This window comes from Jiangella rhizosphaerae (assembly GCF_003579925.1).
Taxonomy (GTDB): Bacteria; Actinomycetota; Actinomycetes; order Jiangellales; family Jiangellaceae; genus Jiangella; species Jiangella rhizosphaerae.
In genome coordinates, this window is record NZ_QUAL01000184.1 from 1 (window position 1) to 57,671 (window position 57,671).

The window sequence follows — 57,671 nt, forward strand, 5'->3', positions numbered from 1 at the left end:
GGGGTCCCCGCCGGCGCCGGCCCGCCCGACCGCCCGCCGGGCACGACGGCGCGCCCGGCAGACGGCGGGCTGGTTGTTCGCCGCGCCCGCCATCGTGGCGTACGCGAGCTTCGTCCTGTGGCCGATGGGCCTGACCGTCCAGTACTCGCTGTACCAGTGGAACGGCATCGGCGCGTCGACGTGGGTCGGCTTCGACAACTACCGACGGGTCTTCACCGACCCCGAGCTGTTCGACACCATCCTCCACGCGTTCGAGCTCATCTTGTACTTCTGCGTGGTCCCCGTGGCGCTGGGACTGGCGATCGCCAACACCATCCGGCGCATCGCCACGACGCGGCTCGCCCTCGTCGCCCGGACGGTCATCTTCATTCCCCAGGTCATCCCGCTCGTCGCGGCCGGGATCACCTGGAGCTGGCTGCTCGCCTCCGACGGCCTGGTCAACCAGGTCCTGTCCGCCGTCGGGCTCGGGGGCGTCACCCGGGCCTGGCTGGGCGACTTCGGCACCGCGCTGCCCGCCGTCGGGGTCATCGGGGCCTGGGTGCTGCTGGGCCTGTGCACGCTGCTGCTCCTCGCCGGCATGAGCAAGATCGACCCGGCGCTGTACGAGGCGGCGCGGATCGACGGTGCCGGGCCGCTGCGGGAGTTCTTCTCGATCACCGTGCCGAGCCTGCGTCAGGAGATCGGCGTCTGCGTCACCGTGACCGTCATCGCGGCGCTGGCCAGCTTCGACATCATCTACATCTCGACCCAGGGCGGTCCTGGCAACTCGACGATGGTTCCCGGCCTGGAGATCTACCGGCAGGCGTTCTTCAACCGCGAGGTCGGAATCGCCTCCGCGCTCGCCGTCGTGCTGATGGTCCTCGTGCTGGCCTGCGTGCTTCCCATCCAGCGACTCACCCGGGAGGCCTCGTGATCGTCGGACGCCGCGAGGCCTGGACCGGCCGGCTGTTCCTCGTCGCTCTGATGGCGGTGACCATCATCCCGTTCGTCAGCCTGTTCGTCACCGCGCTGCACCCGTCGGGGAGCTATCCCCTCGGCCTGCAATGGCCCGACGACCCGCAATGGGGCAACTTCGCCGAGGCCTTCCGAGTCTCGAACATGAGCGCGCTGCTGGAGTCCAGCGCGCTGATCGTGGCCGGGGTCGTGCCCGTCGCGCTGCTGCTGGGCACGATGGCGGGATTCGCCATCGGCCATCTGCGGATCGCCGGCCGCCGGGCGTTGTTCCTGCTGTTCGTGTTCGGCCTGACGCTCCCGTACGAGGGCATCGTCACCCCGCTCTACTACCAGATGCGCGACCTCGGGCTGCTGAACACCCGCTGGGCGATCGTCCTGCCGCTCATCGGGCTGTTCATGCCGTTCGCCGTCTTCTGGATGCGCGCCCACTTCATCAACGTGCCCGACGAGATCTCCGAGGCCGCGGAGATGGACGGCGCGAACGTGTGGCAGCAGTTCTGGCGGATCCACGTGCCGCTGGCCATGCCCGCCATCTCGTCGCTGGCCATCCTCATGTTCCTGTGGACCTGGAACCAGTTCCTGCTCGCCATCGTCCTCGTCGACGATCCCACGCGTCGGACGATGGCCGGGGCGCTGGGCGCCTTCCAGGGCCAGTGGGGCACGAACATCCCGCTGCTCTGCGCGGGATCGCTGCTCATCCTGGCGCCCACCCTCCTCGTGTTCCTGGTCTTCCAACGCCGATTCGTCGCCGCCCTCCTCCAGGGCTCAGTGAAGGGGTGAACGGATGAACCGACCGTCGTGGAGCCCGCGATGACCGCGCGCCCGGCCTTCGGAGGCATCGAGGCCGGTGGGACGAAATGGGTCTGCGGGCTCACCGACGAGCGGGGTGACCTCGTCGCGACCGACGTCATCCCGACGACGACGCCCGACGAGACCCTCGGTCGTGCCGTGCGGTTCTTCGCGGGCCACGAGACGATCCGCGCCATCGGCGTCGGCAGCTTCGGGCCGCTCGACCTCGACCCGGCCTCGCCCACCCACGGCTCCATCACGACCACACCCAAGCCCGACTGGAGCGACACCGACCTGCTGTCTCCCCTCCGTCAGGCCGTGGGCGTCCCGATCGCACTCGACACCGACGTCAACGCCGCCGCGCTCGGCGAATGGCGACACGTCGCCGGCGCGGGACTGCACAGCCTGTGCTACATCACCGTGGGGACCGGCATCGGCGCCGGCGCGGTGGTCGGCGGACGGCTCCTGCACGGCAGCGGTCACCTCGAGTTCGGCCACCTGCGCATCCCGCACGACACCGCCCGCGACCCGTTCCCCGGCAGCTGTCCCCACCACGGCGACTGCCTCGAGGGGCTCGCCTCCGGCGAGGCGCTGCGGCACCGATGGGGCCGCCCGGCCGAGGACCTCGACGATCCCGCCGTCTGGCACCTGGAGGCCGAGTACCTGGCACACGCCATCGCCAACGCCGCCTACGCCCTCGCACCGCAGCGTGTCATCGTCGGTGGCGGCGTCGCCCAGCACCCGGCCCTCCTCCCCCGGCTGCGCGAGCGCCTCGCCAGGGACGCGCTGCGGCAGCAGGCCGTGGTCACGTGGTGAGCGGTCGCCGGCCGGCACGGTGGACCGCACAGCACGTCGGCCGCATCGTCCACGCCCCCGGCGCCACCGCTCCGGTCATCGTGGCGCCGCTCCCCCGGGTGCTGCCCGGCCACGACGTCTGGGACATGTGGCCGGTCCAGGAGGACGACGGCTCGACCGCGGTAGTCGACGGCGCCGAGCTCTGGATGGCGCTCGCCGCACCCGCCGGCGGCCACCCCGAGGGGCGGCACGACCGGGCCCGCCTGCGCCTGCTGACCCGCCTGGACGGGCGATGGACCGATCGGGGCGACGTCTTCGCGCCGGGTGCGTCCTTGGGCAGCCGGGAGTGGTCCGGCTCGGCGGTCCGCCGCGCCGACGGCTCGGTCTCGACGTTCTACACCGCCGCCGGGCTGCGGGGCACTGAGCCGCCGACCTTCCACCAGCGGGTGGCCGAGGCGCGCGCCGAGCTGGTCAGCGACGCCGACGGCATCCGCCTGACCGGGGACACCGAGCACCGCGAGGTCCTGCGCGCGGACGGCCCGCACTACCTGCCGGCGGACGAGGTGGACGGAGGGCCGGGCCGGATCCGCGCGTTCCGTGATCCGTACCGGTTCCGCGACCCCGCCGACGGCCGCGAGTACCTGCTCGTCGCCGCGTCGGTGCCCTGGCGCGACCGGTTCATGGGCGCGATCGCGCTCGCCGCCGCCACCGCCGACGGCTGGGAGCTGGGCCCTCCTCTCCTGGTCGCCGACGGCGTCAACCACGAGATCGAACGGCCACACATCGTCGTCCACCGATCGCGCTACTACCTGTTCGTCTGCACCACCCGGCAGGCGTTCCACCCCGCCGGCGGCGCGCCCACCGGTCTGTACGGATTCGTCGCACCCGCGATCGACGGCCCGTACGAACCCCTCAACGGCTCCGGGCTGGTCCTCCGGAACCCGCCCGAGCAGCCATACCAGGCCTACGCCTGGCTCGTCCTCCCCACCCTCGACGTCCACAGCTTCGTCGACTACCTCGGCCCCGGCGGCGAGGATCCGCGGCACGCCTCCGCGGAGGAGGCGCGTGCCCGGTTCGGCGGGACCTTCGCTCCCGTGCTCGACCTCGCCATCGACGGGACCAGCACCGTGGTCCGAGCACCCAGCGAGCGGGAGCAGGTGGAGAGTCTGAGGTGACGGCCCACCTCGGCGGCGTCATCGGAACCTCATGGCGCCACGGCACCGCCACGGTCATCTTCTTCTGAACCACGTGACTCCCGGCGATCCTCGCCGGGCGTGGTCGTCAGGATGTCGGCATCGTCGTCACGATGTCGGCGGCCGCTGCCTTGGCACGCCGAAGTGCTCCACAAACCGGGCCTATCCGGCACGGATGGTCACTCTCGGCGAGCCAAGCTCATGCACGCCGCCGATCGGGACATCCGCGGTGGCTCGTCAGTGCTGTCTCGGGTCAGGTCGTCACGGTGACGTCGCCGACGAGCCGAGCGGCCGTGACGGCGTGGCCGCGGCGTGCGTCGTCACCACCATGGCGCCGACGTCGGTATCGAAGGCGGCGGGCTGACACTCGCCGCCGTCTCTCGGCCCCGCGACGGCCGCTCTCGTTCGCCGGCCCACTGGACTGGACGACCGTGACGACGGCTCTGGCCGAGCAGGAGCCGCTACGCTACGGGCGCGACCTCCGGAAGCGGCCCGCACCTGACCGTCAGTGCGACTCGCGGGGCACGGCCGCGCCCCGGGAGCCGACCAGGAAGTCGAAGTCGGCGCCGCGGTCGGCCTGCAGCACGTGCTGGGTGTACAGCCAGCCGTATCCGGTGCCCTCGGCCGGCTCGGGCGGCTTCCACGCCTCGCCGCGCCGCCGCAGCTCGTCGTCGTCGACGTTCAGGGTGAGCGTGCGGGCGGGGACGTCGAGGGTGACGGTGTCGCCGGTGCGCACCAACGCCAGCGGCCCTCCGACCGCCGACTCCGGCGCGACGTGCAGGACGACGGTGCCGTAGCCGGTGCCGCTCATGCGGCCGTCGCAGATGCGGACCATGTCGGTGACGCCGGCGCGCAGCAGCTTCGTCGGGATGGGCACGTTGGCCACCTCGGGCATGCCCGGGTAGCCGCGCGGCCCGGCGCCGCGGATGACGATGACGTCGTCGGCGGCGACGTCGAGGCCGGGGTCGTCGCAGACCTCGTGGTAGGCCTCGGGCGTGTCGAAGACGACGGCGCGGCCGGTGTGCCGCAGCAGCGCCGGCGACGCCGCGGACTGCTTGACGACGGCGCCGCCCGGCGCCAGGTTGCCACGCAGCACCGCCGTGCCGGAGCCGGCCGGCTGCAGCGGCTCGGAGAGCGGGCGGATCACCTCGCGGTTCCAGCACTGCGCCGACGCCACGTTCGCCCCCATGGAGCGCCCGGTGACGGTGAGCGCGTCGCCGTCGAGCAGCCCGGCCTCGGCCAGCTCGCGCAGGACCACCGGCAGGCCGCCGGCGTAGCAGAAGTCCTCCATGAGGAACCGGCCCGACGGCATGAGGTCCACCACCGTGGGCACCGGCCGGGCCAGCTCGTCGAAGTCGTCCAGCGACAGCTCGACCCCCAGCCGTCCGGCGATCGCCAGCAGGTGGATGATCGCGTTCGTCGACCCGCCGATGGCCGCGTTGGCCCGGATCGCGTTCTCGAACGCGGCGCGGGTCATGATCGCGCTCGGGCGCAGGTCCTCCTCCACCATCGCCACGATGCGCCGGCCGGCCTCCTGCGCCACCTCGAACCGGCGCATGTCCACGGCCGGCCACGTCGCCGAGCCCGGCAGCTGCATGCCCAGCGCCTCGGCCATGCAGGCCATGGTGGACGCGGTGCCCATCGTCATGCAGTGGCCGTTGGACCGGGCCATGCAGCCCTCGGCCTCGAAGACCTCCTCCTGGGTCATCCGGCCGGCCTTGAGGTCCTCCTCGAACTTCCACACATGCGTGCCCGAGCCGACGTCCTGGCCGCGGAACTTGCCGTTGAGCATGGGCCCGCCGGTGACCATGACGGCCGGCAGGTCGACGCTGGCCGCACCCATGAGCAGGCCCGGCGTGGTCTTGTCGCAGCCGGACAGCAGCACCACGCCGTCCAGCGGGTTCGCCCGGATCAGCTCCTCGGCCTGCATGGCCAGCAGGTTGCGGTAGAACATCGCGGTCGGCCGGATCAGCGTCTCGCCGGTGGCCATGACGGGGAACTCCAGCGGGAAGCCGCCGGCCTGCCAGACCCCGCGCTTCACGGCCTCGGCGACGCGGTTCAGGTGCGCGTTGCACGGCGCCAGCTCCGACCAGGTCGACGCGATGCCGATGACCGGCCGCCCGTCGAACATCTCGGCGCCGAACCCCTGGTTGCGCATCCAGGACCGGTAGATCATGCCCGACCGGCCGGCGGCGCCGAACCACGCGCGGCTGCGGCGGATGCCGTCGCCGGCCATCAGCGCGTCACCTCCGGTCCCTCGCACGCGTCGCGGAGGACGTCGGCGAGCGTGCCGCGCACACGGCACTGGTCGAGGGCGAAGGAGTCCGCGAGCCGTTCCGCCTCGTCGGGGGTGACGCCCTGGAACGCCTTCGCGAAGTCGCCGACCATCGCCTCGGCGAGCATCACGTGCCGCACGTGCCCGTGGATCCACCGCCGCGCGCCCCACGGATAGGGCTGGAAGTCGGGGAACTCGCGGTGGAACAGCTCCTCGATGGGCTGCAGGATGTGCCGGATCTCGGCATCGGTCGACCCCCACGAGTCGACGCCGAGGCGCGCCTTCTTCTCGACGACCGGCGCCACCCGCCGGGCGTACGGCGAGCCGGGATCGACGGTCACCAGGCCCTGCAGGCCGATGTCCTTGTACGTCCAGAGCGCCCAGCTCGCGTCGTACCGGCGATAGATCTCCAGCTGGTCCTGGAGCAGCCGGAGGCGCTGCTCGTCCCGGGCGGGGTCGCCGGTGTACACGGGGCCGAACTCGCCGACCCAGATGGGCGTGCCGGTCTGGCGCATGTACTCGGTACGGGCGAGGAAGGTCTTCTCCACGCCGTCGCGGTCGACGTACTCGCCCCTGCTCACCCCGGGGTAGGGACCGCCGTCGACGAAGCCGGGCAGGGCGTAGTCGTGGGCGGTGTAGACGCAGTTCGGCAGCGGGTCGCCCAGCTGGTCGAACTGGGTCGAGTAGCGGTTGCCGTCGAGAAAGAGGATGTGGTCGGGGTCGACGGCGCGGATCGCCGCCTCGAGGCGCCGGTAGAACGGCCCGATGGTCGTGCCCTCGGCGTCGCCGGGCTCGTTGATCGGGTTGTAGCCGGCCACCCACGCGTTGCCCCGATAGTGCTCGGCCAGCCGCTCCCACAGGTGCACGACGCGGTCCTGGAACTGCCGCTGGCTCCAGAAGTGGGCCCACTGGGTGGGGTTGTCGCTGTGCCAGTGCTGGTTCTGGGCGCCGGGGACGGCGTGCAGGTCGAGGATCGTGTAGATGCCGTGCCGCGCGCAGGAGTCGACGACGCGGTCGAGCAGTGCGAAGCCCTCCGGCTTGAGCTCGAACGGCGCCGCGTCGTCCTCGAAGTGGCGGTAGTTGAACGGGATGCGCACCGAGTTGAGCCCGAGACCGGCCAGCAGCGCGGCGTCGTCGTCGGTGAAGAAGACGGAGAGGAACCGGTCGAAGAACCGCTGGTAGCCCTCGTCGCCGAGGACGCGTCGCAGCGCCTTGCGCTGCTGCGACTCCGTCCCGGGGTAGCCGGTGATGAAGTTCTCCATGTTCATCCAGCCGCCGAGGCCGACTCCGCGCAACACCACGGGCTGGTCGCCTGCGACGATCCGGCTCCCGTCGATCCTGAGCATGGGGACTCCGTTCATCCGAGGGTCAGGGCGGTCCACGAGACGGGCGGCAGCGACACGGTCACCGTACCGTCGCTCAGAGCGGCCGTCGGGTTCGCCACCGGGCGCACGCGGTCCTGCTGCTCCAGCGTGTTGGCGGCGTGCGGGTCCTTGTCGCTCAGCGTCCACGCGGCGCGGACAGCGACCTCGCCGAGCATCCGGACGTCGATCTCGATCTCCGCCTCCGTCTCCTCGTCGCGGTTCACGAGGAACACCGCGGTCGCACCGCTGCCGGCGTCGTGCGTCGCGACCGCGTCGACGACCGTGACCTCGCCGTGCCGAGCCGAGGTGTAGGTGGGGCTGTCCAGCTTGACCTCCAGTGCCTCGCCGCGCGCCAGGCGCGAGGTGAGCGCGAACGGATGGAACGTGGTCTGCCGCCAGGCCGGTCCCCCCGGCTCGGTCATGATGGGCGCGATGACGTTCACCAGCTGCGCCAGGCTGGCCGACGTCACCCGGTCGGCGTGCCTGATCAGCGAGATGAGCAGGTTGCCGAAGACCACCGCGTCCATCACCGAGTAGGTGTTCTCCAGCAGCCGGGGCGCGATCGGCCAGTCGTCGATGCGCGTGTGCCGCTCGCCGCGGTAGCGCGACTGGTACCAGACGTTCCACTCGTCGAAGGAGATGTACATGGTCTTCGTACTGCGCCGCTCGGCCTTGACGTGGTCGGCGGTCGCAGCGACGGACTCGATGAAGCGGTCCATGTTCGCCGCCGAGGCGAGGAAGCTGGCGTAGTCGCCGTCCTTCGGCTCGTAGTAGGCGTGGCACGAGATGTAGTCGACGTCGTCGTAGGTCGCTTCGAGCACCGTCCGCTCCCAGCTGCCGAACGTCGCCATCTGCGCGCTGGAACTGCCGCACACGACCAGCTCGAGGCCGGGATCGACCTGCCGCATGGCCCGGGCGGTCTTGCCGGCGAGGCTCGCGTACTCCTCGGCCGTGCCGTGGCCGAGCTGCCACGGGCCGTCCATCTCGTTGCCCAGGCACCACATCCGGATGTCGTGCGGCTCCGGCGTGCCGTTGGCGATGCGCAGGTCGGACAGGCGGGTGCCCGACGGGACGTTGGCGTACTCGAGGACGTCCAACGCCTCGTGGACGCCGCGCGTGCCGAGGTTCACGGCGTACATGAGCTCGCTGCCCACCTTGCGCAGCCAGGCGGCGAACTCGTCCAGCCCGATCTCGTTCGTCTCGATGGAGTGCCAGGCCAGATCCAGTCGGCGCGGCCGCTGCTCGCGCGGCCCGATCCCGTCCTCCCAGCGGTAGCCGGACACGAAGTTGCCGCCGGGATAGCGGATGGCGGTGACGCCGAGCTCCCGGACCAGCGCGATGACGTCCTCGCGGTAGCCGTTCTCGTCGGCGGTCGGATGGCCGGGCTCGTAGATGCCGTCGTACACACCGCGCCCGAGGTGCTCGACGAACGAGCCGAAGAGGCGGCGGTTGACGGTGCCGACGGTGAAATAGGGGTCGATGGTCAGATGAGCGCGGGTCATGATCCTCTTATCGGTCGACGGACGGGCAACGACGTGCGCCGGCCTACTTCAAGCTGCCGATCGCCAGGCCTCCGCGCCAGTGACGCTGCAGCGTGAGGAAGGCGATGATCAGCGGGATGACCGAGACGAGGGATCCCATGATGATGATGCTCCACAGCGACGTGCCGCCAGAGTTGTTGGCCGAGGCGATGCCCTGCCACTGCCCGATGCCGACCGTCACGGGATACAGGTCGTTGTCCGACAGCATCGCCAGTGGCAGGAAGTAGTTGTTCCAGGTGGCCACGACCGAGAGCAGCAGGACCGTCACCATCGCCGGTCGCATCATCGGGAGCGCGACCTGGAGGAACGAGCGCAGCTCGCCCGCGCCGTCGACGCGAGCGGCGTCGAGCAGCTCGTCGGGAACGGCGTCGCGCACGTAGACGTGCATCAGGTACACCCCGAACGGGTTGAGCAGCGACGGCAGGATCACCGCCCAGATCGTGTTCGTCAGGCCCAGCCGGGAGAACATGATGAACGTCGGGATGACCAGCGCGGTGGCCGGGACCATCACCGCGCCCAGCAGGACGGCGAAGCTGAACCGCCGGCCGGCGAAGCGGTACTTGGCGAAGCCGTAGCCGGCCAGGACCGCCAGCGCCGTGGCGCCGACACCACCCACGACGGCGTAGAGCGTGGAGTTGAGCAGCCAGCGCGTGTAGATGCCGCCGCTGTAGGTGAACAGCTCCTGGAGATTGCCGATGAAGTCGACGTCCTCGGCGAACCAGAGCGCGTTGCCGCCGCCGAACAGCCCCGCGGCGTCCTTCGAGCTGTTGACGACGACCCACCAGAAGGGGATGAGGAAGTAGACGAGCAGGAAGCCGAGGAGGATCTGCAGCGGCAGGTGGCGCTGCGGCCGCCGGCGTCGCGAGGCGGCGTCGATGGTCACGGTCATGAGAGGAAGCTCCCCCGCTTGCGGGTCGCGAACAGGAAGATGTAGACGCAGACGAAGACGACGGCGCCGAGCGCGAACGAGATGGCCGATCCGTAGTTGAAGTTCGCCAGGCCGAAGGCCTGCTGGTAGGCGTACATGTTGGGCGTGAAGTCCGGCCCGATCGCGCCGGCGGCGAGGTCGCGCAGGATCTTCGGCTCGTTGAAGAACTGCAGCGTCCCGATCAGAGCGAACACCAGGATGAGCAGCAGCGCCGGGGTGATCAGCGGGATCTTGATCCGCAGCGTGATCTGCCAGTTGCCGGCGCCGTCGATGCGCGCGGCCTCGTAAAGCGTCGGGTCGATGCCTTGCAGCGCGGCGTACAGGATGATCATGTAGTAGCCGGCCCACTGCCAGGTGACGATGTTGAGCAGGCCGTAGAAGATCAGGTCCCGGCTGAGGAAGTCCGGCGCGGTGGCGCCGAACAGACCGAAGACGTCACCCAGCGGGCCGAAGTTCTTGCTGTACAGGAACCCCCACATCAGCGCGCCGATGACCGCGGGGATCGCGTAGGGCAGGAAGATCATCAGCCGCGAGAACCGCGCGAACCGCGACGTGACGATGTCGAGGATGAGCGCCATCGCCAGCGAGATCAGCATCTGCACCGGGATGAGGACGAGCGAGAACCGGATGACGAACCACGCGCCGTCGAGGAAGCTCGGGTCGGTGAACGCCTTCGTGTAGTTCTCCAGGAGGACGAAGCTGGTCCCGCCGATCATCGCCTTCCGGAACAGGCTGAGGTAGAGCGCGTAGACCAGCGGCGCGACGAGGAAGGCGAGGAAGACCAGCCCGAACGGCCCGATGAAGAGCCAGCCGATGAGCTGCTCGCGCAGCGGTGTCTTGCCCGCCTTGCGTCTGCTCTTCTTCTCGGTGCGCGGTGGCGCGGTCTCGGTGATCTGCAGGGTCATTCTCGTGCTCCGGAGTCGGTGGACGGACAGGGACGGAGGGTGGGGCCGGCGCGGGGGGCGAGCCGGCCCCACCCGGTCGGGTCACTCGACCGTGAAGCCCTGTTCCTCGGCGTAGCCGACGACGTCCTCCTGCAGCCGGTCCGCCGCCTCGGAGCCCGTGATCGAGCCCTCGTTGAGCGCTCCGAGCTGCTCGGTCATCGCGTCGTAGTAGTACTGCTGCAGCGGGCTGTAGGTGAAGCCCTCATAGGCGTTCGCCGCCGGGATGTAGACCTCCTTGTTCGCCTGCTGGCCGCCGAAGAACTCCACCTGGAGGTCGGCGAAGGCGGGGTCCTCGAGCGCGTTGAGGTTCAGCGGGAAGATGACCTGGTTGGTCCAGCCGTCGGTGAGCGACGCCTCGTCGGCGTAGAGGCCGAAGGCCGCCTGCGCCGCCAGCTCCGGGTCCGACGCCTGGCTGGTCACCGAGAACGCGGACCCGCCCCAGTTCACCTGCACCGGGTTGGCGGGGTCCCACTGCGGCAGCGGCGCGACCGCGAACTGGCCGGCGTCCGTGCCCTCGCCGACGCCGGCGCCGGTGAGGTAGCCCGGCGCCCAGGCCGCGGAGATGTACGTGGCGTAGTCGCCGTTGATCACTCCGGAGATGTACTCGGGGGTGAACTGGTCCTGGGTGCCGACCAGGCCCTTCTCGACCAGGCCGCCCCAGTAGTCCAGCACCTCCTTGGACGCCTCGTCGTTCAGCGCGATCCCGATGTTCTCCGGGTTGTCGGTGTCGTAGGTGAACGGGTCGGCGCCGTTCTGGATCTGCAGCGCCATCATCACCGCCGGCACGTTGGCGCCGAGGTCGCCGAAGAGCGGGCCGCCGGCGTCGCGCACCGTCTGCGCCGCCTGCTCGTACTCCGCCCAGGTGGTGGGCGGCGTGATGCCGTACTGCTCGAAGATGTCCTTGCGGTAGATCATTCCCATCGGGCCGCCGTCGACGGGCACGCCGTAGACCGCGTCGCCGACCGAGACGTCCTGCCAGGCGCCCTCGCTGTAGTTCTCGCGGACCTCCTCGAAGCCGTAGTCGCTGATGTCGACCAGCGCGTCCTGCACCTGGAAGGTCGGGATCCGGTCGGCCTCGATCATGATGACGTCCGGCGCGCCGGTGCCGGCGGCGATGGCGGTCTGGAACTTCTCGTACTCGTCGCCGCCCTCGCCGACGTTGGTCCAGCACACCTGGACCTCGTCGTTCAGCTCGTTGAAGTTGTCGACGACGAGCTCCATGTTCGGGTACCAGGCCCACAGTGTCACGGCGGGCAGGTCCGGCTTGGGAATGGTGTTCGTGCAGTTGGCGGCGTCGGACCCGCCGCCACCGCTGCTGTCACTGCTGCTGTTGGTGCCGTCGTCGTCGGACGAGCAGGCGGCCAGTGAGCCGGCGAGGACGAGCGTCGCCACCGCGGAGAGGAAGTGCTTGCGCTTCATTGCGTGAGTTCCCTTCGGGATGCTGAGGTCGGCCGCGAAGAGCATTTATAACGTTGTATATTTAGCGATAAAGCTGACTATGGCAACGGGCTTCACCCCTGTCAAGACCGATGCGGCCGGCACTGTCCTGCCCCGTCGGAGCGCAGGTCGGCCCATACAATGCAGAGGGGGCGCGGCCGCGCCGCCGGACCGAGGAGGCACCTACGTGATCCCGACGATGCACGACGTCGCGCGGGCGGCCGGGGTCTCCATCAAGACCGTTTCGAACGTGATCAACGACTTCCCGCATGTCCGGCCGTCGACCCGCATGCGGGTGCTCTCCGCCATCGAGGAGCTCGGCTACCGGCCGAACCTGTCGGCGCGCGGCCTGCGGTCGGGCCGCACCGGTGTCATCGGGCTGGCCGTGCCCGAGCTGCGGCAGAACTACTTCGCCGAGCTCGCCGACTCCGTCATCCGCGCCGCCGAGAAGCACGACCTCGGCGTCCTGGTGGAACAGACCAGCGGCGACCGCGACCGCGAGATCGCCGTCGTCACCGGCGCCGGCCGCCTGCGCCTCACCGACGGACTGCTGTTCAGCCCGGAGCGACTCGGCCAGGCCGACCGCCACCTCATCCGGCCCACGTTCCCCTTCGTGCTGCTCGGCGAGCGGATCTTCGGCGGCCCCACCGACCACGTCACGATGCACAACGTGAGCTCCGCGAAGGCAGCCGTCGACCACCTGCTGCAGATCGGCCGCCGGCGCATCGCGCTCATCGGCGCCCATCCTGACCAGCGCGAGGACGTGCGTCCGGCGGACCTGCGCGTGCGTGGCTACAAGGCCGCCCTCGAAGCGGCCGGTATCCCCCTCGATCCGCAGCTCATCCGCGCGGTGGCGCCGTGGCACCGCGAGAACGGCGCCGAGGCGATGCGCGAGCTCATCGCCTCGGGCATCCCGTTCGACGGCCTCTTCGCGCTCAACGACACCCTGGCGCTGGGTGCGTTGCGCGCGCTGGGCGAGGCGGGCTGGCAGGTCCCCGGCGACGTCGCCGTCATCGGGTTCGACGACATCGACGAGGCGCGCTTCTCCGTCCCGTCGCTGTCGAGCGTCGACCCCGGACGCGACGAGATCGCCGAGACGGCCGTCGAGCTCCTCGTCGAGCGCATCAACGAGAAGGACGGCGATCCGCTGCCGCCGCTGCTGGTCAAGTCCGAGTTCCGGATCGTCGCCCGCGAGTCCACGGGGTTCGGCCGGCCGGGCTGACCACGGGCCGCGCCGTCGGCGCCGGCTGCGGAGGCTCAGCGCCGACGGCGACCGGCGGCGTGGCCGGCCGGGATCGCCGGCCGGCCACGCGCACCTGTGGGGCATGCGCACCACGCGACCTCGTCAGCCCTGCCTGAACAGCAGCGGCGCGAAGTCGATCAGGTTCTTCTGCCAGGCGTCCCACCCGTGCGGCCCCGGCGTCGGCCCGTCGAAGACGTAGTCGATGCCGAGCTGGTCCATGGTCGCGAGCGAGCTCATGAACCCGGGGTAGACGAAGTCCGTCGGGTCTCCGACGTACACCTTGAGCAGCGTGGTGCCGTCGTTGATCGCCTGGGCGTCGACCCCCGTCGCGCTGCCGAAGCCGGCCGAGAACGTCCCGATGTAGGCGAACTCCCCGGGGTGCGTCTTGAGCACGGTGAAGGTCTGCCCGCCGCCCATCGAGAGTCCGGCGAGGGCGCGGCGCGCCGGGTCGTCGGACACGTTGTACCGCTCGAGCGACACGGGGACGATGTTCTCGAGCAGCTCGCGGGTGAAGTTCGACGAGTTGCCGTTGCCCATCACCACCACCATCGGCTCGAGGTTCCCGTCGAGGAAGTGGTTGTCGAGGATCTGCTTGGCCCGCCCCATCTCGATCCAGTCCGTGTAGTTCTGGCCGCCGCCGTGCTGGAGGTAGAAGACGGGGTAGGGCTCGGCGCGATCGGGGTCGTAGCCCGGCGGGGTCCAGACGTACGCCGTCCGCTCCGCCCCCGCGACAGTGCTGTGGTACGTCATGGTCTCGACGGTGCCGCCCTGACCCTCGGGGACGTCGGCGAGCAGCCGCGCCTCCTCGCCGGGGATGAAGAACGTGCTCCAGGTCGGCTCCGAGGTCACGCGGGTGGGGTTGGAGGTGTCCTTCGTCGAGACGCGGTCGACGATGAGCCGGTAGTGGTGGAACCCGGGCTTCAGCGGGCCGATGGTGGCGCGCCACCGGTCGCCGACGCGGGACATCTCGACGCGGATCCAGCTGCCGCCGGGCGCCCAGTTGCCCCACACGGTGACGTGCTGCGCATCCTTGAACTCGGTGGTCGTCTCGAACGTGACGAACCGGTCGTCCGTGATCCACGGCGTCGGCGTGGTGCCGGCCGGCGGCTGGGTGAACTCGCTCTCCAGCGGCAGGTGGCCGGGGCTCGGGCCGTCGTCGGGCGCGTCGCGGAACAGGCGCGGCACGAAGTCGATCAGGTTCTCCTGCCACGCGTTCCAGTTGTGGCCGCGGTCGGGGTTGACGCCGTCGAACTGGTACTCGATGCCGGCCGCGTCGAGCTGCTGCATGAGGCGGTAGGTGCGGTTGTACGCGCCGTCGGTGATGTTGCCGGTGTACAGACGCAGCAGTTCGGTTCCCTCGTTGATCTTCTCGGCATCGACGCGGGGCAGGTCGCGGGAGCCGGCGAACGAGCCGACGTACGCGAACTCGCCCGGGCGCTCGAACAGGGTGCTCAACGCCTGGAACCCGCCCATCGAGAGCCCGGCCAGCGCCTGCTCCGAGGGACTGTGCGAGATGTTGTAGTCGTGGCGGGCTTCGCGCACGATGTTGCGCAGCAGCTCCTTCTGGAAGTCCGGCACGTTGCCGTCGCCCATCACGACGACCATCGGCTCCATCTCGCCCCGGAGCGTGAGGTTGTCGAAGATCTGCTTGGCGCGCCCCACCTCGACCCAGTCGCGGTAGCCCTGCCCGCCCCCGTGCTGCAGGTACAGCACCGGGTACGGCTCCTTGCGGCCGGCGTCGTAGCCCGGCGGCGTCCACACCAGCGCGGACCGCTCGCCGCGCGTGACCGTGCTGCGGTAGGTCATCGTCTCGATGGCGCCGCCCTGCCCCTCGGGCACGTCGGCCAGCAGGCCGGCGGAGTCACCCGGAACGAAGAAGGTGCTCCACTCGGGCTCCGACGCGACGCTGGTGGGGTTCGTCGGGTCCTTCACGACCTTCGTGTCGTCGGCGGTGAACTGGTAGTAGTACAGGCCGGGCTCGAGCGGCCCCATCACCGACGTCCAGTTGCTGCCGCGTCGCGTGAGGCCCCACTGGGCCCAGTTGGCCGACGGGCCGAAGTTGCCCTCGGCGACGATCTGGCTGAAGTCGCCGAACGTGCTCTGTGCCTCCTCGGCGGAGATCGTGAACGTGACGAAGCCGTTCTCGTCCACGCTGACCCACGGCGTTTCCGCCGTCACCGCGGGTGGTGCCGCCACGAGGGCGGCCACGGCCATCGCGGCACCGAGGAGCAGGGCGGCCAAGCGCCGCCCGATCCCGAACCGGCGCGTTCGTCTCTGGCGAGATGCCATCACCATTGATCCTCTCTGTCCTGAGTCCGCCATCGCCCGCGCAGCGCGGGAGACGACGGATGCGACCACCGAGAGAGAGCCGATCACCCTCGGCTGTGCGGGCGGGCTGCTGCGACGCGCGGGGCCCCTCGATGCTCGATTTACAACGTCGGCAAAACTCGCCCGCCGCCCATGCTGGCGGCGCCGTCGGCGGGGTGTCAATACTTCCGGCCGGCCCGTTTATAACGTTGTGATCGGTTGCATCATGTGCAACGCCATTGTCCGGAATGCGCAACGCCGCTTGACAGTGCGGTGATGACCCCTGACGATCCGCAGGGTTCAACAGGGACGCCGAGTCCGAGTCTGGGCACGCCACACCGTCGCGTGCCCGTTTGCCCCACCCAGCGATGCTTGGCACGGTGACGTGCTCCACGAAATGGACATATCGGGCGGGATGGGTCACTCTCAGCGAGCCAAGGGGACGCCACCCGTACTGGCGTCGTGGCCCTACGTGGTCGTGACGATCGCCACGAACGCGGCCCCGAGGGAGTCGGCCACCGTCGACGGCTCGCCGAGGTAGCCGTTCACCATCGCCCCGTCGCGCAGGATCATCAGCTGCCGCGCGACGGATTCGACGTCATCGACCTCGGCCTCCGCGGCGATGTCGGCGAATCGATCGAGCATCCATCGGCGGTGCGCGCCGACGGCCACGCGGACCGGGTCGTCGGGCTCGGGGAACTCCGCCGCTGCGTTGATGAACGCACAGCCCCGGAATCCCGGACGGCAGCTCGCGGACCCGATGCCGGCGGCCAGCGCGCGCAGCGAGCCGGCGGGGTCGCCCGGGCGACGCGCACCCTCCATCCACGCCCGCTCCGCGGCCGCCTGCTCCTCGAGGTACGCGACCACGAGCTCGCCCTTGGTGCGGAAGTGGCGGTAGAACGTGACCTTCGTGATGCCGACCTGCTCGATGATGCGGTCGGCGCTCGTGGCGCGGATGCCGTGGGCGTAGAACAGCTCGCTCGCGGCGGCCAGGATGCGCCCTCTCGTGGTGGACCCCGACGGGGTGCGCACCGCCGGTGCATCGGTGTCGGCGTGCATGCCTGCTCCCCTCCCGGTCCGGCCGGCTCGGTTGCACGAATTCTGCGGTCAGTCTAGAGTCGACTCATGTAGACGTACTAGTAACTCTACATGGCGAGAACCTAGGAGAACGTGATGTCCGCACCCCTGTACACCGCCGTCGCGACCTCGACGGGCGACGGCCGCGCCGGAGGTCGCGCCGTGACCGACGACGGCCTGCTCGACGTGATGCTCGCCGTGCCGAAGTCCATGGGCGGCCCCGGAGACGCGACCAACCCGGAGCAGCTGTTCGCGGCCGGCTGGTCGTCGTGCTTTCACTCGGCCCTGAAGCTGGTGGCTTCGCAACGCAAGGTCGCGCTGGTCGACTCCGCCGTCGTCGCCGAGGTCTCGATCGTCCCGACGTCGACCGGCGGCTTCGCACTGAGCGCCGCGCTGCATGTGCACCTCGGCGGAGGGATCGCCCCTGAGACGGCCGAGACCCTCGCCGCCGCGGCACACGAGGTGTGCCCCTACTCGGTCGCCACCCGCGGCAACGTGCCGGTGACCGTCACCACCACCGTGGCCTGACCATCCCACTCCCCCCGACAGAGAGGCATCATGACCACCACCCTCCACCCGGCGCTCGCGGCGCCGTTCGGCGCGACGCTGCGCCGCCTGTACCTCGTCCGCTTCGCGTTCGCCCTCGTCTGGGCGGCGCTTCTGCTCCTGACCTCGCCCGGCGAGGGGCCGCTCCTGACCGTCCTGCTGGTCGTCTACCCGCTCGCCGACGCGGCCGCCGTCCTGTGGCAGCTGCGATCCGATCGCCGCACGCCGGGTTCGCGGGCGGCGGAGCGGATCAACGTGGTGGTCAGCGTCGCCGTCGCCGTCGCGCTCGGCTGGGCGTCCACGGTGTCCGTCGCCGCCGCCCTCGGCGTCTGGGGCCTGTGGGCCGCGGCCTCCGGCCTCGCGCAGCTCGTCACCGCCGTGCGGCGCCGCAGCTCCGGCGGCCAGGTGCCGCAGATCCTGAGCGGTGCCCTCTCGATCGTGGCCGGGGTCGCCTTCCTGGCCCAGTCGTTCCAGGACGCCACCAGCATCGCGGGTGCGGGCGGCTACGCCGTCCTGGGCGGCCTCTTCTTCCTGGTCTCCGCCATCCGCCTGACGGTGCTGCTGCGGCGGGCGTCGTGACGGGCGCCGAGGCACGTCGTCCCGACTACGACCTGATCGTCCTGGGCGCCGGCCCGGCCGGAGAGAACGTCGCCGACTACGCGACCCAGCACGGAGTGCGTGCGGCGATCGTCGAATCCGAGCTCGTCGGAGGCGAGTGCTCGTACTGGGCGTGCATGCCGTCCAAGGCGCTCCTCCGCAGCGGACACGCGATCCGGGCGGCTCGACGCCTCGCCGGCGCCCGCGAGGCGGTCGGCGGTGCCGTCGACGCCGCCGCGGTCCTGGCCCGGCGGACGTCGTTCACCTCCGACTGGAAGGACGACGGCCAGGTCGCCTGGCTCGACTCCGCGGGCATCGACCTGATCCGCGGCCGCGGCCGCATCGCCGGCACCGGCCTGGTCCGCGTCGACGACCGGGTCTACTCCGCGCGGGCGGTCGCCCTCGCGACCGGCTCCGTTCCGATCCTGCCCGACATCCCCGGCCTCGCCGCCGCCGCGCCGTGGGGCACCCGCGAGGCGACCGCGGCCGACCACGTCCCCGCTCGGCTGGTCGTCATCGGCGGCGGAGTCGCCGGCGTCGAGCTCGCCTTCGCGTTCGCGTCCCTCGGCTCGCGAGTCACCCTCCTGGCTCGCACCGGGCTGCTCGACCGCGAGGAGCCCTTCGTCGGCGACCACCTCGCGGCGGCACTGGCCGAGGAGGGGGTCGACGTGCGGCTCGGCGTCACGCCCGCACGCGTCGACCGCGACACCGACGGGCTCGTCACGGTCGTCCTCGACGACGGCACGCGGCTCGTCGCCGAGGAACTCCTGTCCGCGACCGGGGGCCGCCCGAACACCGACGACCTCGGCCTCGAGTCCGTCGGGCTCGACCCGGGCGCGGGGCTGACGGTGGACGAGACGATGCTCGTCGACGGCACCGACTGGCTCTACGCCGTGGGCGACGTCAACGGCCGTGCGCTGCTCACCCACCAGGGCAAGTACCAGGCGCGCGCGGCGGGCGAGGCGATCGCCGCACGACTGCAGGGCCGGCCGGTCGCCGACGAGCTCTGGGGCCGGCACGCGGCCTCGGCGGACCAGCTGGCCGTGCCCCGCGTGGTGTTCTCCGACCCCGAGGTCGCCAGCGTCGGGCTCTCCGAGGCCCGTGCGCGCGAGCGAGGACTCCACGTCCGGGCCGTGGAGTACGACCTCGGCCAGGTCGCGGGGGCCGCCCTCCACGCCGACGACTACGCCGGCCGCGCCAAGCTCGTCGTCGACGAGGACCGCGGCGTGATCGTCGGTGCGACCTTCGTCGGCCAGGACGTCGCCGAGCTCCTGCACGCGGCGACCATCGCGATCGTCGGCGAGGTCACGATCGAGCGGCTCTGGCACGCCGTCCCCGCCTACCCCACCATCAGCGAGATCTGGCTGCGGCTCCTCGAGACCTACGGCCGGCCGCCCGGGCGTCGGCCGCTCGACGCCTGACAGGACGATCGCCGACAACCTCATGCCGCTCATGGCGCCCAGCCAACCGGTCAGCCGTCGACGAAGGTGAGACTGGTCGCGTCGTAGCGGCCGCCGGCGACCCGCTCGGGCGGGGCGGCGGCCTCGATGGCGGCGACGTCCTCGGCGGACAACTCGATGGCCAGGGCCGACAGGTTCTCCTCCAGGTACCGCTGCCGCCGGGTGCCCGGGATCGGCACCACGTCGCCGCCGCGATGCTGGAGCCATGCCAGGGCGAGCTGGCCGGCGGTGACGCCCTTCGCCGCGGCCAGCTCCTCGAGCGTGGCGACGATCGCCAGGTTCCGCTCGAGGTTGCCGTCGGCGAACCGCGGCTGGCCGCGCCGCACGTCGGTGTCCGCCAGGCCGTCGACCGTCGTGTACCGGCCGGTGAGGAAGCCGCGCCCGAGCGGAGCGAACGCGACGATGCCGATGCCGAGCTCGCGGCACACCGGGACGATCTCCGCCTCCATGTCGCGGGTCCAGAGCGACCACTCGCTCTGCAGGGCGGCGATCGGGTGCACCGCATGCGCGCGCCGGATGGTCTGCGCCCCGGCCTCGGACAGCCCCAGGTGCCGGACCTTCCCGGCCCGCACCAGCTCGGCCATCGCGCCGACGGTCTCCTCGATCGGCACCCGCGGATCGACCCGGTGCTGGTAGTAGAGGTCGATGTGGTCGACCCCGAGCCGGCGCAGCGACGCGTCGCACGCCTGCCGCACGTAGGCGGCGTCACCACGGATGACGGTGGGCTCGCCCAGCCGGTTGGCGAAGCCGAACTTCGTCGCCAGCACCACCTCGTCGCGGCGCCCGGCGACGGCCCGGCCGATCAGCTCCTCGTTGTGCCCGGCGCCGTAGAAGTCGGCCGTGTCCAGCAGGGTCACGCCGAGGTCGAGCGCGCGGTGCAGGGTCGCGGTCGACTGTGCGTCGTCGGTGGCCCCGTAGCCGTGGCTCATGCCCATGCACCCAAGGCCCTGCGCCGAGACGGCCAGCGCGCCGAGGCGCCGGGTGGGGATGTCGGTCATCTCGCTGCCTCCTGATCCGGTTGCGTCCGTCCACGACGCTACGGATTCGAGCGCGCTCGAAGACAATCGGAGGTGCGCGGCGAGAGTACCCAGGACCGTCCAGGAGAACGGCGCCGTGGGCGCATCCTCTGCGGCGGATGCGCCCACGGCGAGTCTCGTGGTCAGCTCACGCTGAAATCGGTGAAGCTGAACTGCCCGGTGACGCCGGCCGCATGCGAGGTGGCGACGAGCCCGCCGTCCTGTGTGGCGGCGATGCCGGCCAGGGCCACGGTGGGCCCGACCTTCGTCCACGTCGTGCCGTCGATCGAGTAGTAGCCGCTGACGTCGTTCCCCGACCGGACCAGCCGCACCCAGGCAGGCGCACGGACACCGCCGACGCTGCTGACGGAGTCCAGATACCCGTTGCCATTGGCGTCCCACTGGAAGGAGACGCCGTTGCCGGGGGTGACGACCATGACCGCGTAGCCGGCCGACGCACCGGCAGCCGTGACGTCGTTGCGAATGACCACACCGGCCTTGGCCCAGGCATTGGTGTCGTCCAGGTGAGTCACTCGCGCCGTCACCGTCGAGTCCTGGCCGACGGCGTCGTCGTCGTAGATCGCGCCGTACTCGTCGAACGATCCGGCGCCGTCCTGCCACATGTCGGTGCCGGACGTGAGGATCGCGTAGCCCGATCCGGCCTCGGCGAACCTGCTCGCCACGGAGCCGTAGCCGTTCAACGAGGTCAACGGGTTGAGGGCGGTGAGCGTCAGAGACCGGTCCTCGGCGTACTCCATGCCGTCGTAGCGCACCGTCAGCGCGGCCTCGATCGTCGCCCGGCTCACGGGCTCCGAGAACGAGGCCGGCGCCGTCACCGTCCAGGACGCGGAGGCCGTCGCTCCCGGTGCCAGCACGGGAGACACCGGTTTGCCGGCCCGGACGGCGCTCCATCCTTCGGGAACGTCGATCGCGGCCCGCAGGCCCGACAGCCGATCACCGGTCAGGTTCTCGATGGAGGCGGTGACGACGGTGGAACCTCCGGCGTCCAGAGTCGCCGGGTCTGCCGTGAGGGACACCTCGAGCGGTCCACTGCGTCGCACCAGATCGGTCGAGGCGGCCACGTCACCGCTCGCAGTGACGACGAACAGGCGATACGTGCCCGGCCTCCGTGGCACGGCGATGCTCGTCGCGTCTCCCGTCGCCGTGGTCATCGTGTCGCCGGCGGCGAAACGGGTCGTGCCCTCGGGCGCGAGCCAGATGGTCGCCGACTCGTCGCCCGTGCCTCGGATCGGGATCGAGGCCACAGACGGGTCGACCTCCACGCTGGACGGAAGTACGTGGTCGGGCGACAGGGTCGCGCCCGGTCCCAGGAGGTCGCGATAGGCGGGCTCGAGGCCGGAATTCACCGTGACCGCGTAGCCCTCCAGCGGCCAGACTCCGTCCGGGAACACCATGATGGGCTCGATGAGGCTGTCCGGCGGGTCGTTCGCGTACTTGTTCCACACGGTCGCCCACGTGTTGGTGACCGTCAGATGGTGCTTGGAGCCCCAGTCCTCGGAGTTGATCGTGTAGGTCACGCCTTCAGAGATGTCGAGTACGTTGCTGTCGAACGTGATGTAGGCCGACGCCTCATCGGCATGCAATCCGTAGGTGTGTCCGGCCCGCACACCGTCGATGTAGTTGTGCGAGATGACGGTGTCCGGCTGAGCGCCGAGTGTATAGACGGGACCGGTGTCGTTCCGGTCGTTCACGGTGTCGATGAACGTGTTGTATCGGATGCTGTTGTTCCTGGCGACCGTGGTGGGGTTGCCCGGTTCGATCGAGCCGGGAGACCCGTTGAAGTTCCACCAGCCCCAGCCCATCGAGATTCCGGCCCAGGACGTCTTCTCGATCACGTTGTGCTCGAACGCCAGCGTGTCGACGAAGTAGGCGGCGACCGCGGCGGAACCGAGGAACAGCTGCGCGCTCTCGTACACGTAGTTGTTCGTGATCTGAATGTTCGTCGGAGCGCCCTCGACGTCCGCCGGGAACTTCTCCTTGTTGTCCGCCGTCGCATCGCCGATGTACACGTGCTGCGGGTGGCCGATGTTGATCGCCGTGCCGCCGACGTCCCTCGTCACGTTGCCGGTGAGTTGTGAGTCGACGACGTCGTTGATCAGCGAAATGCCGTCGGCTCCGGTGTGCTCGACCCGGTTACGCTCGAAAGAGATGTTCGCCGCACTGGTCACCTCGATGGCAGCGGGCTGCAGGTCGACGTTCCGGTAATGGTAGACGTGGAAGTTGCCGTGCACGTAGGCGGAGTTGATGATGTTGCCCTGCTGCGCCTGCTTGAACGAGGCCCCGTCCACGTCGGCGAGGTTCCAGTCGGTGTGCCGCACGGTTATACCCTCGAAGCTGAGGTCGTGGACGCGTTCCGTCCTCGACGTGCCGGCAATGCGCAGAGCCGTCTGAACGCCGTTCGGCGCGAAAACGGACGCGGCAGCCATGTCCTCGGACGCGGCTTTGTAATAGTAGACGGTCTTGGCGGTGCGGTCGTAGTAGAATTCGCCGGGCTCATCGAGAAACTCATAGGCGTTCATGAGCTTGTGATTCCCGCGGATCTGGAAGTTGCCGTTGAAGGCACCCGCAGCGATCGCGGCGCCAGGTTGCTGCAGCAACAGCACGCGGCTCGCACCGTCCTCGCTGGTGGTGACATCGCGCACGCCGACGATCGCCGTGGTCCAGGTGGTGGCCGTCTGGATCTCGATGTCCTCGACGTTGTCGTCGATCTCCGGCACGTCGGCCAGCGCATACATCGCGCCGTCGCACTCAGTGCCCGATTCCCACGCCCAAGGTGCCTGCCCCGCGGTCACCGTGTACTCGCCGTAGCATCCCTGCGACCGCACGTCCTGGTATGCCATGACCGCACGCCGGTCGTCGACGTAAAGGGCGCGGAGCTTGTCCGCCCGATCCAGCGGAGCCGACCAGATGCTTCCGTCGTGCTGTGTCCAGCCGGTGATCTCGGTGCCCGTCTCGAGCACCGGCGTCTCGTTCTCGAATGCCGAGTAGATCACCCGGTGGCCGTCCGTGCCCGAGTCTTCGGGACCGAACTCGACCGTGCTCTCGATCGGGTACGAGCCGCCGCGAAGGTAGACGTGGATGTCACCGGACATGTTCGAGTTGATCTCGCGCACCGCGTCACGCGCGCGCTCGAGCGTCCGAAATGGAGCCTCGAGCGTGCCCGCATTCGCGTCATCACCGTCGGGGGCGACATAGAACGCGTTCTCGGCCGCTGCCGACGTCTGCGCCGAACCACCGACGAGCGCGGTCACGACGACGAGCGCCGTCGCCACCAACGCGGTGCAGGTGCCGAACCCTCGCCGAACCCGCGCCCTTGCTGTTCCGGTCATGGCTTGCACTTCCCTTCCAAGCTCGTGACGGCCGCAGCCGTCTCATTCCCTGAGCGATTTCTCCGCACTTCGATGCGACGCTCCTCGAGTGGCGTTGATCGCAGCGGCTGCCCGGCCGCACGGTGACACGCGAAGATCACCGCCCGACCGGCATGACGTCGGCTCGAGCCGTCAACCCGGTGTCAACGGTGTCGTCGGCTGGACCGCCCCATTGCGCGGCGTGGCGGCGAACAACCGCCGGCCGGCGGCTTCGGGCCGCACGTGAGGTCCGTTGGGTGTGGACATGCGCCGGCCGTCGACGTTCGACGCGATCGCGTCCTCGTCGACCTGAATCCCGAGCCCGGGGCTGTCGCCGAGCACGAAGGAACCGTCCTCGATGCGCATGTCGAGGGACACCCCCCGCGGCGGCTCGAGGTCTTGCAGCTCACTCACGATGTGATTCGGTACGCAGGTCGCGGCGTGCAGCAGTCCGATCGGCAGGTTCCCGATCGGACTGACGGGGAGATCGTGCGCGTGCGCCAGGACCGCGACTCTGAGGAAGTGGCTGATCCCCCACACCGCGCTCGTCTGCACGATGTCGATGGCGCCCTTGGAGAGCAGCGGCCGGAACTGCTCCAGGCCGGTGAGGTTCTCGCCGGCGGCGACCGAGGCGCGGATCCCGCGACCGACCACGGCCAGGCCTTCGGCGTCCCAACGACGGACCGGTTCTTCGACCCAGGTGAGGTCGAAGGCCTGTTCCAGTTCACCGATGTGACGAACGGCCTGCTTGCGTGTCCAGGACTCGTTCGCGTCGATCATCAGCCCCGGCCGCACTCCACGTGCGGATTCGGCGAGAACGTCATGGACCAGACCGAGCCGGTGTCGATCACGCTCGATGTCGAGCCCGCCCTTGAGCTTCGCCGCTCGCAGTCCACGAGCGGCGTAATCGCGGTAGACCGACACCAGTTCGTCGTCGGTGAGCCCGATGTCCAGGCCGGAGGCGTAGGCCGGGATCGTCCGGTCGCGTCCGCCCAGCAACCGCCACAGTGGTTCACCGGCGGCCTTGGCCTTGATGTCCCACAACGCGGTGTCGAAAGCACCGATGGTGCCGAAGAGCGCCCCCGCGTGACCGGCCTTGAAGGTCTGCCGCAGCATCCGGTCATACAGAGCCGTCGTGCTCCGCGGATCTTCACCCTCGATGGCGGCGAAGATCGTATCGGCCTCGACGTGCGAGCCCGGGCCGATACCGGTGATCCCCTCGTCGGTCTCCACCATGATCAACGGCAGGGTGGTGATGCCGTCGGCGAACACCCCGTTGGCATCGCCGACGGGCCGGCCCCAGTCCTGGGACGTCGTGAAGGTGCGAAACCCGGTAATGCGCATATCAGCCCTTCGTGGAACCGGCCGTGACGCCGTCGGCGATCTGCCGCTGGAAGAAGAGATAGATCAACAGCACGGGCAGGGCGGCGATGAGCACGCCGGCTGCGAAGGTCGGGATGTTGTCGGAATATTGCCCGCGCAGCGCCGTGACGCCGACCATGAGCGTGCGATGGTCGGCCGACGGCATGAGCAGGAGCGAGATGAGCACGTCGTTCCAGCAGAACAGTGCGTTGAGGATGCCGACGGACAACAGCGCCGGCCGCCCGATCGGCAGCATGATTCGCCGGTAGACGCCGTACAGGGTGTTGCCGTCGATCCTGGCCGCGTCGATGATATCGGCGGGAACTCCGGCATAGTAGCTGGTCATCAGGAAGATGGTGAACGGCAGGAACTGCGCCACATATGCCAGGACGAGACCAGGATAGGTGTCGAGCAATCCGGTGTCGGCCATCGTTCGGGCCAACGGAACCATGATCACCTGGAAGGGAATGAACAACGCCGCCAGGCAACCCAGGAACAGGGCTCGTGAACCTCTGAAGCGCAATTGGCCGAGCGCGAATCCGGCCATCGAACCGATGATCAGGAGGAATGTCACCGAGAGCCCCACGACCACGATGGAGTTCACGAAATAGCGAGCCATTCCTACGCTGTTCCAGGCTCCCTCGATGTTGCTCCAGCGCAACGATTCCGCCACCGAGAACCGATCGAGCACGTACTCGTGTCGTGTCTTCATCGCGACGTTCGTGGTGAACACGAGCGGGTAGATCGTCGCCAGAGCCAGCAGGGCCATGGGAATGGCCACGAACCATTTCCCGACCCGCGCGCCGCCCATCAGTCCTCCCTCCCCGTCCGGCGGAGGATGCTGAGCTGAAGCAGCCCGACGACCAGCATGATCAGGAAGAGGATGGTGGACGCGGCGGAAGCCAGCGCCGGACGGTTCATCTGCCCCTGCTGGATCCAGATGTAGTACTCCGGCAGGTAGGTCGACCCCTCGGGGCCACCGCTCGTCATGACGTAGAGCAGCCCGAACATCGAGGTCAGCATCCCGATCATGGTGGTCACGAAGACGAACTGGATCGTGCGGGTCAGCCCCGGGATGATCACGTGCCGGATCACCTGCCGCAGCGAGGCGCCGTCGACGCGAGCGGCGTCCAGCAGGGCCGCGTCCAGGGTGGCGAAGCCGGCCAGGAAGACCACCAGCCCCATGCCGAATGTCGCCCACACGTGTACGCCGACGACCATGAACATGGCGACGTCCGGATCGCCGAGCCAGTCGACCGGACCGACGCCGACGCTTCCGAGAACGGTGTTGAGGGGGCCGTCGAACGCGAGGAGGAGATTGAAGATCGCGCCGACGATCACCGGCGACAACACCGCCGGGAAGAAGTACACGCTCCGGAAGAACCGGTGACCCGGAACTCGCAGGTAGATGAACGTCGCGAGGAGACCGGGGACCGCGACGGCCACCGGCAGCAGCACCACCAGCAGGCCCACATTGCGCAGCGCCTGCTGGAACAGCGGGTCGTCGAACAGGGCCAGGTAGTTGTCCAGGCCCACCGCCTCGCCGTTGCGGTCGCCGTCGCCGGTGAACGAGAAGTTCACCCCCAGCAGCAACGGGTACAGCCGCAGCCCGACGATGATCAGCACTGCGGGCGCCACCAGGACGTAGGGCGCCAGCCGCTCCCAATCCCGAGCCCGCGAACGGGCCCGCCGGCTGCCATCCGGTCCGGAGCGGTCGTCCACGGTCCGCCCGTCTGCCGCCGCGAACGGCTCCGTCGTACTGACGGAGCCGGCCGACGGCGGCGAGCCTCCTACCGGCACTCGTTCAACCCGCCTGGTCCGAGGCCGCCAGCTGAGCGACCGCATCGTCCACCGTGACCGACCCGCTCAACAGCTGCTGGGACAACCGGTGGATCAGCTCCAGCGTCTGCGACGACAGCGCCACGTGGAGCGCCTGCTTTCCGGTCTGGATCTCTCCCACGATCGTCGACACGGCCGGGCCGGCATCGGAGACGTCGATCGTGGTGTCGGAGACGATCGCGCCGGCATCGGCGTAGAAGGCCTCCAACGCCTCCGTGGAGCTCAGCGAACGCACGAGGTCGGCGGCCAGGTCCGGGTCGGACGTCCAGTTCATCACCGCGTACCCGATGCCGCCGTCGTACGGCAGGCTCGGGGTCGCCTCCGGGTTGACGACGGGCGCCGTCATCACGCCGACGTTCTCCGCGCCGAGGAACTCGTTGAAGTCCTTCCAGTGCCCGATGTCCGACATCAGGCCGATCATGTTCGCCGCCTCACCGGCCTGGAAGATCGCGAACGAGTCGTTGAACATCGCCGTCGAGTTCGCGCCCTCGTTGTTCAGTCCGGTGTCACCGGCGGCCTTCCACAGCTCGAAGATCTGCTTCACATGCGGCGACGACCAGTCCCGATCACCGGCGATCCAGGCGTCGTACTCCTGCGGCGTGAGAACCGCCGAACCCATCGCCGACAGGAAGAACTCGATGCCGTAGCCCTCCTTGTTCCCGAGCGCGATACAGTCGGCGCCGGTGGCCGTCTTGATGGTGCCGCAGTCGGCGACGAAGTCGTCCCACGTGGCCGGCGGGTTCTCCGGGTCGAGCCCGGCCTGCTCGTACAGCGCCTTGTTGTAGTAGATCGGGTGGCCCTGCAGCGTCAGCGGCACCGCGAAGACCTGGCCGTCCTGGCTGAACGCCTCCCATCCGGCGAGACGCTCGCGGTCGTCTGCGACGTAGTCGTCGAGCGGCAGCAGTGCATCCACCCGGTCGCGGATCTGACCGCCGCCGTTGAAGAGCACCACATCGGGGCCCTCCCCTGCCTGGATGGCCGTGCCCAGCAGTGTGTAGTACTGATCGAACGGCTGCGCCACGAACTCGACCGTCACGTCGGGATGCTTCTCCGCGAAGTCGGCCTTCGCCTGCTCGTAGTAGCCGGCCGCGTTCTCCTCACCGGATTTCCAGTCCCAGACGACCAGCGTGTCGGTGGATTCGCCGGACGACGAGGACTCGGAGTCCGAGGCGCTGCCACAGCCGGCCAGCGCCAGTCCTCCGACCAGGACCGCGGACCACAGTGCTCGCTGCTTCATTGCCGCTCACTCTCGCGTGGTGGCCGGTTGCCCCGGCCAAGGTGTGCAGATGGGGCGAAACGTAACTCGTATGACGTCTGACGTCAATCGAATGACGTATAGTGGACAACAGGAAGACGCGTCGTGAACGCGTCGTGGCAACGGAGGGGACATGACCGCACCGCGGGGAACGACGGTGAGCGCCACAGCGCCTCCCGCCTGGGTGCAGCGGCCGGCCAACCTGGCCAAGGCCGTCACCGCGGAACTGGTGCAGCGCATCGTCCGCGGCGAGCATCCTCCCGGCTCGGCCCTTCCGCCGGAGCCCGCTCTCTGCGAGTCGTTCTCGGTGAGTCGAACCGTGGTACGCGAGGCCGTGAAGATCCTGCAGGAGAAGGGACTGGTCCAGATCCGGCAGGGATCGGGCACCATGGTGCTGCCGCCGTCGTCGTGGAACATGCTCGACGAGCTCGTCCTCGGCGCCACCATCGCCGAGGACGACAGCCTGGCCATCCTCGACGACCTCGTCGTCACCAGACGCCTGCTGGAGGCGGACATGGCCAACGTCGCCGCACGCCTGGCCACCGAGGATGTGATCGAGCAACTGGCGTCTCTCGTCGAGCGCATGGATCAGCTCGTCGACGACCACGTCGCCTACCACGAACACGACCGCGCCTTCCACGACACCGTCATGCGGACCTCCGGCAACCGCATCGCCCGTGGCGTGGTGCGTTCCCTCGAGAGCCAGGTCAGCAATACCGCCCGCTACATGGGGCAGACGGCACGAGAGTTGTGCGTGGCATCCAACCGCGGTCACCGACGCATCTACGAGCGCATCGCCGCCGGCGACCCCGACGGTGCGGCGGAGGCCATGTTCACCCACATCACTGAGGCGTGGGTCGTCCGCCGCAGCGGTCAAGGAGATCCCACGCGACTCGTCCGGTGACGCGATCGGCGGTCGCTGCGGAACACCGCCGCGGCGGCTGCGCTCGCGCACGGTCTACCCGATCGCGATGGCGAAGATGTGCATCGCCGGCACGCCGCCGGCGACGCCGTCGCTGACCCGTGGGAGGTCCACCCGGACGACCTCCTTGTCCTCGAGCGAGGCGCTGGCGAAATAGATCGTCGCGGCCGTGTTCACCTGCTGGTTGCCGGGCCGGTTCTGATAGGGCGCCACGACGGCTGCGTCGCCTTCGGGCCGCGGCGCGCCGTACCAGTCGGGCACGCTCAGCGTGAAGGTCTGCCGTGTTCCGTCGGCGTAGACCACCGTCGCCGGTCCGGCGACCGCTCCGTAGGTACCGCTCGCCAGGAAGCCGATCGTGGACCCTCGGCCGGACATCGCCAGCGACTGTCCGGTGGCGACGGCGTTGTCGGGCGTGCCCGACGGCACGTCGGGCCAGGTGAAGTCGAGGCCACCATGGCTGACGACGCTGCCCGGCGTGACGCCGGCCTGGGCCAGCGCCTGCGCCGAGATCGATGCGCCGTTGCCGTCGAAGTTGCCGGTTCCGGTGTTGGTGTCGTCGGTGACGGCCACGTTGCTGAAGCTCTCCTCCAGCGTGATCGCGGTGCCGTCCCAGACCCGCACCTCGGCATCCGCCGTCGCCGTCCAGTCGGGGCCGCTCGCGACCCCCGTCAGCAGCGCCGCCTCGGTCTCGACGCCCTCGGGAACGGTGACGCGGAACTCGACGGTCTGCTCCGTGCCCGGTGGCAGCGGACGCAGATCGACCTGCTCGGGCTCGACCGTCCAGCCCTCGGGGACCTGGAGCGACACGGCCGCGCGCACGACCGGCAGCTCGACCGCGCGGAGCCGCACACTCACCGTGGCAGGCTGGGCCGGAGAGACCTCGACCGGCGCGGACACCGTGAGCTTCTGCACCGCGTAGGCGCGATACGTGTGACCGGCCTCGCCGATCAGCTCGATGAGGTCGGAGCCCACCTTCGACGTGCGCGCTCGTCCGCCGCGGGTGACATCGAGCACGGCGAACCGTCCGGCGAACAGCTTCCCGCGCACGGTGACGGTGCCGTCGCGGTCGGGGGTGATGCGGTACTCGTCGGCCTGCCCGTCGCTCCACGTTACGCCGACCGTGTGGCCGCCACGTCCTCGCAGGCCGGTCACGGTGCCGTCGGGCCAGGCCGGCGGCAGTGCCGGCAGCAGGTGCAGCTCTCCGGTGTGGCTCTGCAGCAGCATCTCCGCGATGCCACCGGTGGCGCCGAAGTTGCCGTCAATCTGGAACGGCGGGTGTAGATCGAACATGTTCGGCGCCAGCCTGGCCGGTGTCACCAGGTAGTTGATCAGGTCGTGCGCCCGCCTGCCCTCCTCCAGCCGGGCCCAGAAGTTGATCTTCCATGCCAGCGACCATCCGGTGCCGTCGTCGCCGCGGATCTCGAGCGTTCGCTTGGCGGCCTGGAAGAGCTCCGGCGTTCCGCGTTTGGTGATCTGGTTGCTGGGATGCAGGCCGTAGAGGTGAGAGACGTGGCGGTGCGTGCGCTCGGTCTCCACCCAGTCGTAGAGCCACTCCTGGATGTTTCCCCGCGAACCGATCGTCATGGGGGCCAGGCGCTCCTGGGTGGCCAGGACCTGAGCACGAAAGTCCTCGTCCAGCCCCAGGATCTCGCTCGCCCTCGCGCAGCCGGTGAACAGGTCGGTGAGGATCTGGTTGTCCATCGTCGGGCCGGCCGCGACGCTGGCATTCGCGTGGTGGCTGAGCTCCGGGGAGTTGGACGGATTGGTGACGAGATAGCCGAGGTTCGGCTCCTCCACCAACGTGTCCAGGAAGAACTGCGCGGCGCCCTTCATCGCGGGGTAGTACCGGCGCAGGAAGTCCAGGTCACCGGTGAACAGGTAGTGGTCCCAGATCATCGTGGCCAGCCAGGCTCCGCCGGTCTGCCACATTCCCCAGAACGCCCCGTCGACGACGGAGGTCGCCCGCCAGCCGTCGGTGTTGTGGTGGGTGACCCAGCCGCCGGCGCCGTACTGCACCTCGGCGGTGCGCGCACCCGTGACGGTGAGGTCGTCGATCATCGAGAACACCGGCTCGAAGCATTCGGACAGGTTCGTGGTGTCCGCGGGCCAGTAGTTCATCGGCAGGTTGGCGTTGATCGTGTACTTGGAGTCCCATGACGGGAAGAGCTGGTCGTTCCAGATGCCCTGGAGGTTGGCCGGCTGGGTGCCCGGCCGCGACGAGGAGATCAGCAGGTACCGGCCGAACTGGAACAGCAGGGCGGAGAACTGCGGATCGTCCACGGCGCCGTGCTGGGCGATCCGGACGTCGGTCGGCTGATCGGCCGCCGGCGTGCGCCCGAGGTCCAGCGTGGTCCGATCGAACAGCTCCTGGTACTCCGCGACGTGCCGGCTGCGCAGCTCGTCGAACGAGCTACCGGCGGCCGCCTCGAGGTGACGTGCGGCGATGCCCTGGTAGTCACCGCTGACGTCGGAGTAGTTCACGTAGCTGCTTCCGATCGAGACGAACAGGAGCACGCTGTTCGCGCCCACCACCGTCAGCCGGCCGCCCGCGCTGCTGACGCTGCCACCGTCGGCGACAGCTCGCGCCAGCGCGAGGAACCGCACCTGGCCGGAGACGCCCTCCTGGTTGCTGGAGATGCCGTCCAGCGCGATCGTGGCGCCGTCCCGGCTGGCGACGGTGTTCCGTTGCGCACTGTCGAACGCCGCGGTGAACGAGATGGACCCGGGCGCATCGGCGGTCAGCCGCATGACGACGACCTGGTCCGGCGCGCTGACGAAGGTCTCGCGCCGATAGGTCACCCCGCCGACGACGAAGCTGGTCAGCGCGGTGGCGGTGGTCAGATCGAGCTGCCGGTGGTACTGGGTCGCGCCGCTCATGCCGGGGACGGTGAGGCGCAGATTGCCCGCGGTCTGATACGCCAGCTGACCCACCGGGTTGCCCAGCATGTTCTGGTTGATGAGGTTCTGCGCCTGCACCCACTGGTCGGCGAAGACCAGTCGCCGGACCTCGGGCAGGACCGCCAATGCCCGCGGGTTGGCCGCGTCGTGCGGCCCGCCGGCCCAGATGGTGTCCTCGTTGAGCTGCAGCCGCTCGGTCTCGGGATTGCCGAAGACCATGGCGCCGAGCCGGCCGTTGCCGAGCGGAAGCGCGCGCAGCCAGTCGTTCCCGGCCGGTTCGTCATACCAGAGTGCGAGGTCGTCGGCCGCCTGGACCTCGGGCGGCGGAGTGGACGAAGCCCGAGCGGCCGCCGTCCACTGCAGGGGAAGCAGCAAGGCCCCCACACCCGCGGCGCCGAACTTGATCGCTTGCCTTCTGGTCACGTCTGGCATCTCGGTCCTCCATTGGACGTCGTCAACGCGAGCGGCCTTCACCGCACCCACGTGAGCCCGGCCTCGTCGAAGCGGAAGGGTCCGACCGGGCGGACGGCGCGGCAGCTGAGCTAGGGTGTCGGCAAATCTACAAAGATGTGACGTATCGCGTCAACAGACTGGATCAACCAGGACAATCAGCACTGTCGGACGAGTTCGGCGGGTTAAACATCTAATCTTCTGCCGGATCGCGCGGCCATGGCGCCGTCCGGGGTTCTGCGCACCCAGGCTCTTCGGGGACCCGCGCACGACGATGCCTCGCGCCTGCTCGTCGCCATCAGATTGCCCAGATACATAAGATGACTGCGGACGGACCTGCGCAGTCGAGCGTTGACGCTGCCGGAACGGCCTCCATATACTGCCCGAGTCATCTGATCTTTGGTCCGAATCTGGCGAGGGACCCTATGCCGCAGATCACCGGCGTCACCGTCGAGGACGTCCGCTTCCCCACGTCGCTGACCGGCGACGGTTCGGACGCGATGAACAAGGACGGCGACTACTCGGCGGCGTATGTCGTGGTGCACACCGACGGCACCGACACCGCGGGCGCCCCACTCACCGGCCACGGCCTGACCTTCACGATCGGCCGGGGGAACGACATCGTCGTGGCCGCGGCGCTCCAGCAGGCGACCCGCCTCGTCGGCCGTGACGTCGACGAGATGGCCGCCGACATGGGCGGGGTGTATCGGTTCCTCACCTCGGACACCCAGCTGCGCTGGCTGGGGCCGGAGAAGGGCGTCGTGCACCTCTCGCTCGCGGCCGTCCTGAACGCGTCGTGGGATCTCGTGGCGCGCCGGTCGGGCAAGCCGCTGTGGCGTCTGCTGGTCGACATGTCCCCCGAGGAGCTCGTCGACGTCGCGGACCTGCGTTATCTCTCCGACGCTCTCACCCGCGACGACGCACTGCGGATCCTCCGTGCCAAGGAGGCGACGAAGGCCGCCCGCGTCGCCGAGCTCGCCCGCACTGGGTATCCCGCCTACACCACGTCGGCGGGCTGGCTCGGCTACGACGACGACAAGCTGCGCCGGCTCTGCCAGGAGGCCGTCGACGCCGGCTACGGGTACATCAAGCTCAAGGTCGGCGCGGATCTGGACGACGACATCCGCCGTTGCTCCATCGCCCGCGAGATCATCGGGTACGAGCGCAAACTGATGATCGACGCGAACCAGGTGTGGGACGTCGGCCAGGCCATCGACTGGGTCCGAGCGCTGGCGCGGTTCGAGCCACACTGGATCGAGGAACCGACCGGACCCGACGACATCCTGGGCCACGCGACCATTCGGCGCGCCGTCGCGCCCATCGGAGTCGCCACCGGGGAACACTGTCACAACAGGGTCATGTTCAAGCAGCTGTTCCAGGCTGAGGCCATCGACTTCTGCCAGCTCGACACGGGCCGGCTGGCCAGCATCAACGAGATCGTCGCGGTCCTGCTGCTCGCAGCCAAGTTCGGGGTGCCGGTCTGCCCGCACGCCGGCGGCGTCGGTCTGTGCGAGATGGTCCAGCACGTCGCCGTGCTCGACTACGTCGCCGTCTCCGGTGATCTGACGAACCGGGTCACGGAGTTCGTCGACCATCTGCACGAGCACTTCACCGACGCCTGCGTCGTGCGGGACAGCGGTTCGGGCACGGCCTACGTCCTTCCGGAGGCTCCCGGCTACTCGACGCGCATGCGACCGGAGTCGGTCGACGAGTACCGGTTCCCCGATGGGCGGTACTGGGCGGCAACGGCGACACCAGCGCTCACGGGCGGCCAAGCACCCACCGCCGTGGGCCTCTAGGAACATACTCGTGTCATGTCCCGCACCGAGGAAGTCGTCGACGGCATCAAGCGCATGATCCTCGAGGGTGCGCTGCGCCCGGGCGACCGCCTGCCGATCGAGAAGGAACTCGCCGAGGTCCTGGGTGTCTCCCGTGGCCCGCTGCGTGAAGGCGTGTCGGCGCTGTCGATTCTGGGCATCCTCAACACGCGCCAGGGCGACGGTACGTACGTCACCAACCTCGACGTCACCCGTCTGCTCGCCCCCATGGGGTTCGTCATCGACATCCAGGGCGACCTCGCCGCCCAGCACACCCATGCGGTCCGTCGTCTGCTCGAATGCGAGGCCGCACGGCTCGCGGCGACCCGCATCACCGACGAGGCGCTCCGAGACGCAGGGGCCCTGCTCGACGAGGCCGCCCGCATCGTCGGAGACGAGCCGCAACACCACGAGCGCCTCATCGAGACCGACATCGCCTTCCACCGCATCATCGCGGCCCACAGCGACAATCCGGTCCTGGTCGGGCTGATCGAGGCGTTCGCCGGCCGCACCGTCCGTGGACGACTCTGGCGAAGCCTGCACGAGGAGGGTGCGGACCGGCGCACCCATGAGGAGCACGTCGCGATACTGCGAGCACTCGAGGCACGCGATCCCGAGGCCGCGCGCATCCGGATGGCCAACCACCTGATCGGCGTCGAGGAGTCGCTGCGCGGCCGGCCGGAGGACGGCGACCCCTCCCCCGGCCCCGATGACGGCGCCTGAGCGCATCCTCAGCTCGCCGGCGCCAGCAGATCCGCCGTGCGCAAGCTGTCCCAGAGTTCCTCGGGCACCCGCACCCCGGCCCGGCGCAACGTCTCGTGCACCTGACCGGCACTGCGCATTCCGACGACGGTCGACACGACCGCGGGATGCGCCCTGACGAAGGCCAGCGCCGCCTCCGGCAGGGTGACGCCGTAGTCCTCACACACCTCGGCGATGGCGCGCACCCGCTCGATGAGCCGTGCAGGCGCCTGCCGATAGTCATACGTGGCGTCGGCCGGGGGGCGTTCGCTGGCGAGCAGCCCCGAGTTGTACACGCCCGCGATCACGACGCCGACTCCGCGGCCGGCCGCGGCGGGCAGGAGATCGGCGAGCGCGCCCTGCTCGAGCAGCGTGTAACGCCCCGCGCACATGACGATGTCGATGTCGGTCTCACGGACGAACCGTGCGAGCATCGCCGACTGGTTCATGCCGGCGCCGACCGCACCGACGACACCCTGGTCACGCAGCTCGATCAGCGTCGGCACCGCGGTGGCGACGGCTTGCTCCCAGTGATCGTCGGGATCATGGAGGTAGACGACGTCGACGCGGTCCAGGCCGAGGCGCTCCAGGCTCGACTCCAGGGAGCGCAGGATGCCGTCACGGCTGAAATCCCACTCCCGCCGGTGATCGGCGGGCACGTCGAAGCCCTCGGTGTCGCGCAGGTGCGCGGTCTCCGGCGACGGCACCAGCAGCCGGCCCACCTTCGTCGACACGACGAACTGGCCGCGCGGACGGCCGCGCAGCGCAGCTCCGAGACGCCGCTCGGACAGACCCAGGCCGTAGTGCGGGGCGGTGTCGAAGTATCGGATGCCGGCGTCCCAGGCCGCATCGACCGCCGCCCCGAACTCGTCGTCGGACGTCGCGCGGAAGAGGTTCCCGCCCTGGGCGGCCCCGAAGCCCAGCTCGCTGAGCCCGAGATCGGCGCCTCGCGCCGGCCGGCCACGGTTCATCGGTCATCCAGTCCGTAGATGCGGCGCGCGGTACGGTGCCAGATCATCGCCTGTGCGCCGGCATCGCACTCCTCGAGCAGCTCTGACAGCGTGGCGATCCACTCGCGGTACGACGTCGCGAGCAGGCACACCGGCCAGTCGGAGCCGAACATGAGCCGCTCCGGCCCGAAGCACTCGAGCGCCGTACGCACCACGGGCCGGAGCGACGCGGGCGTCCATGTCGACCAGTCGGCCTCGGTCACCAGACCGGAGAGCTTGGCCGCGGTGTTGGGGAGCCGGGCGAGCGCGCCGAGATCACGCATCCACTCTCCGAGTTCGCCGCGGCGGAGCGCGGGTTTGCCGAGATGGTCCAGGACGAAGCGGACGTCGGGCAGGTCGCGGGCGAGGCGGACCGCTCCCGGCAGCTGGTGATCGCGGACCAGCAGGTCGAACACCAGGCCGGCCGCCCCCACTGCCGTGATGCCTCGACGCACGTCGGCGCGGTCGAGGAAGCCGGGATCCGGCTCGTCCTGCACCAGGTGGCGGATACCGACCAGGCGGTCGCCGCCCGTGGCCTCGCACAAGCGCTCGAGACGGGCTGCGACATCCGCGGCGGTCAGGTCCACCCATCCGACGACGCCCGTCACGAGCTCGCTGCCGGCGGCGATCGTCAGCAGATCCCTCGTCTCCGCCTCGGACGCGACGGTCTGCACCACGACCGTTCGAGTGACGCCGACGGCTCCGGCCGCGGCGGCGAGGTCGTCGGCCTCGAAGTCGGCGTCGATCGCCGCCATCGTCACCGGGTCGATCCACGGCTGCTGGTGCCGTGCGCGCGTCCACAGATGGTGATGGGCATCGACGATGCCGAGCCGCGGCTGCGCTGTCGCGCCCATCAGCGGCCCAGCCATCCGCCGTCCACCGGCAGCACCACGCCGTGGACGTAGTCGGAGGCGGGCGCCGACAGGAACACCGTCGCCCCGCCGAGGTCCTCGGCGCGGCCCCAGCGCCCGGCCAGGATCCGCGGGTCGACCGGGCGCCTTCTACCGCCGTCCTCTCGCGTGGCCGGTGTCTGCTCCGTGGCGATGTAGCCCGGCGCGATGGCATTGACGTTCACGCCATGGGCCGCCCACTCGTGCGCCAGCGCTCTCGTGAGACCTGCCACACCCGACGTCGTGACGGCATAGGACGGGACGGCGGGGCCGGCCTGACGGCTCAGCGGAGACGCGGTCAAGATCACCTTCCCGTGACCCCGGCGCACCATGCCGGCGCCGACCTCCCGGCTCAGAACGAACTGACTGGTCAATTCCACCTCGATGCGGTGATGCCAGGTCTCCGGCGGGCGTTCCGCGCCGGCCTCGTGCGCACTCGCTCCACCGTCGTTCACCAGGATGTCGATCGGTCCCAACGACCGGAGCTCCCGCAAAAGCTCGTGCACCGACGTCCGGTCGCTCAGATCAGCGCACACCGGAGTGAACTGACGCCCGGCAGCACTGACCCGCTGCTGCACGTCGCTTCCCTCCGACTCCAGCCCGGCCGAGACGCCGATGATGTCGGCGCCCGCCATCGCGAGTGCCTCGGCCGCCGCCAGACCGACGCCACGCCGTGCCCCGGTCACGACGGCGACCCGTCCGGTGAGGTCGAACAGACCAGCAACCCCCGGCCTCATGTCAGGCGCCTGAGACCGTCATCGCTCGTCCGTCTCCGTGACCAGCGAGCCGGTCATCGCGGCGACCAGTTCGTCCGTTGTCACGTCGTCCGCACGGAACCGTGCCGCGCGCCGGCCGAGCCGGAGCACCTCGACCCGGTCGGCGATCTCGAGCACCTGCGGCATGTTGTGGCTGACCAGCACCACCGACATGCCCGCGTCGCGGGCGCGCCGCACGACGTCGAGCACCCGCTCGGTCTGGACGACGCCGAGCGCCGCGGTGGGCTCGTCGAGGATGACCACGCTGGTCGCCCAGATGATGGCCCGGGCGACCGCGACGCTCTGCCGCTGGCCGCCCGACAGCATCGCGATGGGGGTCGTGACCCGTGGGATGCGCACACCCAGCTGGCTCAGTGCTTCTGCGGCGCCACGCCGCATCGCCCGCTTGTCGAGCAGGCCGATGCGTCCCAGCGGCCCGGCGCGGACGATCTCGCGCCCCAGGTAGAGGTTGGCGGCGACACTCAGGTCGTCGGCGACGGCGAGGTCCTGGTACACGGTCTCGACGCCGGCCTGCCTCGCGTCGACGGGTGTGGAGAACCGGACGGGCCGGCCCTCGACGAGGATCTCGCCCTCGTCGGGTGCGTGCACGCCGGACAGCGTCTTGATCAAGGTGCTCTTCCCCGCACCGTTGTCCCCGATGAGGGCGACGACTTCCGCCTTGCGCACGGTGAAGTCGGCGCCGCGCAGGGCTTCGACGTGGCCGAACCGTTTGACGATCCCGCGCGCTTCCAGCACCGGCGCATCACTCGCGACGTCGTGCGACTCAGTGCTCCGTTCCGTGTCCGGTGCGGCGCTCATCATCCGACCGGCGGGTTGTCGCAGCTGGGCTCGAGAATCGCCTGAGCTTCCTCGGTGTCGACGTTCTCCTGGGTCAGGAACGTGACGCCCGTGTCGGCCGACTCCAGCGGCGTCCCCTCGCGAAGGTGCTCCACCATGTTCTTCACGCCGAGGTAGCCCATGTTGAACGGGTTCTGCACGACGAGCGCGGAGATCTGGCCGCTGCGCAGGCCCGCGACCTCGTCCGGCGCGGCGTCCCAGCCGATGATGACGATCTCGCCGGATCGCCCCGCCGCCTCGACGGCCTGGGCGGCGCCGAGGACGCTGGGCTCGTTGGCGGCGAAGATCCCCGCGAGGTTCGGATTGGCGGTCAGGATGTCCTCGGTCACCCGGCGGGCCTCGTTGACGTCGCTGTGGCTGGGCTGCTGGCCGACCAGCGTGAGGTTGTCGTGCTGCGCGAGGCCCTCGGTGAAGCCCTCGACCCGCTCGGTGTTCGTCTGCGAGCCGGGCTGGAACTCGATCAGCGCCACCTCGTGCTCGCCGGCGCCCAGCTCCTCGGCGAGCAGATTCGCCGCCTCGACCGCCGCCGCGCGGTTGTCCGTGGCGTACAGCGGCACGTCCTCGGGCTGAGGGTCGGTGCCCGAGTCGATCATCGCGACTGGAATGCCCGCGTCCAGGGCGCCCTGCGTCGCCGGAGCGAGCGCCGTCGAGTCGGTGGCGGCGTACACGATGCCGTCGACCTGCCTGGTCACGAAGTTCTGGACCAGGTTGACCTGTCCCTCGACATCGGTCTCGGCGGTCACCCCGTCCCACTCGACCGTGACGTCGCCGGCGAGCTCCGCCGCACACTCGGCGCCGGCACGCACCGTGTTCCAGAACTCGTGGCCGACAGCCTTGGGGAGAACGGCCAGCTCGAGCGGGCCGCTGGAGCCCTCGGCCGGTTCGCCCGTCGCCGCCGGTTCCTCGTCGGATCCGTCGCGGACCTCCACTCCGCCGCACGCGCCGAGGACGGCGGTGGCGACGACGGCGGCGAGGACAGTGCCGCCGCGGCCACGGTGCGAGGACGTGCGCCGGCCGGTGGTGCTGTGTGCCATCAGTGTGTCCCTTCCATTCGGGTGGTCGTGTGGCCGGCAGAGGTCAGCCTCGTGACTCCAACCGGCGGCGGCGGTATTGATCGAAGTAGACGGCGGCCCAGATGATCAGGCCGACGATCACCATCTGGTAGTGGATGCTGATGTCCAGCAGGACGGCGCCGTTGCGGACCAGTGCGATGAGGAAGGCGCCGATGAGAGTGCCGATGATCCGGCCTTGGCCACCGAACAGGCTGGCCCCGCCGATCACGGCCGCGGCGATGACGTCGAGCTCGAGCGCGATGCCGTAGTTGGGCTGGCCGGAGTTGACCCGGGAGGCGGCGATCATCCCGCCGAGCCCGACCAGGAGGCCCGCGAGCACGTAGATGGCGGTCAGATGCCGGCCGACGGGAATACCGGAGCGGCGGGCGGCCTCGAGGTTCGACCCCATCGCGTAGGTGTACTGACCGAACCGCGTCTGGGAGAGAAGGAAGGCGACGCCCACGGCGACGACAGCCGTCAGCACGACCGCGAACGGGATGCCGAGGATCTCGCCGTTGCCCAGGAGCTGGAAGGACTCGGGCAGCCCGTAGACGCCGACCGCACCGGTGATGATGAAGACCAGGCCGCGAGCGGCCGACATCGTCCCCAGTGTGGCGATGAACGGCGGGATCCGCGCCACCGTCACCAGCAGGCCGTTGACCAGGCCGGCCACGCCTCCTACCGCGATCGCGACCGCCGTCGCCGCCCAGATGGAGAACCCCAGGTCGCGCACGGTGATGGCACCCACGACGCCGGCCAGTGCGGCGACGGAACCGACAGACAGGTCGATGCCCTTGGTGATGATCACCATCGTCTGCGCCGTGGCGATGATCGCGATCACGGCGGTCTGTGCGCCGATGTTGAAGAGGTTGTCGGCCGTCAGGAAATGCGGGCTGGCGAACGACAGCACCACGAACAGCACGACCAGCGCAGCGGCGGCTGTGAACTCCGAGAGCGCGTTGGACAGCCGCTCTCGTACCCAGTCACCGGGCCGCGCCGGCACGTCGGCGGTGTGATCGACTGTCGTCATCGCCGGACCGATCCTCCCTGATAGATCTGATGTTTAGCGCGAAGTAGGCGTTACCTTGCCACCTCGGGCGCGTGTTGCCAAGGGGTTACCAGCAGGTTTTGAGATGGTCGGGCGAGACACCCTCGGCAGTCGTCATATCGCGCCGCGCCGCGGCGACCACCGGTACGGACGCCAGGTCGGCCGCCGCGGCGCCCATGGCGCGGGCTTGCGGTGAGCGGCGAGCTTCGGACTTCTCACCACTGTGCGGGCCGCCGCGGCGGGCGTGACAGTTCGTCTGATGTTCGATCGAGCCGGAGCCGACGGGGTCGATGGCCGGCCGGGGCGGCCCGGCCCGCCGGGCAGCGCGATCACCCGTCCGGATGACGGTGGGTGAGGCCACCGGCTCTTGACCTCGCGTCACTCCCTCGGCAGCACGGTGAGCACCCGGACGACGTGCTCGCGGAACTCCGACATGAAGTCGCCCAGGAACTCCCGGGTCGAGTCGTCCTCGACCTCACCGTCGTCGCCGAACACCTCCGGCGTGAACGTGATGTACGCCTCCGGCGCGGTCATCTGCCGCGCGTTGCAGAACGCCATCACCGCCCGGAGGCTCTGCTGAGCCACCGCGGTGCCCACCTGCCCGATGGAGGCGCCGATCATCGCCGTGGGGATGTGGTCGAAGGAGTTCTGGCCCCAGGGGCGCGAGGCCCAGTCGATCGCGTTCTTCAGCGCGCCCGGGATCGACCGGTTGTATTCCGGCGTCACGAAGAGCACCGCGTTCGACTGCGCGATCGCCTCCTTCAACGCCGTCGCCTCGGGCGGGTACGCGTTGTCGTAGTCGGGGCTGTACAGCGGCAGGTTCCCGATGGGGATCTCGGTGAACCGCAGGTCGTCCGGCGCCAGCCGGATCAGGGCCTTGGACAGGGTGCGGTTGATCGAGGTGGAGGACAGGCTGCCGACGAAGTAGCCGACGTCGTAGGTACGCATCATGCACCGCCTCACAACAGGTCGTCGGGTAGGTTGCGCCACGGGTCCTGTGCCCATTTCCGGTGGTCGAAACCCCTGTCCCGCCGATGGTGAAGCGCGATCAGGGCGTCGTCGTCACGCCTGCGATGGCGGGCTGCTCGATCGTGACCGTCCCGGCGGCACCGTCGACAGTGATCAGCTGCCCTGTCCGGATTCGTTCGGTGGCGCCCGGGACGCAGATCACGGCGGGGATGCCGTACTCGCGCGCCACGGTGGGCCCGTGCGCCATCACCGCGCCGGTCTCGGTGACGAGCCCGCGCGCGGTGAGGAACAGCGGCGTCCAGCCGGGGTCGGTCGTCGGCGCGACGAGAATGTCGCCCGGCTCCACCGACGCGGTCGCCGGATCGCGCACCACCCGGGCGCGCCCGGTGACCCGCCCCGATGCCGCGCCCATGCCGGTGAGCGTGCGGCCGTCGGACGGCCGAGCCGGTAGCAGTGTCTCGACGTCGGTGCCGTCGGAGAGCAGGGCGACCGGAACGGTCCGGCGCCGCAGCTCACGCGCGTACTCCGACCGCCGTCCGGCGACCGCCGCGCGCAGGTCGTCGCCGCGCTCCACGACCGTACGCAGTTCCGGCAGGGTGAGGAACATGACGTCGTCCGCGCGTTCGAGCAGCCCGTCCGCGTGGAGCCGGGCACCGATCAGAAGGAGGCGGCGGCGCCGATCGCGCAGCGGGTACAGCCCGGCGAACTTCCCCGCCTCGCGGAGTCCGCTCAGCTCCCGCGCCCGGCGCAGGAGGAAGCCGGCGAGCCGGCCGCGCACCGGCCGCTTGCGGCGGGCCCGCCGGGCGAGCTCGGCGACCATCGCCTCGGCCGTGGCCGCGGCGCGTGCGAACCGCCGGTCCGGGGCCTGTTCGGGATCGGTGACCCGCAAGAGGTTCGCCAGCATTGCGAACACCGGAGCCGGATCCTCCGACCAGCGCGGTACCCCGACGTCGACCTCCGCGACGGATCTGTTGCCGTAGGTGTCGAGGAACGCGCTCAGGCCGATGTCCGGCAGCTCACCCGCCAGGTACACCGCGGCGAGCTCGTCCGGCGCCGTGCTCAGGAAGACCTCTCGGTATGACGTCGCGCGCCGGGCCACCTGCCAGAGGGCGAGGTCCATCTCGATGGTGACGTTGTGCGGCATGCCACCGAACACCGTACGTATCTCGTCGTCGCTCGCGATGCCCTCGAGCAGCGGTGGCAGCACGGCCGAGACCAGGAGTCCGCTGACGACGGGCCAGACGATCCGGTCGAGGCCCGCGCTCGAGCCGGCGTCCTCGACCAGCTCCAGCAGCTCCGCAGCCGTGGGCGGGTCGGTGACCGGCTGCTGCCGGAGGCGGTCGATCTCGCCGAACACGCGCGCCCGCGCCGCCGCCGGCCGGGCCAGCGCACGCAGGATCCCGGCCACCGCCTTGGGTCCCATCGTCAACGCGGCCGCATTACGCCGGCGGGCGCCCTGCTCCGGGGCGAACCGCGGGTCGTTCAGCAGATGCTCGACCACCGCCTGCGCGCGCGGTCCGAAGTCGACCGCCATCAGCTTCACCAGCCGCTGCCGGGTCGACGGGTCGCGCATCGCATCGGTCAGGTCGCCGTACAACCGCCCGCCGATGTCGACGATCTCGACCGTGAGGCCGAACGACGCGAGCATGTCCGCCAGCAGCGACTTCAGCGTCGACATGCCCATGGGCGTCGCCGGCTGGAGCATGCCTTGGACATGACCGAACTCGACGTACAGCCGCGGTTCCGGCCTGCCGCTCTTCGCCGGCGCCGGGAACAGGGTGGTGATCGGCCGCGACTGCAGCAGCCACAACGCGCCGGTGCGGTCGTAGGCCCACTCGACGTCCTGCGGCGCGCCGATCCGGTGCTGGAGCCGCTCGCCGATCTCACGCAACTCCTTCAGCCGGGCTGGGGTGAGACAGCCGCGCTCGTCCGGATCCGTGCCGTCAAGCACGTAGTGGTCGGCCGCCGTCGTCCCGTCGACGACCGCCGTGCCCAGTCCGGGCGCGGCATCGACGACGGTCTGGCTCCGCGAGCCGGTGAGCGGGTTGGCGGTGAACAGCACGCCCGCGACCTCGGGGTCGACCATCCGCTGCACGACGACCGCCATGTGGACGGCGTCGTCCGCGACCCCGACGGCCTCGCGATAGGCGTTCGCGCGCTCGGAGTGCAGCGAGTCCCAGCAGGCGCCGATCGCCTCGAGCAGGTCCTCGGCGCCCGTGACCCCGAGGAAGGTGTCCTGCTGACCGGCGAAACTGGCGTCCGGCAGGTCCTCGGCGGTGGCGCTGGACCGAACCGCGACCGGTCCGCACCCGAGCCGCTCGTACGCCGCGAGCACCTCGGCCCGCGGCACCTCGCCGCGGCGGTGGGCCTCGGTCGTGACGCAGAAGCCCTCCGGCACGCGCTCGCCCAGCTGGATCAGCCTCGCGAGACCGGCCGCCTTCCCGCCCACCAGGTCAGGCCGTCCCGGGTCGATCGCTGTCAGCTCGAGCACGAACATGCCGACTCCTTACGTTTGCAATACGACTGCAATGTATCGCGACGGCAATACAGTCGCAACGTAAAGTGGGTCACGTGCCCCGCAAGGTCGACCATCGCGAGCGCCGGGAACTCCTCGCCGACGCGCTGATGCGGCTCGCCGCCGCCGAAGGCCTCGAGAAGGTGAGCCTGCGGCACGTGGCGGCCGAGGCGGGCGTCTCGACCGGGATGGTGCAGCACTACTTCCGCACCAAGGACGAGATGATGACGTTCGCCTACGACATGGTGACCGACCGGATCCTCGAACGGTCGATGGCGGCGTCCCCGCCGGAGACGCCGCGCGAAGTCGTCCGCTCTCTGCTGCTGCAGGTGTTGCCGCTGGACGAGACGCGCCGGCTGGAGAACCACGTCATGCTGGCGTTCCTCGCGTACGCGGCGGTGAAGCCGTCGATCGCGTCAGAGCTGCGTGAGCCCGCGGCGGCGATGCGCGGGTTCCTCGCCGACAAGCTGCGAGAAGCCGGCGCCGGCCACGTCGACCCCGAGCGTGCGGCGGCCGGCCTCCTCGCGCTCGTCGACGGACTGGGCCTGCAGGTGCTGTCGCAGCAGTACGCGGAGGAGCAGGCGGTCGCCGCGCTCGACGCCCAGCTCGCACTGCTGTTCGGCCGCCCCTAGACCGCCCAGGATCATCCATGAAGTGGGGCGTCAGAGCGCCTCGTTTCTTGGATGATCATGAGCACGGGATCAGTCGGTGACGCAGTCCATGTGGTCGATCCGCCGGTGGCGTGGAAGTGCAGGGTCTGCCCATCGCCGCGCGTCGCATCGGCGAAGTCCGGCCGGTCGCCGGACGCTCGACGGCACGGGCGCTGCGGCCGAAACGCCGATAGGGTCGCCGAGCATGGACATGCTGACGGGTGAGGAGATCGCCGCGGCCCGGCTGGCCGACTGGCGCAAGCTGGCCCAGGGACTGCATGCCCGCTACCTGGTCGCCGACTTCGGCGCCGGCGCACGGTTCGTCGCCGCGGTGGGCGAGGCGGGCGACGCGCTCGGACACCACCCGAGCGTGTCGCTCGGCACCGGGTACGTCGACCTCAAGCTGGTCAGCGCCGACGCCATCTACCGCGACGACGAGGGCACCGAACACGTCGTCGAATGGGTGACCCGGCAGGACGTCGACCTCGCCAGGAGGATCAGCGAGATCGCCGCCGGCCACGAGCTCGAGGCCGACCCGGCCTCCGTGAGCGTCATCGAGCTCGGCCTCGACACGGCGCACTCCGCGACCATCGCCCCGGTGTGGGCCGCCCTGCTGACCGGGAACGCCGAGTCGCAGGGCCACGGGTCCCCCAGCGACGAGATCCGCGACGCCACCGGACGGGTGCCGAACCTGTGGTTCGGCGACGGCGACGCGCACGAGTCCCCGCGTCAGCGGTTCCACGTCGAGGTCTATGTGGCGCCCGAGGTGGCCGCGCAACGCATCGCCGCCGCCGTCGCCGTCGGCGGGACCGTCGTCGATGACAGCGACGCGCCGTCGCTCACCGTGATCGCCGACCAGGACGGCAACACCTGCACCTTGTGCGTCGCCCAGCTCCCGGCGACGAAGGACTGAACCGGCAGCACGCCCGGACAGGCCGGCCTTGAACCGCGGAATACTTGTATGCAAGTATCCACCCATGACGCCACCCGCTCGCTCGAACGAGGTGTCCGGCTCTGCGGCCGACGGGCCACGCACGCCGGCGCTGTCGGTGATCGAGCGGGCGAGGCGCGGCGGCCGCACGTCCGACAAGGTGTTCGAGCAGCTGATGGAGGCGATCCGCGGCCTGCGCCTCCTGCCCGGTCAGCCGCTCAGCGAGACCGAGCTCGCCCGTGAGCTCGGCGTGAGCCGCACACCGGTACGCGAGGCGATCGCCCGCCTCGCCGATGCCGGACTCGTCGACGTCGTGCCGCAGGTGGGCACGACCGTGTCGGTCATCCGGCTGGCGGAGGTGGAGGAGGCGCGGTTCATCCGCGAGAGCCTGGAGGTGGCGGCGCTGAAGGACGCGGTGCCGCTCTCGGCCGCCGACGCGGCCGGCCTGCGGGAGGTGATCGAGCGGCAGCGGAAGGCGCTCGACGCCGGCGACCTCGAGGGGTTCTTCGGCCTGGACGAGGCGCTGCACGAGCGGATCTTCACGCTGAGCGGACATCGCGGCGCCTGGACGACGGTGCAGCGCACCAAGGTCCATCTCGACCGGATGCGGCGGCTCGTGCTGCCGGACCGTGCGCTCATCGCCGAGGTGATCGCCGAGCACGACGGCATCGTGGACGCGCTCGAGTCCGGTGACGTCGCGACCGCCGAGCGGCGCGTGCGTGCCCACGCCGGCCGGGTGCCGCACCTCAAGGGTGAACTGCAGCGCGACTTCCCGGGCTACTTCGCATGACCGACGCCGCGACGGATGCCGGGCAGCCGGCCGCGCCGCTGCTCACCCCGGGCACGGTCGTGGCGTTCCTGCGCCGGCGGGGCGTCATCGACGAGGCGACGCCCACGGTCCGCGAGCTCAGCGGCGGCGTCTCGTGCGTCGTGCTGCGCGTCGACGCGGGCGAGCGGTCGGTCGTGGTCAAGCAGGCGCTGCCGCGGCTGCGGGTGCAGGCGGAGTGGTCGGCCACGCGACGGCGGACGCTGAGCGAGGCGGCCGCCCTGACGGTGTACCACGACATCACCCCCGACCGGGTGCCCGGCGTCGTCGACGTCGACGAGACGTCGATGGCGCTCGTCATGGAGGCCGCACCACTCGGCGTCGCGAACTGGAAGTCGATGCTGATGTCCGGCCCGGACGCCGCGGCCGGCGACGTCCCCGAGCTCCTCGGCCGGACGCTGGGCCGCTGGCATCGTCACACCCGCGGAGACCTTCAGCTGCTGAGCCGCTTCCAGGACGACGAGGCGTTCGAGCAGCTGCGGGTGGCGCCGTTCCACCGGGAGGTGCGGCGCCTCCACCCGTCGGTGGCCGACGCCCTCGACGCGTGCGTCGACGACCTGACCACGGCGCGCGAGTGCCTGGTCCACGGCGACTTCTCCCCCAAGAACGTCCTGGTCGGCGCCGGCCTGTGCTGGGTCGTCGACGCCGAGGTCGCCAAGGCCGGCGCGCCGGTGTTCGACGTGGCGTTCATGGTCGCGCACCTGATGCTGAAGTACGTCCGGGCCGGCCGCGCGGCGGTGTTCCGGACGGCGGCCGGGCGCTTCGACGCCGCGTACCGGGAGGCCGCGGGCGTCGCGGAGCCCCCGCCGCGCCTGGGGTGGCATGTCGCCGCGTTGCTGCTGGCCCGGATCGACGGCATGTCGCCGGTCGACTATCTCAACCCCGCTCAGGCCGGCCAGGTCCGGCGTGCCGCGCTGCGGGTGCTGGACGGGTCGGACGTCACGGTGGCGGACGTGTGGGACGCGCTGGCCGAGGAGGACCGATGACCCGTGTCGAGCAGGTGGTGGCGTGGGAGGCGCTGGACTCGCGGGCCCGGCCGACCGTGGCCTGCCGGGTGTCGCTCACCGACGGCTCGTCGGCTCGCGCCCTGGTGCCGTCGGGTGCGTCGACGGGATCGTACGAGGCGTTCGAGCTGCGCGACGGCGACGAGCGGTACGACGGCATGGGCGTCCGGCGCGCGGTCGAGCACGTGAACACCACACTGGCCGACGCGGTCCGCGGACTGGACACGGCCGAGCCGGACGCCGTCGACCGCGTGCTCGAAGAGCTGGACGGCGGCCACCGCTTCGAGCGTCTCGGCGGCAACGCGGTGCTCGCGGTCTCGGTGGCCGCGAGCCGAGCCGCGGCCGCCGCGGCAGGGGTCCCGCTCGCGTGCTGGCTGCACGGCCCGGGGGCGCTGCCGTTGCCGATGCCGATGGTCAACATCATCTCCGGCGGCGCGCACGCGGGCCGGGCCATCGACGTCCAGGACTTCCTCGTCATCCCCGTGGGCGCCGCCTCCTTCGCCCAGGCGCTGGAGTGGTGTGCCCGGGTCCGGGACGCGGCGCGCCGGCTGGCCCTGGCCGGCGGCCACGCCGCCGCGGTACTGGTGGCCGACGAGGGCGGGCTCGGCGTGCCGCTCGGCGGCAACGGCGACGCTCTCGATCTGCTCACTCGGGCCATCGACGCGGCCGGCCTCACCCCGGGGACGGAGGTGGCGGTCGCGATCGACGTCGCGGCCAACCAGCTGTGGACGGGCGCCGGCTACGAGCTGGCCGCCGAGGATCGCACCCTGAGCGCCGCCGAGCTGATCGACGAGATCGCCGGCTGGGTCGCGCACCACGCGGTCGTGTCCGTGGAGGACGTGCTCCGCGAGGACGACTGGGCGGGCTGGGCGGCGGCGACCCGGCGGCTGGCGGGTGTGCAGGTGATCGGTGACGACCTGTTCGCGACCGACCCCTCCCGGCTGGCCGAAGGCGTGCGACGCGGCGCGGCCAACGCCGTGCTGGTGAAGGTGAACCAGAACGGCACCTTGCGCGGCGCCCGCGGCGTGCTCCAAGCGGCGCAGCGAGCCGGATGGGCCACCGTCGTGTCGGCCAGGTCCGGCGACACCGAGGACGACTGGCTGGCCGACCTCGCCGTCGGCTGGAACGCCGGCCAGATCAAGGTGGGGTCGGTGCACCGTTCCGAGCGCTGCGCCAAGTGGAACCGGCTCCTGGAGCTGGAGGCCACCGAGGACACCGTGTTCAGCAACCCCTGGCGAGAGGCACCACGATGAACAGGTTCGACGGCCGCACGGTCGTGGTCACCGGGGCGGCGTCCGGCATCGGCTACGAGATGGCGCGGCTGTTCGCCGCCGAGGGCGCGGTGGTCTACGCCGCCGACCGGACCGACGAGTCGCGGCCCGGCGGCACCCGCCCGGTGCACCTGGACGTGACCGACGAGTCCGCGGTGCGCGAGCTCATGCGGACGGTGGTCGACGACACCGGCCGCCTGGACGTGCTGTGCAACAACGCCGGCATCGGCTCGACCGCCGACCCGGTCTCGTGCACCGCCGAGGAGTGGCGTCGGGTGTTCGACGTCAACGCCCTCGGCGTGTTCCTGTGCACCAAGTACGCGCTGCCGCCGATGCTGGCCGCCGGGCGCGGGTCGATCGTCAACACCGCGTCCGCGGCGGCCTCCGTCGGGCTGAAGGACCGCGCCGCCTACTGCGCGAGCAAGGGCGCGGTCGTCGCGTTCACCCGGGCGGTCGCCGTCCAGTACGCGGGCACCGGCGTGCGCTGCAACTGCGTGTCGCCGGGCACCGTGGACTCGCCGTGGGTGGCGCGGCTGCTCGCTCAGGCGCCCGACGCGGCCGCGGCTCACGCGCAGCTGACGGCCCGGCAGCCGATGGGCCGGCTCGGGCAACCCACCGAGATCGCCAAGGCCGCGCTCTATCTGGCGTCGGACGACGCCGACTACGTCACCGGGACGGACCTGGTGATCGACGGCGGCCTGCTCGCCGGTTAGGCCGGCCGATGTCCGAACTGGTGTGCGTCGGGACGTTCACCCCCGTCGCGGGCGGCCGGGGTACGGGCATCCACACGTTCATCCGTGACCCCCGGACGGGCGAGCTGACGAGCGTGGGGCCTCCCGCGCCGGCCGAGGCTCCGACGTTCCTCGCCGGCGGACCGGACGGCCGGGTGCTCTACGCGCTCGACGGGTGGGAGCGCAGCGGCGTCCGCGCCTTCGGCATCGCGGCGTCGGGTGCGCTGCGCGACCTCGGCAGGCGCCCGGCGGGAGGCGCCGTCCCGTGCCACCTCGCGGTGGCCCCGGACGGGCGGCACGTGCTCGCGACCCATTACGGGTCGGGCTCGGTCAGCGTCCATCGCGTGGGCCGGGGCGGCCGGCTGGCGGAGCGCACCGACCTGGTCTCCCTCGAGGGGTCCGGGCCCGACGCCGAGCGCCAGGACGCCGCCCACCCGCACCACGTCCACGTGGCTCCTGACGGCACCGTGCGGGTGACCGACCTCGGCGCGGACGCCGTCCGCGCGTTCCGGCTGCGCCACGGCCGGCTCGTCCCGGGGCCGGTCACTCCGGCCCGGCCCGGCAGCGGCCCGCGTCACCTCGCCGAGCATCCCGACGGGCGGCTGTTCGTCGCCAACGAGCTGGACTCCACCGTCAGCGTCTTCGTCGCGACCGCGGCCGGCGACCTCCGCGAACGGGCGACGATGCCGGCGACGATCGCACCGCCCCGGGAGCGCAGCTACCCGAGCGAGATCGTCGTCTCTCCGGACGGCCGCTTCGTGTACGTCGCGAACCGCGGGGCGAACACCGTGACGACGTTCGGCGTCACCGCCGGTGCCCTCGAGCCCGTGGCGGAGACCGGCGTGGAGGGTGAGTGGCCGCGCCACATCGCCCGCATCGGCGACCACCTCTACGCCGCCAACGAACGCTCGGACTCGGTCGCGATCTTCGCCGTCGATCCTCGGCGAGGGGTGCCGGAGTTCACCGGCCGTCTGGTCGACGTGGCGAGCCCCGCCTGCGTCGTGGCGGTGCGACCGACGCGGACGGGGCGGCCGTAGGCGTCAGCCGTGCTCGTAGATCCCGCCCCAGCCCGGTCGCTGGTCGTGCGCACGCTGAGTGTGGATCACCATCGGCTCACCGGACAGCCACGTCAAATCCATGGCGATGTTCACCCGTGGACAGCCGAACAGGTGCTCGTTCTTGTCGAGGACCGCGGTCGCGCTCAGCGGATAGTGATGGTAGGGAGCGATGACGTGGATCTGGTACTCGAAGACGCGGATCGGGCTGGACACGCCGCATGCGCTTCCGTCGAGGTGCTGCGGCTGAACGACGATGTCGAACTTCACCCGCGTGCCGTCGGCATCCGCGCCGACGCACACGGGATACCGAGGTCCGTCGCCGTAGGTGCAGGTCGTCACGTTCTGGTCCATGGCGATCGTGACCTTGGAGCTTCCGGAGTCCTGGAAGGTGTAGTTCCCGTAGTTGTGTCGCCGGAACGGGCTCGCCGGGCTGATGTACGGCTGCGGGCCGGTACCGCTGTCCGGCACGGTCCAGCCGTAGCCCGCGGTCACGCCGACACTGCTGGTCGGTTTGACAGGCGTGGCATGCAGAGTCGCGCCGGCGTCGAACCACACGCGGATCGTGCCGCTGCGCGGCTGGTATGCGGCCACGCGCAGCCTGCAGGTGTACGTGCCGGTGGACGGAGCCCGGAACATGGCCCGGATCTGCGGCCGGAAGGTGAACTCGTTGTGCGGCGGGTCGAGGTTCCGCGCGGCGTACCAGCCGGTGCCCGTGCTGGCGATGCCGGGTCCATAGCACTGCACGATGAAGGTCGCACCGGGATCGGGGTCTTGGTTGGGCCACTCGGTGCGAGCCACCAGGTTGCGGGTGTAGAGCCAGACCCCCTCGCCCTGGACGAGATTCATCGTGAGATCGCTGCCGGGCAGGTTGACGGGGTTGCTGTTGGTAGTGGCGTCGATATGGAACTCCGCTGTCGGCGGTGTGGAGATCGGGTCGTTGCCGATCGCCTGGGCGCTCGGCGCGTTGACACCGAGCAGCGCCGTGACTACCGCCGAGGCGACGATCGTGCCCAGTGCTCGCCGCGGACGTCCGACTCTCATGGGGCCTCCTCGAGCATGCGGTCGAGGCACGAGATGGCCAGCATCAGGTGCCGCGGGTGGTGGTAGTTCTCGATCCGCGCCGGCAGCGCCGCGAACGACTCGTGACTGCCCTGGCGGTCGGTGGCGTGCCGCCACGTCGGTGATCCGTGCCCGTGGAGTGGAAACGTGTCCTGGACGTACTGATACGTGCGCTCGAAGAGTTCCTTCGCCCAGCCGGCGCCCGTCCGCTCGATGACGAGCAGAGCGCCGATGAGCACCTCCTCCTGCACCCACAGCTGCTTGTCGGTGGACCAGACATTGCGGTCGACGTGCTGGAGGTTGCGGAACAGGCCGCCGTAGACGTCGTCCCAGGCGACCTCGACGTGACGCCGCAGCCACGTCGCGGCGGTGTCGAACAGGCCGTCGTCGCCGAGCCTCGTGGCCTCGGCCATCACCATCCACAGCGCCTCGACCCCGTGACCGGTGTACACGAGCTGCTCGTACTCGTTGTCCGGGCGGCTCAGGTCGTGCTCGAGCAGCTCGTTGAGCAGGTCGAACCGCGGGTTGTGATGATGGCCGACGATCGCCTCGACGCACCGGGCGGCCACGCCCTCCAGCTCGGCGTCGTCGCGCATCTGGAGCATCTGCGTGGCGACGCGCAGGAGCACCATCCAGATGCCCAGCACCCGCGCTCCCGGGAGCGGCGGTGCACCCGGCCCGAGATACGTCTGCCCGATCGCGGGCTGGAAGTCCGGCGCGTCGTAGCGCCGCAGGCTCCGCAGCAGCAGCTCCTTGGCCGTGTGCCAGTGCCGGTCGTCACCGGTGGCCTTCGAGAACTCCGCCAGCCCCTCGGCGACGAACAGGTCGCCGTAGACGGCGCCGCCACTGGCGACCAGCGGCACGCCGTCGCGCGTGACCTCCAGGGGCCAGGGCTCATCGGTCGCCGGCTTGGTGCGGCCCAGGAAGCCGACCGTACGGCGGGCGACCGCCAGATGCTCCTCGCGCCCGCCCAGGTGGTTGTGGAGGAACGAATACACCCAGACGCCGCGGGCGTCGAACCAGGTCAGCTTCCGCTCGTCCACGCGCCGGCCGGACGGGTCGACGTGACACAGGAACCCGCCCTCCCGATGGTCGACGACGAACTCGTCGACGAACGGGAGGAACCGGTCGAAGAGGTCGTGGTGGTAGCGGTCGCGCAACCGCCGGATCGAGTCGTGGTCGTCGAACCACACGGCGCTCAGCCGGCCTGCTCGGCCAGGAGGGTGTTCCACGCCTCCTCCACCGTCGCCAGCGTGTCCGTGGCCGCCACGTCACTGGTCATGAACGCCCGGATCTCCTTCAGGTAGGCGTCCTCGAGCTGGGCCGGGATCTGCTGGGTGATCACGACGGGCAACGCGTCGATCGCGTGCTTGCGCGCCGCGTCCTGCGGATCGCTCTCGTCGAGGTCGGTGAAGACGCTTCCCTCCAGGGTCTGCGTCGTCGACGGGAAGATCGGCGCCAGCCCGCAGAACTCGAGCTGGGCGTCGGGGCTGGTGACGTGGAGGATGAAGTCCGCGGCCACCTCCTTGATGTCGCTCCCCTGCGGTACGGCGAGCGCGTTGACGCCGGGGATGACGTAGTTGCCCGCCGCTCCCTGCACCGCATCGGACACGACCAGGTGCTGGTAGACCTCCGGGGCGTTGTTCTTCGTGTTGATGAGGTTCGCGGGCAGGCCGTACACCCCGCCGACCACGCCCGCGGCCAGGCCGTTGTCCAGCGTCTCGGGCAGGTTGCGGATGTCCTCCGAGACCGCGCCCGGGCAGACCGCGCCCGCGCGGTAGGCCTCCCGCCACTTGTCCAGCACGGCGGCGGCCTCCGGCGTGTTGAGCGTCGCCTGCGTCCGGTCGTCGTTGAGCACGGTGACGCCTTCGCTCTGGAGCACCGCGACCCTCGGCAGTTCGGAGAACCCGCACAGGCCGGTGGTCTCCTTGACGCGCCGGCCGAACTCGAAGGCCTCGTCCCACGTCGTCGGCAGGTCGGCGGCCGCGATGCCGGCCTGCTCCAGCAGCTGGCCGTTGTACCAGGCCGTCGGCGCGCCGCCGTAGATCCACGGGACCGCCATGAGCGCGTCCTGGCGCCGCACGGAGTCGACCAGCGTGGGCAGGTAGGCGCTCAGGTCGTCCTCGGAGTAGAACGGCGTGAGGTCGGAGAGCGCGTCGCCGAACGAGCCGAGGTCGGCGTCGATCAGCTGCACCACGTCGGGGACGTCGCCGGACGCCAGCGACGCGAGCAGCTTCTGGTTGATCTCCCCGCCCGGGACGTCGACCCACTCGATCTCGACGCCGTCGTTGGCGGCCTCGTAGTCGTCGATCAGGCCTTGGATGTAGTCCTCGTAGTTGCCCTTCAGATTGATGGTCCAGAACTCCACCGTGCCGGACGTCTGCTGATCGTCCGACGAGTCCTCGGTCGACCCCGCGACACATCCGGCCAGGGCACCGATCGACAGCAGCGCCGTCGAGAGCACCGCCGGCGTCTTGGAACTGCGCATCCGACACCTCCGTGGAAGGGCGACCCCATCGGCCACCAGCGACCCGAGATTCTTGACAGCAACTTTATGGCCGCCGTAATGTCCCGATCCGGACGTCCATAACTGCGATTGCGCAAGACTAGCGGCACGAAGGCAGATGTCAACCCCCACGGAGGCTCCGAATGACGACCATCGCCTCGGCCGCGCCAACGGCGACGTCGCCGGTCCCCGCGCCCAGCGACGGCCCCGCCCGCCGAGGACCGGCCCGTGGTAACGCGGTAGGTCAGGCACGGTGGATCCCCTACGCCTTCCTCATCCCGGGCTTGGCGTTCCTCGGCGTCTTCTTCGCCTGGCCGGCGTTCACGGCGATCCAGTTGGCCTTCTACCGCTACGACGTCGTGTCCCCGCCGGAGTTCATCGGACTGGACAACTTCGCGACCGCCTTCACCAGCCCGGACTTCTGGCAGGCGCTCAGGAACTCCGCCCTGTTCCTGCTCATGTACCTGCCGCTCGTCGTCTTCCTGCCCCTGCTGCTCGCCGTCCTGGTCAACGCGAAGATCCGCGCGGTCTCGACGTTCCGGCTGCTGTACTACCTGCCGGTCGTCACGCCGATGGTGGCGATCGCCATCGCCTGGAGCTACGTCTTCCATCCGCGTGGCGGGTTGAACTGGGCGCTGCTCGAGCTCGGCGTGGTCGACGAGCCGATCCAGTTCCTCCTCGATTCCACCTGGGCGTTGCCGGCGGTCGTCGCCGTCGAGGTCTGGCACGGGCTCGGGTACTTCATGGTGATCTACCTGGCCGGCCTGCAGGCCATCCCCCAGGATCTGTACGCCGCGGCCGCCCTCGACGGCGCCGGATGGTGGCGGCAGCTGACGAGCATCACGATGCCGCTGATCCGCCCGTACTTCGCGGTGTGCCTCGTGCTCGGTGGTGTCTTCTCCATGCAGGCGTTCGCCTCGATCTACGTCCTGACCGGGGGCGGCCCGCAGGGCGGGAGCAGCACGCTCGGCTTCTACATCTGGTCCGAGGCGTTCCAGCGGTTCAACTTCGGCTACGCGAGCGCGGTCGGGTTGATCCTGTGGGCGCTCCTGCTGACCTTCGCCGCCGTCAGCCACCGTCTGTCGCGGGGTGACGCCGCATGAGGCCCCGCTCGTGGGCGATCCCGGTGCGCTACGTCGCGATGGCCGCGGTGGCGCTGCTGTTCGTCGGCCCGTTCCTCATCCTCTTCACGACCGCCTTGAAGCCGTCGGACCAGCAGGTGTTCAGCTTCCCGCCCAGCCTCCTGCCGTGGCCGCCGGCCGTCGACCACCTGGTCGAGGCGTGGCACGCCATCCCGTTCGGCCGCTACCTGCTCAACTCGCTCATCTACGTCGTCGCCACCGTGCCGCTGTACATGACGGTCTCCGCGCTGACGGCATATCCACTCGCCCGCTATGCGTTCCGCGGCCGCCAGCTGTGCTTCTACCTCATCCTCTCGATCCTGTTCCTGTCGCCCGAGGTCATGTTGATCCCGAGGTTCCTCGTGGTCTCCGAGCTCGGTCTCACCGACACCTTCCTGGGCGTGATCCTGCCGAGCGGGCTGTCCGCGAGCGGCGTGTTCCTCCTCCGGCAGGCGTTCGCCGCGATCCCGGCGGAGCTGCCCGACAGCGCGCGGGTCGACGGGGCCAACGAGTTCAGGATCTTCTGGAGCGTCATGCTGCCGCAGGTGCGGCCGACCCTCGCGGTCCTCGGGATCTTCGGCTTCGTGTCGGTGTGGAACAACTTCGTGTGGCCGTTGGTGGTCCTCAAGGACTCGGACAAGTACCCGATCGCCCTGGGCCTGGCCTACCTGGACAGCACCCTGGGGGCGGACGCCAGGACGGTGGCCGCCGGCGCGCTGATCGCGCTGGCCCCGGTCGTCATCGTCTTCCTCGCGATGCAGCGCCAGTTCATCGAGGGCATGCAGGGATCAATGAAGGGCTGATGAGCATGCAGCAAGCGCACCACGTGCGGCTCGGCGTCGTCGGGACCGGACTGATGGGACGGGCCGCGGCGATCGCCGCCGTCTCCCACGTCGACGTCACCGTCACCGCTCTCGCCAACCGCAGCCGGCCGGGCGCCGACGGCCTCGCCGACGACCTGCGCGCCACCGGCCGGGACCGCCCCGAGGTCTTCGACCGGCTGGACGACCTGCTCGCGGCCGGCGTCGTCGATGCCCTCATCGTCGCCACGCCGGACGACCAGCACGCGGACGCGGTCGTCGCCGCGGCCGCCGCCGGCGTCCACGTCCTGGTGGAGAAGCCGTTCGCCACCCGCATCGACGACGCCGAGCGGGCGCTGAAGGCCGTCCGCCACGCCGGCACGCTCGGCATGTGCCTGTTCAACCACCGCTGGGTGCCCGCGTACGCGCAGGCCAAGGAGCTGGCCGCCGATCTCGGCGCCCCGGTGCTCGCGTACGCGCGCAAGAACGACACCCTGCACGTGCCCACCCAGATGCTGAGCTGGGCGGAGAACACCACGTGCGCATGGTTCCTCTCCAGTCATGACATCGACCTGGTCACCTGGCTGTTCGACGACGACGTGGCCGAGGTGGTCGCCTCGTCGCGCAGCGGCGTCCTGCGCGCCCGCGGCATCGACACCCCCGACGCGGTCCAGATCCAGTGCCGCTTCGCCGGCGGTGCCGTGGCGACGTTCGAGTCGTGCTGGATCTACCCCGACACGTTCCCCACGATGACCGACAGCTTCGTCGAGGTGGTGTACGAGAACGGGGTCGTCCAGCTCGACCGGCTGGCCGAGAACATCACCGTCGCCGACCACACGGCGTACCGGCATCCGCGCAACGTCCTGCTCCGCACGCTGCACGGCCGGCCGTCCGGCGCCTACCACGACGCGATCCGGCACTTCATCGACTGCGTCCGGACCGGCGCGGCGCCGCTGGTCACCCTCGAGAGCTCCCGCCACGTCACCGCCGTGCTGGCGGCCGCGCACGAGTCGCTGCGGACCGGTGCGCCGGTGCGTGTCGCGGGGGCGGAGGGGTGACGATGCGAGCCACACCGGTCGAACGGCCGCACCACGTCGACACCGCCCGCATGCGGCACATCTCCCGGCCGCATCTGCTGGCCGGGCTCGGCGCCGACGGCGCCGCCATCGACGACGTACGCCGCCGGCTCGCCCGGCGGGCGGCGGCGCACCCGCCGGTCTGGGATCCGCGGCGGCGGCTCGAGGACCTCGACGCGGCCGCCCTCGCCGAGGAGATCTCCGCCGCCGATGCCCTGCTGACCCGGCGAACCGACTTCCTCTCGCCACAGGCGGCGCGCTCGGGCCTGTACGGACTGCACTACCTCGGCTGGATGCGTCCCCTGATCACGGCCCACCTGGCGACCGGCGACGACCGGTACGCCGCCGCGTTCGCGCGCCACTTCGACGACTGGTACGCCAGCCGGGACCACGTCGTCGGCGACTGGCCCGGGCTCGACGTCGTCTGGTACTCCCTCGGCGTGT

48 protein-coding genes (1 of these 48 running past the window's edge) are annotated in these 57,671 nt (G+C 70.3%); 22 read left to right on the forward strand and 26 right to left on the reverse strand.

The annotated features are described in order from the left end of the window. The 4 genes from DY240_RS19975 to DY240_RS19990 all read left to right on the forward strand — a co-directional run. Positions 1-913: carbohydrate ABC transporter permease (locus tag DY240_RS19975; RefSeq protein ID WP_199701836.1), on the forward strand; the 913-nt coding region annotated here is incomplete at its 5' end. After that, on the forward strand, positions 910-1,734 hold the full coding sequence (locus tag DY240_RS19980) for a carbohydrate ABC transporter permease (protein ID WP_119661605.1): 825 nt from the start codon (positions 910-912) through the stop codon (positions 1,732-1,734). The genes DY240_RS19975 and DY240_RS19980, both read left to right, overlap by 4 nt. 30 nt (positions 1,735-1,764) lie before the next feature. Further along, a complete protein-coding gene (locus DY240_RS19985) occupies positions 1,765-2,559 on the forward strand; it encodes an ROK family protein (RefSeq protein WP_119661606.1) in 795 nt (264 codons plus the stop codon). Next, entirely contained in the window at positions 2,556-3,713 is a 1,158-nt protein-coding gene (locus DY240_RS19990; protein ID WP_119661607.1) for a glycoside hydrolase family 68 protein, read from the forward strand. The genes DY240_RS19985 and DY240_RS19990 overlap by 4 nt, the downstream gene beginning before the upstream one ends. Positions 3,714-4,236: 523 nt before the next feature. Here the strand turns inward: DY240_RS19990 and DY240_RS19995 are convergent. The 6 genes from DY240_RS19995 to DY240_RS20020 form a co-directional block, all read right to left on the reverse strand. Further along, positions 4,237-5,967: an IlvD/Edd family dehydratase gene (locus DY240_RS19995; RefSeq protein WP_119661608.1), complete on the reverse strand. Its 1,731-nt coding sequence runs from the start codon at positions 5,965-5,967 to the stop codon at positions 4,237-4,239. Continuing rightward, on the reverse strand, positions 5,967-7,352 hold the full coding sequence (locus DY240_RS20000) for a glycoside hydrolase family 5 protein (RefSeq protein WP_119661609.1): 1,386 nt from the start codon (positions 7,350-7,352) through the stop codon (positions 5,967-5,969). The genes DY240_RS19995 and DY240_RS20000 overlap by 1 nt, the downstream gene beginning before the upstream one ends. An 11-nt stretch (positions 7,353-7,363) precedes the next feature. Then, a complete protein-coding gene (gene arfA, locus DY240_RS20005; RefSeq protein WP_119661610.1) occupies positions 7,364-8,872 on the reverse strand; it encodes an arabinosylfuranosidase ArfA in 1,509 nt (502 codons plus the stop codon). 43 nt (positions 8,873-8,915) lie between these two features. After that, entirely contained in the window at positions 8,916-9,800 is an 885-nt protein-coding gene (locus DY240_RS20010; RefSeq protein ID WP_119661611.1) for a carbohydrate ABC transporter permease, read from the reverse strand. Beyond that, positions 9,797-10,744, reverse strand: a complete 948-nt coding sequence (locus DY240_RS20015) for a carbohydrate ABC transporter permease (protein ID WP_119661612.1) — start codon at positions 10,742-10,744, stop codon at positions 9,797-9,799. Before DY240_RS20015 ends, DY240_RS20010 begins: the two co-directional genes overlap by 4 nt. Positions 10,745-10,825: 81 nt before the next feature. After that, positions 10,826-12,202: an ABC transporter substrate-binding protein gene (locus DY240_RS20020; protein ID WP_119661613.1), complete on the reverse strand. Its 1,377-nt coding sequence runs from the start codon at positions 12,200-12,202 to the stop codon at positions 10,826-10,828. A 205-nt stretch (positions 12,203-12,407) separates the two neighbouring features. Here DY240_RS20020 and DY240_RS20025 point away from each other — a divergent pair, with 205 nt between their 5' ends. Further along, the gene (locus DY240_RS20025; protein ID WP_119661614.1) at positions 12,408-13,442 is read left to right on the forward strand and encodes a LacI family DNA-binding transcriptional regulator; all 1,035 of its coding nucleotides are present in this window, start codon (positions 12,408-12,410) and stop codon (positions 13,440-13,442) included. Positions 13,443-13,565: 123 nt separating this feature from the next. Here DY240_RS20025 and DY240_RS20030 read toward each other — a convergent pair whose 3' ends face one another. Together DY240_RS20030 and DY240_RS20035 are read right to left on the reverse strand one after the other, a co-directional pair. Further along, positions 13,566-15,704: an alpha/beta hydrolase-fold protein gene (locus DY240_RS20030; protein ID WP_233552809.1), complete on the reverse strand. Its 2,139-nt coding sequence runs from the start codon at positions 15,702-15,704 to the stop codon at positions 13,566-13,568. 534 nt (positions 15,705-16,238) lie between these two features. Next, positions 16,239-16,829 carry a TetR/AcrR family transcriptional regulator gene (locus DY240_RS20035; protein ID WP_119661616.1) on the reverse strand — a complete coding sequence of 197 codons (591 nt, stop codon included), beginning with the start codon at positions 16,827-16,829 and terminating at the stop codon, positions 16,239-16,241. Between the two features lie 114 nt (positions 16,830-16,943). Between DY240_RS20035 and DY240_RS20040 the strand changes: the two genes are divergently transcribed. Genes DY240_RS20040 through DY240_RS20050 form a run of 3 tightly spaced genes read left to right on the forward strand, consistent with a single transcriptional unit; the run spans position 16,944 to position 19,411 of the window. Then, entirely contained in the window at positions 16,944-17,375 is a 432-nt protein-coding gene (locus DY240_RS20040; protein WP_119661617.1) for an Ohr family peroxiredoxin, read from the forward strand. A 30-nt stretch (positions 17,376-17,405) separates the two neighbouring features. Continuing rightward, positions 17,406-17,972, forward strand: a complete 567-nt coding sequence (locus DY240_RS20045; protein ID WP_119661618.1) for a DUF308 domain-containing protein — start codon at positions 17,406-17,408, stop codon at positions 17,970-17,972. Then, the gene (locus DY240_RS20050; RefSeq protein ID WP_119661619.1) at positions 17,969-19,411 is read left to right on the forward strand and encodes a dihydrolipoyl dehydrogenase family protein; all 1,443 of its coding nucleotides are present in this window, start codon (positions 17,969-17,971) and stop codon (positions 19,409-19,411) included. Before DY240_RS20045 ends, DY240_RS20050 begins: the two co-directional genes overlap by 4 nt. 50 nt (positions 19,412-19,461) lie before the next feature. On the opposite strand, the gene DY240_RS20055 is transcribed toward DY240_RS20050, so the two are convergent. The 6 genes from DY240_RS20055 to DY240_RS20080 form a co-directional block, all read right to left on the reverse strand. Then, on the reverse strand, positions 19,462-20,448 hold the full coding sequence (locus DY240_RS20055; RefSeq protein ID WP_119661620.1) for an aldo/keto reductase: 987 nt from the start codon (positions 20,446-20,448) through the stop codon (positions 19,462-19,464). 161 nt (positions 20,449-20,609) lie between these two features. Further along, complete coding sequence (locus DY240_RS20060; protein WP_119661621.1) at positions 20,610-23,816, reverse strand: right-handed parallel beta-helix repeat-containing protein; 3,207 nt, start codon at positions 23,814-23,816, stop codon at positions 20,610-20,612. A gap of 171 nt (positions 23,817-23,987) precedes the next feature. Next, complete coding sequence (locus DY240_RS20065) at positions 23,988-25,178, reverse strand: mandelate racemase/muconate lactonizing enzyme family protein (protein WP_119661622.1); 1,191 nt, start codon at positions 25,176-25,178, stop codon at positions 23,988-23,990. A gap of 1 nt (position 25,179) precedes the next feature. Further along, on the reverse strand, positions 25,180-26,007 hold the full coding sequence (locus DY240_RS20070; RefSeq protein ID WP_119661623.1) for a carbohydrate ABC transporter permease: 828 nt from the start codon (positions 26,005-26,007) through the stop codon (positions 25,180-25,182). Beyond that, positions 26,007-26,996 (reverse strand): carbohydrate ABC transporter permease, encoded by a 990-nt coding sequence (locus tag DY240_RS20075; protein ID WP_407659351.1) that lies wholly within the window; start codon positions 26,994-26,996, stop codon positions 26,007-26,009. The genes DY240_RS20070 and DY240_RS20075 overlap by 1 nt, the downstream gene beginning before the upstream one ends. A 4-nt stretch (positions 26,997-27,000) precedes the next feature. Beyond that, on the reverse strand, positions 27,001-28,272 hold the full coding sequence (locus tag DY240_RS20080) for an ABC transporter substrate-binding protein (RefSeq protein ID WP_119661625.1): 1,272 nt from the start codon (positions 28,270-28,272) through the stop codon (positions 27,001-27,003). Between the two features lie 151 nt (positions 28,273-28,423). Here DY240_RS20080 and DY240_RS20085 point away from each other — a divergent pair, with 151 nt between their 5' ends. Continuing rightward, on the forward strand, positions 28,424-29,194 hold the full coding sequence (locus tag DY240_RS20085) for a FadR/GntR family transcriptional regulator (protein ID WP_119661626.1): 771 nt from the start codon (positions 28,424-28,426) through the stop codon (positions 29,192-29,194). 54 nt (positions 29,195-29,248) lie between these two features. Here the strand turns inward: DY240_RS20085 and DY240_RS20090 are convergent, their stop codons facing one another. Beyond that, positions 29,249-32,542: a glycosyl hydrolase family 95 catalytic domain-containing protein gene (locus tag DY240_RS20090; protein ID WP_119661627.1), complete on the reverse strand. Its 3,294-nt coding sequence runs from the start codon at positions 32,540-32,542 to the stop codon at positions 29,249-29,251. A gap of 443 nt (positions 32,543-32,985) precedes the next feature. Here DY240_RS20090 and DY240_RS20095 point away from each other — a divergent pair, with 443 nt between their 5' ends. Further along, positions 32,986-34,359, forward strand: coding sequence for an enolase C-terminal domain-like protein (locus tag DY240_RS20095; RefSeq protein ID WP_119661628.1), 1,374 nt, complete (start codon positions 32,986-32,988; stop codon positions 34,357-34,359). A 15-nt stretch (positions 34,360-34,374) separates the two neighbouring features. Continuing rightward, positions 34,375-35,100, forward strand: a complete 726-nt coding sequence (locus DY240_RS20100) for a FadR/GntR family transcriptional regulator (RefSeq protein ID WP_119661629.1) — start codon at positions 34,375-34,377, stop codon at positions 35,098-35,100. 8 nt (positions 35,101-35,108) lie between these two features. On the opposite strand, the gene DY240_RS20105 is transcribed toward DY240_RS20100, so the two are convergent. From DY240_RS20105 to DY240_RS20140, 8 genes are all read right to left on the reverse strand, one after another. Continuing rightward, positions 35,109-36,089 (reverse strand): aldo/keto reductase, encoded by a 981-nt coding sequence (locus DY240_RS20105; RefSeq protein WP_119661630.1) that lies wholly within the window; start codon positions 36,087-36,089, stop codon positions 35,109-35,111. Next, the gene (locus DY240_RS20110) at positions 36,086-36,976 is read right to left on the reverse strand and encodes an amidohydrolase family protein (protein WP_199701840.1); all 891 of its coding nucleotides are present in this window, start codon (positions 36,974-36,976) and stop codon (positions 36,086-36,088) included. The genes DY240_RS20105 and DY240_RS20110 overlap by 4 nt, the downstream gene beginning before the upstream one ends. Further along, entirely contained in the window at positions 36,961-37,734 is a 774-nt protein-coding gene (locus DY240_RS20115; protein ID WP_119661632.1) for an SDR family oxidoreductase, read from the reverse strand. Before DY240_RS20115 ends, DY240_RS20110 begins: the two co-directional genes overlap by 16 nt. An 18-nt stretch (positions 37,735-37,752) precedes the next feature. Next, the gene (locus DY240_RS20120; protein WP_119661633.1) at positions 37,753-38,571 is read right to left on the reverse strand and encodes an ATP-binding cassette domain-containing protein; all 819 of its coding nucleotides are present in this window, start codon (positions 38,569-38,571) and stop codon (positions 37,753-37,755) included. Then, positions 38,571-39,644 carry an ABC transporter substrate-binding protein gene (locus tag DY240_RS20125; RefSeq protein ID WP_119661634.1) on the reverse strand — a complete coding sequence of 358 codons (1,074 nt, stop codon included), beginning with the start codon at positions 39,642-39,644 and terminating at the stop codon, positions 38,571-38,573. The genes DY240_RS20120 and DY240_RS20125 overlap by 1 nt, the downstream gene beginning before the upstream one ends. A gap of 43 nt (positions 39,645-39,687) precedes the next feature. After that, the gene (locus tag DY240_RS20130; RefSeq protein ID WP_119661635.1) at positions 39,688-40,692 is read right to left on the reverse strand and encodes an ABC transporter permease; all 1,005 of its coding nucleotides are present in this window, start codon (positions 40,690-40,692) and stop codon (positions 39,688-39,690) included. A gap of 396 nt (positions 40,693-41,088) precedes the next feature. After that, on the reverse strand, positions 41,089-41,658 hold the full coding sequence (locus DY240_RS20135; RefSeq protein ID WP_119661668.1) for an NADPH-dependent FMN reductase: 570 nt from the start codon (positions 41,656-41,658) through the stop codon (positions 41,089-41,091). 100 nt (positions 41,659-41,758) lie between these two features. Next, positions 41,759-44,176 (reverse strand): PEP/pyruvate-binding domain-containing protein, encoded by a 2,418-nt coding sequence (locus DY240_RS20140; RefSeq protein ID WP_119661636.1) that lies wholly within the window; start codon positions 44,174-44,176, stop codon positions 41,759-41,761. A 74-nt stretch (positions 44,177-44,250) separates the two neighbouring features. Between DY240_RS20140 and DY240_RS20145 the strand changes: the two genes are divergently transcribed. From DY240_RS20145 to DY240_RS20175, 7 genes are all read left to right on the forward strand, one after another. Then, positions 44,251-44,826: a TetR/AcrR family transcriptional regulator gene (locus tag DY240_RS20145; RefSeq protein ID WP_119661637.1), complete on the forward strand. Its 576-nt coding sequence runs from the start codon at positions 44,251-44,253 to the stop codon at positions 44,824-44,826. A gap of 223 nt (positions 44,827-45,049) precedes the next feature. Beyond that, positions 45,050-45,757, forward strand: coding sequence for a VOC family protein (locus DY240_RS20150; protein WP_119661638.1), 708 nt, complete (start codon positions 45,050-45,052; stop codon positions 45,755-45,757). A gap of 64 nt (positions 45,758-45,821) precedes the next feature. Further along, positions 45,822-46,565: a GntR family transcriptional regulator gene (locus DY240_RS20155; RefSeq protein WP_119661639.1), complete on the forward strand. Its 744-nt coding sequence runs from the start codon at positions 45,822-45,824 to the stop codon at positions 46,563-46,565. Then, positions 46,562-47,587, forward strand: coding sequence for a phosphotransferase (locus tag DY240_RS20160; protein WP_119661640.1), 1,026 nt, complete (start codon positions 46,562-46,564; stop codon positions 47,585-47,587). The genes DY240_RS20155 and DY240_RS20160 overlap by 4 nt, the downstream gene beginning before the upstream one ends. Further along, positions 47,584-48,858: a phosphopyruvate hydratase gene (gene eno / locus DY240_RS20165; protein ID WP_119661641.1), complete on the forward strand. Its 1,275-nt coding sequence runs from the start codon at positions 47,584-47,586 to the stop codon at positions 48,856-48,858. The genes DY240_RS20160 and eno overlap by 4 nt, the downstream gene beginning before the upstream one ends. Further along, a complete protein-coding gene (locus DY240_RS20170) occupies positions 48,855-49,589 on the forward strand; it encodes an SDR family NAD(P)-dependent oxidoreductase (RefSeq protein WP_119661642.1) in 735 nt (244 codons plus the stop codon). The genes eno and DY240_RS20170 overlap by 4 nt, the downstream gene beginning before the upstream one ends. 8 nt (positions 49,590-49,597) lie before the next feature. Continuing rightward, on the forward strand, positions 49,598-50,644 hold the full coding sequence (locus DY240_RS20175) for a lactonase family protein (protein WP_119661643.1): 1,047 nt from the start codon (positions 49,598-49,600) through the stop codon (positions 50,642-50,644). 3 nt (positions 50,645-50,647) lie between these two features. Here DY240_RS20175 and DY240_RS20180 read toward each other — a convergent pair whose 3' ends face one another. Genes DY240_RS20180 through DY240_RS20190 form a run of 3 tightly spaced genes read right to left on the reverse strand, consistent with a single transcriptional unit; the run spans position 50,648 to position 54,212 of the window. Next, positions 50,648-51,706, reverse strand: a complete 1,059-nt coding sequence (locus DY240_RS20180) for a hypothetical protein (protein WP_119661644.1) — start codon at positions 51,704-51,706, stop codon at positions 50,648-50,650. After that, positions 51,703-52,956: an AGE family epimerase/isomerase gene (locus DY240_RS20185; RefSeq protein WP_119661645.1), complete on the reverse strand. Its 1,254-nt coding sequence runs from the start codon at positions 52,954-52,956 to the stop codon at positions 51,703-51,705. The genes DY240_RS20180 and DY240_RS20185 overlap by 4 nt, the downstream gene beginning before the upstream one ends. Next, positions 52,923-54,212, reverse strand: coding sequence for an ABC transporter substrate-binding protein (locus tag DY240_RS20190; protein WP_119661646.1), 1,290 nt, complete (start codon positions 54,210-54,212; stop codon positions 52,923-52,925). The genes DY240_RS20185 and DY240_RS20190 overlap by 34 nt, the downstream gene beginning before the upstream one ends. A gap of 161 nt (positions 54,213-54,373) precedes the next feature. Here DY240_RS20190 and DY240_RS20195 point away from each other — a divergent pair, with 161 nt between their 5' ends. The 4 genes in view from DY240_RS20195 to DY240_RS20210 are tightly spaced (at most 2 nt apart) and all read left to right on the forward strand, a layout consistent with a single transcriptional unit that may run on beyond the window. Continuing rightward, on the forward strand, positions 54,374-55,333 hold the full coding sequence (locus tag DY240_RS20195; protein WP_119661647.1) for a carbohydrate ABC transporter permease: 960 nt from the start codon (positions 54,374-54,376) through the stop codon (positions 55,331-55,333). After that, positions 55,330-56,154 (forward strand): carbohydrate ABC transporter permease, encoded by an 825-nt coding sequence (locus DY240_RS20200; protein WP_119661648.1) that lies wholly within the window; start codon positions 55,330-55,332, stop codon positions 56,152-56,154. Before DY240_RS20195 ends, DY240_RS20200 begins: the two co-directional genes overlap by 4 nt. After that, complete coding sequence (locus DY240_RS20205; RefSeq protein WP_199701843.1) at positions 56,154-57,209, forward strand: Gfo/Idh/MocA family protein; 1,056 nt, start codon at positions 56,154-56,156, stop codon at positions 57,207-57,209. The genes DY240_RS20200 and DY240_RS20205 overlap by 1 nt, the downstream gene beginning before the upstream one ends. Before the next feature lie 2 nt (positions 57,210-57,211). Next, positions 57,212-57,671: the start of a heparinase II/III domain-containing protein gene (locus DY240_RS20210; protein ID WP_119661649.1), read on the forward strand. Its footprint extends 1,364 nt past the window's final position; only the first 460 of its 1,824 coding nucleotides appear in the window; its start codon is at positions 57,212-57,214; the stop codon falls past the right edge of the window.

Coding starts and splice junctions, on each gene's coding strand:
- DY240_RS20100 (WP_119661629.1), top strand. CDS start 34,375: ATGTCCCGCACCGAGGAAGTCGTCGACGGCATCAAGCGCATGATCCTC.
- DY240_RS20000 (WP_119661609.1), bottom strand. CDS start 7,352: ATGCTCAGGATCGACGGGAGCCGGATCGTCGCAGGCGACCAGCCCGTG.
- DY240_RS20045 (WP_119661618.1), top strand. CDS start 17,406: ATGACCACCACCCTCCACCCGGCGCTCGCGGCGCCGTTCGGCGCGACG.
- DY240_RS20190 (WP_119661646.1), bottom strand. CDS start 54,212: ATGCGCAGTTCCAAGACGCCGGCGGTGCTCTCGACGGCGCTGCTGTCG.
- eno (WP_119661641.1), top strand. CDS start 47,584: ATGACCCGTGTCGAGCAGGTGGTGGCGTGGGAGGCGCTGGACTCGCGG.
- DY240_RS20095 (WP_119661628.1), top strand. CDS start 32,986: ATGCCGCAGATCACCGGCGTCACCGTCGAGGACGTCCGCTTCCCCACG.
- DY240_RS20200 (WP_119661648.1), top strand. CDS start 55,330: ATGAGGCCCCGCTCGTGGGCGATCCCGGTGCGCTACGTCGCGATGGCC.
- DY240_RS20035 (WP_119661616.1), bottom strand. CDS start 16,829: ATGCACGCCGACACCGATGCACCGGCGGTGCGCACCCCGTCGGGGTCC.
- DY240_RS20205 (WP_199701843.1), top strand. CDS start 56,154: ATGAGCATGCAGCAAGCGCACCACGTGCGGCTCGGCGTCGTCGGGACC.
- DY240_RS20055 (WP_119661620.1), bottom strand. CDS start 20,448: ATGACCGACATCCCCACCCGGCGCCTCGGCGCGCTGGCCGTCTCGGCG.
- DY240_RS20115 (WP_119661632.1), bottom strand. CDS start 37,734: ATGAGGCCGGGGGTTGCTGGTCTGTTCGACCTCACCGGACGGGTCGCC.
- DY240_RS20195 (WP_119661647.1), top strand. CDS start 54,374: ATGACGACCATCGCCTCGGCCGCGCCAACGGCGACGTCGCCGGTCCCC.
- DY240_RS20040 (WP_119661617.1), top strand. CDS start 16,944: ATGTCCGCACCCCTGTACACCGCCGTCGCGACCTCGACGGGCGACGGC.
- DY240_RS20175 (WP_119661643.1), top strand. CDS start 49,598: ATGTCCGAACTGGTGTGCGTCGGGACGTTCACCCCCGTCGCGGGCGGC.
- DY240_RS19995 (WP_119661608.1), bottom strand. CDS start 5,967: ATGGCCGGCGACGGCATCCGCCGCAGCCGCGCGTGGTTCGGCGCCGCC.
- DY240_RS20180 (WP_119661644.1), bottom strand. CDS start 51,706: ATGAGAGTCGGACGTCCGCGGCGAGCACTGGGCACGATCGTCGCCTCG.
- DY240_RS19985 (WP_119661606.1), top strand. CDS start 1,765: ATGACCGCGCGCCCGGCCTTCGGAGGCATCGAGGCCGGTGGGACGAAA.
- DY240_RS20150 (WP_119661638.1), top strand. CDS start 45,050: ATGGACATGCTGACGGGTGAGGAGATCGCCGCGGCCCGGCTGGCCGAC.
- DY240_RS20140 (WP_119661636.1), bottom strand. CDS start 44,176: ATGTTCGTGCTCGAGCTGACAGCGATCGACCCGGGACGGCCTGACCTG.
- DY240_RS20065 (WP_119661622.1), bottom strand. CDS start 25,178: ATGCGCATTACCGGGTTTCGCACCTTCACGACGTCCCAGGACTGGGGC.
- DY240_RS20085 (WP_119661626.1), top strand. CDS start 28,424: ATGACCGCACCGCGGGGAACGACGGTGAGCGCCACAGCGCCTCCCGCC.
- DY240_RS20010 (WP_119661611.1), bottom strand. CDS start 9,800: ATGACCGTGACCATCGACGCCGCCTCGCGACGCCGGCGGCCGCAGCGC.
- arfA (WP_119661610.1), bottom strand. CDS start 8,872: ATGACCCGCGCTCATCTGACCATCGACCCCTATTTCACCGTCGGCACC.
- DY240_RS20090 (WP_119661627.1), bottom strand. CDS start 32,542: ATGCCAGACGTGACCAGAAGGCAAGCGATCAAGTTCGGCGCCGCGGGT.
- DY240_RS20130 (WP_119661635.1), bottom strand. CDS start 40,692: ATGACGACAGTCGATCACACCGCCGACGTGCCGGCGCGGCCCGGTGAC.
- DY240_RS20135 (WP_119661668.1), bottom strand. CDS start 41,658: ATGCGTACCTACGACGTCGGCTACTTCGTCGGCAGCCTGTCCTCCACC.
- DY240_RS20020 (WP_119661613.1), bottom strand. CDS start 12,202: ATGAAGCGCAAGCACTTCCTCTCCGCGGTGGCGACGCTCGTCCTCGCC.
- DY240_RS20105 (WP_119661630.1), bottom strand. CDS start 36,089: ATGAACCGTGGCCGGCCGGCGCGAGGCGCCGATCTCGGGCTCAGCGAG.
- DY240_RS20060 (WP_119661621.1), bottom strand. CDS start 23,816: ATGACCGGAACAGCAAGGGCGCGGGTTCGGCGAGGGTTCGGCACCTGC.
- DY240_RS20120 (WP_119661633.1), bottom strand. CDS start 38,571: ATGAGCGCCGCACCGGACACGGAACGGAGCACTGAGTCGCACGACGTC.
- DY240_RS20155 (WP_119661639.1), top strand. CDS start 45,822: ATGACGCCACCCGCTCGCTCGAACGAGGTGTCCGGCTCTGCGGCCGAC.
- DY240_RS20170 (WP_119661642.1), top strand. CDS start 48,855: ATGAACAGGTTCGACGGCCGCACGGTCGTGGTCACCGGGGCGGCGTCC.
- DY240_RS20160 (WP_119661640.1), top strand. CDS start 46,562: ATGACCGACGCCGCGACGGATGCCGGGCAGCCGGCCGCGCCGCTGCTC.
- DY240_RS20110 (WP_199701840.1), bottom strand. CDS start 36,976: ATGGCTGGGCCGCTGATGGGCGCGACAGCGCAGCCGCGGCTCGGCATC.
- DY240_RS20125 (WP_119661634.1), bottom strand. CDS start 39,644: ATGGCACACAGCACCACCGGCCGGCGCACGTCCTCGCACCGTGGCCGC.
- DY240_RS20070 (WP_119661623.1), bottom strand. CDS start 26,007: ATGGGCGGCGCGCGGGTCGGGAAATGGTTCGTGGCCATTCCCATGGCC.
- DY240_RS20015 (WP_119661612.1), bottom strand. CDS start 10,744: ATGACCCTGCAGATCACCGAGACCGCGCCACCGCGCACCGAGAAGAAG.
- DY240_RS20080 (WP_119661625.1), bottom strand. CDS start 28,272: ATGAAGCAGCGAGCACTGTGGTCCGCGGTCCTGGTCGGAGGACTGGCG.